This window comes from Streptomyces sp. NPDC037401 (assembly GCF_055602345.1).
In genome coordinates this window covers 986-47,988 of record NZ_JBVJWO010000030.1, presented here as the reverse complement: position 1 = coordinate 47,988, position 47,003 = coordinate 986, and the positions used below count along the sequence as shown (strand labels likewise).

The 47,003-nt window shown below is 73.2% G+C and carries 45 protein-coding genes and 2 pseudogenes; 24 read left to right on the top strand and 23 right to left on the bottom strand.

All coding sequences use genetic code 11. The annotated features are described in order from the left end of the window. Positions 1–554: 554 nt before the first annotated feature. The 4 genes from ACZ7H1_RS27510 to ACZ7H1_RS27495 all read left to right on the top strand — a co-directional run bounded on the left by ACZ7H1_RS27510 (position 555) and on the right by ACZ7H1_RS27495 (position 3,512). Complete coding sequence (locus ACZ7H1_RS27510) at positions 555–2,141, top strand: molybdopterin-dependent oxidoreductase (protein WP_470790463.1); 1,587 nt, start codon at positions 555–557, stop codon at positions 2,139–2,141. Positions 2,142–2,228: 87 nt separating this feature from the next. Further along, a complete protein-coding gene (locus ACZ7H1_RS27505) occupies positions 2,229–2,888 on the top strand; it encodes a fasciclin domain-containing protein (RefSeq protein WP_470790462.1) in 660 nt (219 codons plus the stop codon). Positions 2,889–3,010: 122 nt separating this feature from the next. Continuing rightward, complete coding sequence (locus ACZ7H1_RS27500; RefSeq protein ID WP_470790461.1) at positions 3,011–3,355, top strand: SCO0607 family lipoprotein; 345 nt, start codon at positions 3,011–3,013, stop codon at positions 3,353–3,355. Continuing rightward, on the top strand, positions 3,336–3,512 hold the full coding sequence (locus ACZ7H1_RS27495) for a hypothetical protein (protein WP_470790460.1): 177 nt from the start codon (positions 3,336–3,338) through the stop codon (positions 3,510–3,512). Before ACZ7H1_RS27500 ends, ACZ7H1_RS27495 begins: the two co-directional genes overlap by 20 nt. A gap of 548 nt (positions 3,513–4,060) precedes the next feature. On the opposite strand, the gene ACZ7H1_RS27490 is transcribed toward ACZ7H1_RS27495, so the two are convergent. After that, positions 4,061–4,669 (bottom strand): TetR/AcrR family transcriptional regulator, encoded by a 609-nt coding sequence (locus ACZ7H1_RS27490; protein ID WP_470790459.1) that lies wholly within the window; start codon positions 4,667–4,669, stop codon positions 4,061–4,063. Positions 4,670–4,805: 136 nt separating this feature from the next. Here ACZ7H1_RS27490 and ACZ7H1_RS27485 point away from each other — a divergent pair, with 136 nt between their 5' ends. Continuing rightward, positions 4,806–5,672: an NmrA family NAD(P)-binding protein gene (locus tag ACZ7H1_RS27485; protein ID WP_470790458.1), complete on the top strand. Its 867-nt coding sequence runs from the start codon at positions 4,806–4,808 to the stop codon at positions 5,670–5,672. 51 nt (positions 5,673–5,723) lie between these two features. Here ACZ7H1_RS27485 and ACZ7H1_RS27480 read toward each other — a convergent pair whose 3' ends face one another. Next, positions 5,724–6,131, bottom strand: coding sequence for a RidA family protein (locus ACZ7H1_RS27480; RefSeq protein WP_470790457.1), 408 nt, complete (start codon positions 6,129–6,131; stop codon positions 5,724–5,726). Positions 6,132–6,273: 142 nt separating this feature from the next. Here ACZ7H1_RS27480 and ACZ7H1_RS27475 point away from each other — a divergent pair, with 142 nt between their 5' ends. The 8 genes from ACZ7H1_RS27475 to ACZ7H1_RS27440 all read left to right on the top strand — a co-directional run bounded on the left by ACZ7H1_RS27475 (position 6,274) and on the right by ACZ7H1_RS27440 (position 12,841). Next, on the top strand, positions 6,274–6,654 hold the full coding sequence (locus ACZ7H1_RS27475) for a winged helix-turn-helix transcriptional regulator (protein WP_470790456.1): 381 nt from the start codon (positions 6,274–6,276) through the stop codon (positions 6,652–6,654). Between the two features lie 152 nt (positions 6,655–6,806). Beyond that, a complete protein-coding gene (locus ACZ7H1_RS27470) occupies positions 6,807–7,580 on the top strand; it encodes a M15 family metallopeptidase (protein WP_470790455.1) in 774 nt (257 codons plus the stop codon). Between the two features lie 312 nt (positions 7,581–7,892). Continuing rightward, positions 7,893–8,417, top strand: coding sequence for a GtrA family protein (locus ACZ7H1_RS27465; RefSeq protein WP_470790454.1), 525 nt, complete (start codon positions 7,893–7,895; stop codon positions 8,415–8,417). Positions 8,418–8,896: 479 nt separating this feature from the next. After that, positions 8,897–9,754 (top strand): RNA polymerase sigma factor, encoded by an 858-nt coding sequence (locus ACZ7H1_RS27460; protein ID WP_470790453.1) that lies wholly within the window; start codon positions 8,897–8,899, stop codon positions 9,752–9,754. Between the two features lie 299 nt (positions 9,755–10,053). Next, positions 10,054–10,449 (top strand): SsgA family sporulation/cell division regulator, encoded by a 396-nt coding sequence (locus ACZ7H1_RS27455; RefSeq protein WP_470790507.1) that lies wholly within the window; start codon positions 10,054–10,056, stop codon positions 10,447–10,449. Positions 10,450–10,693: 244 nt separating this feature from the next. After that, positions 10,694–10,978 carry a hypothetical protein gene (locus ACZ7H1_RS27450; protein WP_470790452.1) on the top strand — a complete coding sequence of 95 codons (285 nt, stop codon included), beginning with the start codon at positions 10,694–10,696 and terminating at the stop codon, positions 10,976–10,978. An 89-nt stretch (positions 10,979–11,067) separates the two neighbouring features. Beyond that, positions 11,068–12,015: a GlxA family transcriptional regulator gene (locus tag ACZ7H1_RS27445; RefSeq protein ID WP_470790451.1), complete on the top strand. Its 948-nt coding sequence runs from the start codon at positions 11,068–11,070 to the stop codon at positions 12,013–12,015. Positions 12,016–12,172: 157 nt separating this feature from the next. After that, complete coding sequence (locus ACZ7H1_RS27440; RefSeq protein ID WP_470790450.1) at positions 12,173–12,841, top strand: DJ-1/PfpI family protein; 669 nt, start codon at positions 12,173–12,175, stop codon at positions 12,839–12,841. Between the two features lie 40 nt (positions 12,842–12,881). Here the strand turns inward: ACZ7H1_RS27440 and ACZ7H1_RS27435 are convergent, their stop codons facing one another. The 3 genes from ACZ7H1_RS27435 to ACZ7H1_RS27425 all read right to left on the bottom strand — a co-directional run bounded on the left by ACZ7H1_RS27435 (position 12,882) and on the right by ACZ7H1_RS27425 (position 14,954). Beyond that, positions 12,882–13,544: a lysophospholipid acyltransferase family protein gene (locus ACZ7H1_RS27435; RefSeq protein WP_470790506.1), complete on the bottom strand. Its 663-nt coding sequence runs from the start codon at positions 13,542–13,544 to the stop codon at positions 12,882–12,884. A gap of 139 nt (positions 13,545–13,683) precedes the next feature. Then, positions 13,684–14,169, bottom strand: coding sequence for a hypothetical protein (locus ACZ7H1_RS27430; protein WP_470790449.1), 486 nt, complete (start codon positions 14,167–14,169; stop codon positions 13,684–13,686). A 344-nt stretch (positions 14,170–14,513) separates the two neighbouring features. Beyond that, complete coding sequence (locus ACZ7H1_RS27425; protein ID WP_470790448.1) at positions 14,514–14,954, bottom strand: MarR family winged helix-turn-helix transcriptional regulator; 441 nt, start codon at positions 14,952–14,954, stop codon at positions 14,514–14,516. A gap of 137 nt (positions 14,955–15,091) precedes the next feature. Between ACZ7H1_RS27425 and ACZ7H1_RS27420 the strand changes: the two genes are divergently transcribed. After that, the gene (locus tag ACZ7H1_RS27420; RefSeq protein ID WP_470790447.1) at positions 15,092–16,585 is read left to right on the top strand and encodes an MFS transporter; all 1,494 of its coding nucleotides are present in this window, start codon (positions 15,092–15,094) and stop codon (positions 16,583–16,585) included. Positions 16,586–16,685: 100 nt separating this feature from the next. Here ACZ7H1_RS27420 and ACZ7H1_RS27415 read toward each other — a convergent pair whose 3' ends face one another. The 5 genes from ACZ7H1_RS27415 to ACZ7H1_RS27395 all read right to left on the bottom strand — a co-directional run bounded on the left by ACZ7H1_RS27415 (position 16,686) and on the right by ACZ7H1_RS27395 (position 21,217). Further along, a complete protein-coding gene (locus tag ACZ7H1_RS27415) occupies positions 16,686–17,606 on the bottom strand; it encodes an NmrA family NAD(P)-binding protein (RefSeq protein WP_470790446.1) in 921 nt (306 codons plus the stop codon). 101 nt (positions 17,607–17,707) lie between these two features. Continuing rightward, on the bottom strand, positions 17,708–18,166 hold the full coding sequence (locus ACZ7H1_RS27410; RefSeq protein WP_470790445.1) for a hypothetical protein: 459 nt from the start codon (positions 18,164–18,166) through the stop codon (positions 17,708–17,710). Between the two features lie 130 nt (positions 18,167–18,296). After that, positions 18,297–18,818 carry a MarR family winged helix-turn-helix transcriptional regulator gene (locus ACZ7H1_RS27405; RefSeq protein WP_470790444.1) on the bottom strand — a complete coding sequence of 174 codons (522 nt, stop codon included), beginning with the start codon at positions 18,816–18,818 and terminating at the stop codon, positions 18,297–18,299. 60 nt (positions 18,819–18,878) lie between these two features. Then, positions 18,879–20,162, bottom strand: a complete 1,284-nt coding sequence (locus ACZ7H1_RS27400) for a DUF418 domain-containing protein (RefSeq protein ID WP_470790443.1) — start codon at positions 20,160–20,162, stop codon at positions 18,879–18,881. Further along, entirely contained in the window at positions 20,159–21,217 is a 1,059-nt protein-coding gene (locus ACZ7H1_RS27395; RefSeq protein WP_470790442.1) for an alpha/beta hydrolase family protein, read from the bottom strand. Before ACZ7H1_RS27395 ends, ACZ7H1_RS27400 begins: the two co-directional genes overlap by 4 nt. 222 nt (positions 21,218–21,439) lie before the next feature. On the opposite strand from ACZ7H1_RS27395, the gene ACZ7H1_RS27390 reads away from it, so the two are divergent. Then, the gene (locus tag ACZ7H1_RS27390; protein WP_470790441.1) at positions 21,440–22,117 is read left to right on the top strand and encodes an NAD(P)H-binding protein; all 678 of its coding nucleotides are present in this window, start codon (positions 21,440–21,442) and stop codon (positions 22,115–22,117) included. Positions 22,118–22,142: 25 nt separating this feature from the next. Here the strand turns inward: ACZ7H1_RS27390 and ACZ7H1_RS27385 are convergent. From ACZ7H1_RS27385 to ACZ7H1_RS27370, 4 genes and pseudogenes are all read right to left on the bottom strand, one after another. Beyond that, positions 22,143–22,358: pseudogene (locus ACZ7H1_RS27385) on the bottom strand (GNAT family N-acetyltransferase); the annotation flags it as partial. A 15-nt stretch (positions 22,359–22,373) separates the two neighbouring features. Continuing rightward, complete coding sequence (locus tag ACZ7H1_RS27380; protein WP_470790440.1) at positions 22,374–22,643, bottom strand: GNAT family N-acetyltransferase; 270 nt, start codon at positions 22,641–22,643, stop codon at positions 22,374–22,376. Positions 22,644–22,740: 97 nt separating this feature from the next. Further along, entirely contained in the window at positions 22,741–23,673 is a 933-nt protein-coding gene (locus ACZ7H1_RS27375; RefSeq protein ID WP_470790439.1) for a diacylglycerol kinase, read from the bottom strand. Beyond that, positions 23,670–25,307, bottom strand: coding sequence for an FAD-binding oxidoreductase (locus ACZ7H1_RS27370; RefSeq protein WP_470790438.1), 1,638 nt, complete (start codon positions 25,305–25,307; stop codon positions 23,670–23,672). Before ACZ7H1_RS27370 ends, ACZ7H1_RS27375 begins: the two co-directional genes overlap by 4 nt. A gap of 20 nt (positions 25,308–25,327) precedes the next feature. Here ACZ7H1_RS27370 and ACZ7H1_RS27365 point away from each other — a divergent pair, with 20 nt between their 5' ends. After that, positions 25,328–25,921, top strand: a complete 594-nt coding sequence (locus tag ACZ7H1_RS27365) for a TetR/AcrR family transcriptional regulator (protein ID WP_470790437.1) — start codon at positions 25,328–25,330, stop codon at positions 25,919–25,921. Next, positions 25,918–27,474 carry a glycerol-3-phosphate dehydrogenase/oxidase gene (locus tag ACZ7H1_RS27360; protein ID WP_470790436.1) on the top strand — a complete coding sequence of 519 codons (1,557 nt, stop codon included), beginning with the start codon at positions 25,918–25,920 and terminating at the stop codon, positions 27,472–27,474. The genes ACZ7H1_RS27365 and ACZ7H1_RS27360 overlap by 4 nt, the downstream gene beginning before the upstream one ends. A 60-nt stretch (positions 27,475–27,534) precedes the next feature. Here ACZ7H1_RS27360 and ACZ7H1_RS27355 read toward each other — a convergent pair whose 3' ends face one another. The 4 genes from ACZ7H1_RS27355 to ACZ7H1_RS27340 all read right to left on the bottom strand — a co-directional run bounded on the left by ACZ7H1_RS27355 (position 27,535) and on the right by ACZ7H1_RS27340 (position 31,923). Further along, entirely contained in the window at positions 27,535–28,086 is a 552-nt protein-coding gene (locus ACZ7H1_RS27355) for a hypothetical protein (protein WP_470790435.1), read from the bottom strand. Positions 28,087–28,098: 12 nt separating this feature from the next. Beyond that, positions 28,099–29,187 (bottom strand): SCO0930 family lipoprotein, encoded by a 1,089-nt coding sequence (locus tag ACZ7H1_RS27350; protein WP_470790434.1) that lies wholly within the window; start codon positions 29,185–29,187, stop codon positions 28,099–28,101. 145 nt (positions 29,188–29,332) lie between these two features. After that, a complete protein-coding gene (locus ACZ7H1_RS27345; protein WP_470790433.1) occupies positions 29,333–30,778 on the bottom strand; it encodes an NADH-ubiquinone oxidoreductase-F iron-sulfur binding region domain-containing protein in 1,446 nt (481 codons plus the stop codon). Further along, on the bottom strand, positions 30,775–31,923 hold the full coding sequence (locus ACZ7H1_RS27340) for a hypothetical protein (RefSeq protein ID WP_470790432.1): 1,149 nt from the start codon (positions 31,921–31,923) through the stop codon (positions 30,775–30,777). The genes ACZ7H1_RS27345 and ACZ7H1_RS27340 overlap by 4 nt, the downstream gene beginning before the upstream one ends. Before the next feature lie 356 nt (positions 31,924–32,279). Between ACZ7H1_RS27340 and ACZ7H1_RS27335 the strand changes: the two genes are divergently transcribed. Next, complete coding sequence (locus ACZ7H1_RS27335) at positions 32,280–33,773, top strand: PucR family transcriptional regulator (protein WP_470790431.1); 1,494 nt, start codon at positions 32,280–32,282, stop codon at positions 33,771–33,773. 489 nt (positions 33,774–34,262) lie between these two features. Here ACZ7H1_RS27335 and ACZ7H1_RS27330 read toward each other — a convergent pair whose 3' ends face one another. The 3 genes from ACZ7H1_RS27330 to ACZ7H1_RS27320 form a co-directional block, all read right to left on the bottom strand. Next, positions 34,263–35,744 carry a DUF1996 domain-containing protein gene (locus ACZ7H1_RS27330; RefSeq protein ID WP_470790430.1) on the bottom strand — a complete coding sequence of 494 codons (1,482 nt, stop codon included), beginning with the start codon at positions 35,742–35,744 and terminating at the stop codon, positions 34,263–34,265. Between the two features lie 9 nt (positions 35,745–35,753). Further along, positions 35,754–36,500, bottom strand: coding sequence for a DUF4142 domain-containing protein (locus ACZ7H1_RS27325; RefSeq protein WP_470790429.1), 747 nt, complete (start codon positions 36,498–36,500; stop codon positions 35,754–35,756). A 251-nt stretch (positions 36,501–36,751) separates the two neighbouring features. Further along, positions 36,752–38,131: a (2,3-dihydroxybenzoyl)adenylate synthase gene (locus ACZ7H1_RS27320; RefSeq protein WP_470790428.1), complete on the bottom strand. Its 1,380-nt coding sequence runs from the start codon at positions 38,129–38,131 to the stop codon at positions 36,752–36,754. A 267-nt stretch (positions 38,132–38,398) separates the two neighbouring features. Between ACZ7H1_RS27320 and ACZ7H1_RS27315 the strand changes: the two genes are divergently transcribed. Next, positions 38,399–39,616 (top strand): amidohydrolase family protein, encoded by a 1,218-nt coding sequence (locus tag ACZ7H1_RS27315; RefSeq protein ID WP_470790427.1) that lies wholly within the window; start codon positions 38,399–38,401, stop codon positions 39,614–39,616. Here ACZ7H1_RS27315 and ACZ7H1_RS27310 read toward each other — a convergent pair. Together ACZ7H1_RS27310 and ACZ7H1_RS27305 are read right to left on the bottom strand one after the other, a co-directional pair. Continuing rightward, positions 39,613–40,026: pseudogene (locus tag ACZ7H1_RS27310) on the bottom strand (integrase core domain-containing protein); the annotation flags it as partial. The gene ACZ7H1_RS27315 and the pseudogene ACZ7H1_RS27310 sit on opposite strands and share 4 nt — an antisense overlap. 90 nt (positions 40,027–40,116) lie before the next feature. Continuing rightward, on the bottom strand, positions 40,117–40,686 hold the full coding sequence (locus ACZ7H1_RS27305) for a helix-turn-helix domain-containing protein (RefSeq protein WP_470790426.1): 570 nt from the start codon (positions 40,684–40,686) through the stop codon (positions 40,117–40,119). A 128-nt stretch (positions 40,687–40,814) separates the two neighbouring features. Here ACZ7H1_RS27305 and ACZ7H1_RS27300 point away from each other — a divergent pair, with 128 nt between their 5' ends. The 5 genes from ACZ7H1_RS27300 (at position 40,815) to ACZ7H1_RS27280 (ending at position 46,867) form a co-directional block, all read left to right on the top strand. Next, positions 40,815–41,594, top strand: a complete 780-nt coding sequence (locus ACZ7H1_RS27300; protein WP_470790425.1) for an ABC transporter permease — start codon at positions 40,815–40,817, stop codon at positions 41,592–41,594. Further along, on the top strand, positions 41,591–42,307 hold the full coding sequence (locus ACZ7H1_RS27295) for an ABC transporter ATP-binding protein (protein ID WP_470790424.1): 717 nt from the start codon (positions 41,591–41,593) through the stop codon (positions 42,305–42,307). Before ACZ7H1_RS27300 ends, ACZ7H1_RS27295 begins: the two co-directional genes overlap by 4 nt. A gap of 100 nt (positions 42,308–42,407) precedes the next feature. Further along, the gene (locus ACZ7H1_RS27290; protein ID WP_470790423.1) at positions 42,408–43,403 is read left to right on the top strand and encodes an ABC transporter substrate-binding protein; all 996 of its coding nucleotides are present in this window, start codon (positions 42,408–42,410) and stop codon (positions 43,401–43,403) included. A gap of 24 nt (positions 43,404–43,427) precedes the next feature. After that, positions 43,428–44,558: an aryl-sulfate sulfotransferase gene (locus tag ACZ7H1_RS27285; RefSeq protein WP_470790422.1), complete on the top strand. Its 1,131-nt coding sequence runs from the start codon at positions 43,428–43,430 to the stop codon at positions 44,556–44,558. 74 nt (positions 44,559–44,632) lie between these two features. Continuing rightward, positions 44,633–46,867, top strand: a complete 2,235-nt coding sequence (locus ACZ7H1_RS27280) for a sulfatase-like hydrolase/transferase (protein WP_470790421.1) — start codon at positions 44,633–44,635, stop codon at positions 46,865–46,867. Positions 46,868–47,003 lie beyond the last annotated feature (136 nt).

The window sequence follows — 47,003 nt, the reverse complement described above, 5'->3', positions numbered from 1 at the left end:
ACACACCCCCCCCTCCCCCCCCCCCCCCCCCCCCCCCCCCCCCCCCCCCCCCCCCCCCCCCCCCCCCCCCCCCCCCCCCCCCCCCCGCACCCGGGCCGGCGCTACCACTTGTGGCAGTTCCAGTGGCCTTGGACCCAGTGGTTGGCACAATGGCCGGGGACCCAGTGCTGCTTCCAGTGGCCCTTGTCCCACCAGCCGTCGTGCCACTTGCGCGGTCACCCGTCAGCATCGAGCTCACCGAGCTCACCGAGCTCACCGAGGACGATGCCGCCGGGGCGGCATTCGCCGTACCGGACAGGCCCGCCAGCGAACCACCGGCCAGCAGACCGGCCGACGCCGCTCCGACGACCAGACGCCGCACGGACAGCGAAGCGGTCATCGCACCCACCTCCTCCCTTCATCAGCGGTCGGGACACCAGCTCCCTCACGAACAGGAGCATCACCCCAGATTCGGAATGAAAGGGACAAAGAATTGGAAACGACTCCGAGCGTCTCCGTACGGCGGATGTCACTCGTTCGGGCGGGGGACCAATCCGCCGGGCTGGCGCCTGCGAATGCGGGGTGTGAGCAGATTCCGCAGCACCACCTTCCGCGCCGCCCTGGGGGCGGCGGCCGGTCTTCTGGCCGCGTTCACGGCGCTGGCCGTGGCCGAGCCGGCCGCCGCCCTGGTGCGGCCGGCCGCCGGGCCGGTGACGGTGGTGGGCGGCGCGGTGATCGACCGGACTCCGGCCGCGGTGAAGGACTTCGCGATCCGCACGTTCGGGGAGAACGACAAGGCCGTCCTGCAAATCGGCATCCTCGCCCTGCTGGCGCTGTTCGCGATGTGTCTGGGCGTCCTGGCGCTGCGGTACCGGCGCGCGGGGGCGGCCGGTGTTCTGGTGTTCGGAATCGTCGGCGCGGCTGCGGCTCTGAGCAGGCCCGACTCCGCGGGCGCCGCCGACGCACTGCCGTCCCTCGCGGGTGCCGTGGGCGGGGCCGTCGTCCTGTACGTCCTGACAGGGAAAGCCACCCCCGCCGGCCCGCCGGCCGGTGATGAGCGCACCGGGGGCGGCTGGAGCCGGCGGGGGTTCCTCACCACGGCGGCCGTGACCGCCGCGGCCGCCACCGGCGCCGGGGCCGTGGGCCGATCGCTCTCCGGGCAGCGGGGGCAGGGCGCCGTCGCCTCCCGCAACGGCCTCGTGTTGCCCGCTCCGGCCTCGGCCGCAGCCGCGGTTCCGGCCGGCGCGCAGGTGGAGGTTGCCGGGATCAGCCCGTTCACCACGCCCAACCGCGACTTCTACCGCGTCGACACCGCTCTGGTCGTACCGAAGGTCGACGCCGGCACGTGGCGCCTGCGGATCCACGGCAAGGGCGTCACCCGGCCCACCGCCTTCTCCCTCGAACAGCTCCTCGCCCGCCCTCTCATCGAACGCGACATCACGCTGACCTGCGTCTCCAACGAGGTCGGCGGCCCCTACACCGGCAACGCCCGCTGGCTCGGTGTCCCGCTGGCCGGCCTGCTGGCCGAATGCGGCGTCAAGCCCCCCTCGGAGGGCGGCCGGGCCGATCAGCTGGTCGCCCGCTCCGTGGACAGCATGACGCTCGGCTCACCGGTCGAGGACGTCATGGACGGGCGCGACGCGATGCTCGCCCTCGGCATGAACGGCGAGCCGCTTCCCTTCGCCCACGGGTTCCCCGTCCGCATGCTCGTCCCCGGCCTGTACGGCTACGTCTCCGCCTGCAAGTGGATCACCGACATCGAGCTCACGACCTTCGACGCCTACGACCCGTACTGGGTCAGACGCAAGTGGGCCCGCCGGGCTCCGGTGAAGACCCAGTGCCGCATCGACACCCCCGAGCCCTTCGCCCGCCCCGCCTCCGGCACGGTCATCGTCGCCGGCGTCGCCTGGGCCCAGCGCCGCGGCATCTCCCGCGTCGAGGTCCGCATCGACGACGGGCCTTGGCAGGACGCCGACCTCGCCGCCCAGGACACCGTCGACACCTGGCGCCAGTGGTCCTGCCGCTGGCGGCCCGTCCCCGGCGGGCACACGATCACCGTCCGCGCCACCGACGGCACCGGCCGGGTGCAGACGGAGCGGCGTACCCGGACCATCCCCGACGGAGCGAGCGGCCGGCACAGCGTCTTCGTCACCGTCCCCTGAGACCGCCGCGCGGGCCGCACCCCGGCCGGCAAGAACCGCCCCGAGCCCTCTCATACCGAGACCGACCCATTCGAGGAGAACCTGATCATGAACAGCATGCGGGTCCGCCGTACCGCGATCGCCGTAGCCGCAGCCGCCCTGCTGCCGCTCTCCCTGGCCGCCTGCTCCGACTCCGGCAGCGACACCGGGGCCGCACCCGCCGGGGCCGGCGAGGACGCTCCCAAGACGGGCGAGAGCACCCCGGTGGACGACGACGCGATCACGGGCGGCCGGCCGTTCGGTCCGGCCTGTGCCGGTGTCCCGAGGGAGGGTGCCGGTTCCTTCGACGGCATGGCCGAGGACCCGGTCGCCACCGCCGCCTCCAACAACCCGGCCCTGTCCACCCTGGTGGCCGCCGTCAAGCAGGCCGGACTCGTCGACACCCTCAACAACGCCCGGAACATCACCGTGTTCGCGCCGACCAACGACGCCTTCGCGAAGATCCCGAAGGCCGACCTCGACGAGGTCCTCGCCGACAGGGCGACCCTGACGGACATCCTCACGTACCACGTGGTGGGACAGAAGCTGACTCCGAAGCAGCTGGAGAACGGCTCCTTCGCGACCCTGCAGAAGGGCATGGTCACCACCACGGGCTCCGGCGAGGCGTACGAGGTCAACGAGACCGCCGGCGTGGTGTGCGGCAACGTCAAGACCGCCAACGCCAACGTGTACATCATCGACACCGTCCTGATGCCGAAGCAGCCGTAGGCCCGGCGGAGGAGCGGCGAGTTGAGCATCCGTACGCCTGCCCCTGAGTACGCGTACTCAGGGGCAGGCGGTTCGTGGCGGCGAGAGTGGGTGCAGACGGAACGTCTGGACAGGAGAGAGTAATGCCTTCGACCCGCAGTATCGCCCGGCCCGCCACCGCCCTCCGGCCTCGCAGCGTCCGCCTTGCCGCTGCCGCCCTCGCCGGGGCGGCCGCCGCAATCGTGGCACTCACCGGATGTTCCTTCGAGTACAAGGAGGACATCTGCTCCAACGGCGAATACCCCGTCCTGTCAGTGGGCGGCACCGGATCGGCATGCGTCCCGGACGGTGAAGCGCCCCCGGCGGGATACGCGCGGTACCCGGAAGGGAAGGTGCCGCAGCAGGTGGACGACAAGTGGGACGTGTACTGGCGTACCCACACGCTCGACAAGGACGGCAACATCGTCGATGCTCCGGACCCGGGCTGACCCGACGGCGACCCGCACGCCCTCGTACTGCACCTACATTGCAGTTGCCGGCTCGGGAGCCGAGCGGGCCCCGCTGGAGGTGTCCGTCGACCCGTCCGCGCCGCTCGAGTACGCCGCCCCGACCCCGCTTCCCGCACCCCCGGCGAGGGCCGCCTGACGGCTCCTGGAAGGGGTGCCGACGGGGCTGGCCGAAGGTCGCCCCACTCCCTGGACACGGACCGACTGCACCCGTAAGAAACGGAGGTAATCGTTCAGAAGGTCGGCAAGTGAGTGGGGACCAGCGCGACATGATCGGTCCAATCGCCGAACGGCGGGTGAGGGCGACCCTCGACCAGGACAGAAGGGTCGCCGGGTCCGGCGATGACGGCTGAGGAACCACGCGGACCGATGCGCGACTTCAGCGCCTGGCTCCGGCAGTTCGAAGGCTCGCACACGCCCTTGGGTGAACTCGCACGCCTGGCCGCCGCCGATCCCTTCTGGCCAACAGGCCGCCACAGGTTCCAGGCTTACACCAGGCACCTCGAGGACAACGGGGCCGGTGCGGCAACGCTGGGGGCCCTGCTCGACGCGTGGATCCGCTGGGCCTCACACGCGCAGGACCAGGCCGTGCCGTCAAAACCCCTCCCCCCGCCACCGCCGGGAGGCGTCCCCGGGCCGGCGGGACCTCGTGACGGCGCGCCTCCGCGAGGGGCGTAGACGAGATCGTCAGTGCGCGGCGGACGGTCCGCGTCGGGCACGGGTGTCGAGGATCCCGGCGGTGAACTCCGCCAGTTGCCCGCGCAGTTCCTCGCGGGGCGCGCCCTTGTCGTCGGCGAGATGGGCGACGAGGTCGGCACGGGTGGCGGCGAGCAGGGCGTGGGCGGTGAAGTTCGTGTCGGCCGGGCCGGGGATCTGCTCCAGCAGGTCCCGGAGCAGGGCGTGCCAGCGCTCGTAGTGTGCGGTCCGGTAGGGGCTGTCCGCGCCGGTTCCCTCCAGGGCCAGGGCGAGGTGGCGGTTGTCGAGCTTGAAGCACAGGACGGCATCCAGCAGGGCGGGCACGCGCTGGAGCGGCGGCGTGGCGGGCCCCAGCGGCGGCGGGCCCTCTTCGACGGCGCTCCTGATCGGCTCGAGTCGCGCTTCGTACAGCGCGCCGATCAGTCCGGTGCGGTCGCCGAAGGCGCGGAAGAGCGTGCCCTTGCCGACGCCGGCCGCGGCCGCGATGTCGGCCATGGTCACGTCCTCGGGGCGCTGACAGTCGGTGAAGAGGGCGTCGGCGGCAGCGAAGACGGCCGCCCGGTTACGGGCCGCGTCCCTGCGTGGGCTGCGCTCGGGCATCGGGTTCCTCCGGTTGCGATACGGACCGCCGGTCCGTATCGTTCACCAAGAAGCGGACCGCTGGTCCGTATCGTACGGGACGGAGAGCAGCCCCATGCCCGCGACCACCTCTGCGACGGACCTTCACCCTCGCCCGATGACGCCCACGGGAACCACCCTGGTCATCGGCGCCACGGGCACGACCGGCAGCCGGACCGCCGGGCAGCTGATCGAAGCCGGCCACCGCGTCAGGGCCGCCGGCCGCCGAACGACCCCGCTCCCCGGGGCGGATCCGGTCCGCTTCGACTGGTACGACCCCGGCACCTTCGACGACGCCCTCGACGGAGCCTGCCGCGTCTACCTCGTGCCGCCCGTGGGGGATCCGGACCCGGCCGCGGTCATGCTGCCGTTCCTGCGGCAGGCTCGCGCGTCCGGCGTACGCCGCGCCGTTCTCCTCAGCTCCTCGGCCGTCCCCGAGGGCGGCCCGGCCACGGGGGTGGTGCACCGGGCGCTGCCCGGCCTGTTCGACCAGTGGGCGGTCCTGCGGCCTTCCTGGTTCATGCAGAACTTCACCGGAACGCACGCCCACGCGGACGGCATTCGCGAGGAGGGGATCATCCGGACGGCGGCCGGGGCCGGCCGGGTCGGCTTCGTCGACGCGGACGACATCGCGGCCGTTGCCGTACGCGCCCTCACGGACGACCGGGCGCCCAACTCCGACCTGGTCCTGACCGGTCCGGAGGCGCTCAGCCACGACGACGTCGCCGCGATCGTCACCCGGGTCACGGGCCGCCCCGTGGTGCACCGGCAACTGACCTACGGGGACATGCGCGACCGTCTGGCCGCGGTGATGCCGCCGGAGTTCGCCGCCATGCTGGCCGGCATGGACCGCGCCATCGCCGAGGGCGCGGAGGACCGTACCACCGACACCGTCCAGCGCCTCACCGGCCGCCCGCCGACTCCGTTCGAGGCGGTCGCCCGACGAGAACTTCGCGCGACGCCGGACGGCAGCCGCCTCCGGTAGGCGGGAGCACGCCGGAAGCCGTGCCACCGCGCGTGGGCGGACGGCGACCGTTCAGTCGATGACGGCGGTGGCTTCGACCTCGACCAGGTGCTCGGGTACGTCCAGTGCCGCGACGCCCAGGAGCGTGCCCGGCGGAACCGGCGTGACCCCCAGTTTCGCCGCCGCCCGGGCGATCCCCTCCAAGAGCAGGGGCATCTTGTCCGGGGTCCAGTCGACGACGTAGACGGTCAGTTTCGCCACGTCGTCGAAGGAGGCGCCGACCTCGGACAGGGCAGTGCCGATGTTGAGGTAGCACTGCTCGACCTGAGCGGCGAGGTCGCCTGCGCCGACCGTGACCCCGCCGGCGTCCCAGGCGACCTGTCCTGCGACGAAGACCAATTTCGACCCGGTCGCGATCGACACCTGCCGGTACACATCGACTTCCGGCAATCCGCCGGGGTTCACCAGGGTGATGGCCATGCTGCCCGCCTCCGTTGCTCCGGGCGACGCGTGCCCGCTTCCGTGGAACCGGGGATGCGTCGCTCTCTTGTGGTTACTCAGGAACCGTAGGAGAGTGGCCGCTGACATGGAAGAACGCACTTTTTAGTGACTGGGGAACCTGATGGTGACCAAGCAGTTCACGGGCTCGCCCGACGAGGCAGACCTCAGGCGCGCGGACTCGCTGGCGCGGGAGATCTTCTCGGACATCGCCAACAAGTGGGCGCTCCTGATCATCGAGGCCCTGGGTGAGCACACCCTGCGCTTCGGCGAGCTGCGGAACGAGATCGAGGGCATCAGCCACAAGATGCTCACCCAGAACCTGCGCATGCTGGAGCGCAACGGCCTGGTCGAGCGGACGGTGCACCCCGTCGTGCCGCCACGGGTCGAGTACACGCTCACCGAGCCGGGCCATGCCCTGCGGGTGACGATCGACGGACTCTGCGACTGGACCCACCGATACCTCGGCCACATCGAGGCATCCCGCCAGGGCTTCGACACCTGACGAGTCCCTGCTCCTTGTCCGTCCGCCGAGCGGGCGTAGAGCAGGGCTCAGCCGCCGCTCGAGCGGCGTTGAGTCACGCGGTGGTGTGCTGACGAAGGGCGCGGCAGCCGGTGCACGCCCTGGCACGCACACACCAGGACAAGGACACGCGCATGTCGGCACAAGATCTTCTGATTCTCCGTCAGTCACCTCAGGACGCACTCGCGCAGGAGCCCGCCGCGTCGGCACCCGGGGAGTTCGTGGACCTCGCACGCCTGAGAACCGGGATCATCCTGGACATCCGCTACGCAGGTCCGGACAACTTCGTGGGCAGTCCGATGGACGGCTACGAGGACGGCCTGTGCTTCATGACCCGGGTCGCCGCCCACGCCCTGGCAGCCGTACAGGTCGACGTCGCCGCCCAGGGCTACTGCCTCAAGGTCTACGACGCGTACCGGCCGGCCCGGGCCGTCGCGCACATCGCCCGCTGGGCGGCCGACCTCGACGACCAGCACACGAAGGCGGAGTTCTACCCGGACATCGACAAGTCACGGCTCTTCGCCGACGGCTACATCCACGCCAGGTCCGGCCACAGCAGGGGCAGTACGGTCGACGTGACCTTGGTGCGCGCCGGAGGGGCCCCGGTCGACATGGGAACCGAGTTCGACTGCTTCGACACCCGGTCCCACACCCTCGACCCGCGCATCCGCGGCGAGCAGCGCGCCCACCGGATGCTGCTGAAATCCGCCATGGAGCGGGCGGGGTTCGTGAACCTCGCCGAGGAGTGGTGGCACTACACCCACCGGGACGAACCGTTCCCGGACACCTACTTCGACTTCCCCGTCTCGCCCGCGTCCCTCACTGCATCCGCACGCCCCGCACTCACCGGTCGGCCCGCGGCGGTGCCGGTGCCGGATGCCGGGCGCTTCGCCAGCAGGGTGGCATAGCGGCGGGCGTGCACCTCCCGTGTGGCGCGCAGCACGCAGTGCCGTTGATGCGGCTCACAGGTCGAGCGGCATCAACGGCATAGCGTTCACCTCCAATCTATTGCAACGAAGTTGCTTAGATTGTTGCGTTAGCTCTGCATCAGTTGCAACGATTTGATCGCTATCACCTGCGATAACACCACTCAAGCGCAATAGCTACGTTGCTCGATCCATGAATGCAACGTAGCGTTTCCTTCATGAGAAACGACGGACCGGGGGCCTGTAGGCCGAGGGGTTCGCGTTCCGCGGAGTGAGTGGTCAAAGGGGTGGATCATGGAGACAGCGCAGAGCGAGCAGCAGGTGGCACCCGGCGCCTTCGCCTCCTTCGCCCGCTTCGTGCTCTGCGGCGGCGGGGTGGGGCTCGCGTCCAGCTTCGCCGTGGTCGCCCTCGCCTCCTGGATGCCCTGGGCCCTGGCCAACGCCCTGATCACGGCGGCCTCCACGCTCCTCGCCACCGAGCTCCACGCCCGCATCACCTTCGGCACCGGCGGGCGCGCCACCTGGCGCCAGCACGCACAGTCGGCCGGATCCGCGGCCGTCGCCTACGCCGTGACCTGCGTGGCGATGCTCGTCCTGCACCAGCTCGTGGCGGCACCCGGCCCGGTGCTCGAGCAGGCCGTCTACCTGTCCGCCTCCGCACTCGCCGGCGTCGCACGATTCGCGGTACTGCGCCTCGTCGTCTTCGCCCGCAACCGCTCGCAGGCCCCGGCCACCACCCCCACCGTGCACCCCGTGCCCGCGACCGTGGCCCGCACCACGGCACCCGCCGACCAGACGGCCCTCTGCCGCGCCGCCTGACGCCCGACGCCCGAAGTCGCGCAGCAGATGGATCGGCGAACGGCTCGCGATGGATTCGGGGTCACCGGGTCCGGAGCCAGTCGACCGCGGCTCCGATGGCGAAACTCCCGACCGCCGTTCCCATGCCGTACGCGATCCCCAGGACGACCCGGCGGCGGAGCGGGCGCAGCCTCCGCAGACGGGACGGCCGAGGGGCGACCGGGGCCGGGGACTCATCGGGTGCAGGGTGCCCGGTCGAATGCGGGGCCGGGCAGGAGGCTTTGTCTGCGGTCATGTGTCTCTCCCATTCGGAGGCGAGCGCGCGGTCGGCCGCGCGGGCCGTCGCCGGTTTATAGGCGCGGCGGCGGGGGTGTCCCCCCTGGCATTTCCTCGTTCAGCAGTTCGCCCGGTCGGCGGAGGGGGAAGACGAGGGCCGCCGTACCTAGAACTCCTCTGTCAGGTCCCGTCGGCAGTCCGTGCCGCGTGCCACGAGGAGGAACATGTCAGGACATGCCGAGGGCAGCGCATGGCCGGAGGCCGAAGCCGAGGAGGCCGAGCGGCCGCACCTCCCCGCGCCCGTATCCCCCGACTTGTTGCACCAGGTGGAGAGCCGCCTCGCCCCGCAGGCACGGCAGCCCGACGCCGACGAGTACCGCCGGCGCCTCGCCGCGGACGTCGCCGTCGTACGGGCCGTCCGGGCCGACGGGTACACCGGTGAGCGGACGGACCGGCTGATGCAGCGTCTGGCGGCCTACGGCTGGCCCGTGCTGAACCACTGGATCGCGACGGGCGAGATCTTCGCCCGCTGCTCGGCCCACGGCCGTCCCGTGCCGTCCCCGCCCGCCCATTTTCCGTGGACCGGCGAAGAGCACTCCACGCTCGCCACCGAAACCCTGCTCGCCGCGGTGCCGTTCTTCCGCCGGTACGCCCTCCAGCGCGGCCAGTGGGATCCCCGCCGGGGCGCGGGCCTGGCCACGTACTTCATGGGGGCGTGCGTCAGCTGTTTCGTCGTGACGTACCGCAAGTGGTGGAAGCAGCAGGCCGCCGACCAGCACCTGGCCCGCTGGGACGACAGCAGCGAAGCCCTGATCCAGCTGCCCGACCCACGGGCCCCCGACCCGTGCCGCGCGGCTGTCGTACGCGACGAGGTCGACAGGGCCCTGAGCCGTATCGACGACCCGAAACTCAAGGCCGCCATGGGGCTGCGGGCGCTCGGCTACACGGAGCGGGAGGCTGCCGAGCGCGTCGGTCTGACGCCCAAGGCGCTGGAGAGGCGCAGCAGCAAGCAACGCGACAAGCTCCGCAAGGCGGAGCCCGACACCACGGACGACCACGCTGAGGGGAGCAACGCATCATGAGCTCCGAGCACCCGCACGCCCCCGGGGGGGAGCCGCCGGACGAGTTCGAGGCACTGCTCGACGCCTCCACTCTCGGTACGGAGGCGACCCGCCGGATCTGCAGCGCCCTTCCCGACTCCGTCGCAGCGCGCCTCCAGGAGGCCGATGTCCCTTCCAGGGCCCACGAGGCCCGCGACGGGTACGAGGAGGACACCCTGTTCCTCGATGCCGATCTGACCCGGGCCCTCACCCGCCCTCGCAGCACCCCGCCGGCGCCCGGCCCGGCGGCGGACCGGGCTGCGGTGCACTGCGAACTGATCATGCGCGTCGTGGTCTCGTCCGAGTGCTCGCTCCCCGTGCCCACGGAGCTGTACTACAGCCCCCGGGACCCGTACGCCGTTCACGCCACGTTCCACACCGCGCCCGACGAGGCCGTGGAGTGGGTGTTCGCCCGCGAGCTGCTGGCCGGGGGGCTGCGGAGCACCGCCGGCACGGGCGACGTGCGGATCTGGCCCGAACTCAAGAACGGGCGGACGGAGATCTGCATCGTCCTGGACTCCCCCCAGGGCACGGCCCTGCTGATGGCTCCGAAGCGTGCGCTCAAGGCCTTCCTCCAGCGTACGAACAAGGCCGTGCCGCCGGGTTCGGAGCGCCATCAGATGACCACCGACAGCCTGTCCGACTTCCTCAACACGCTGGGCCAGAGCAGCGACTGAGGACCGCCGAACCCGCGTTCGCCGGACCGGAGAAGTCGGTTCCCGTCCGGCGGTGGGCGCCCAGCTGCCACCGGGACCGCCCGGGCGTTCCCGCCGACGCGGCGGCCCGCGCGCTGGTGGCCCTCGCCCTGGCCGGCGACGGCCCGGAGCCCGCCGTCGTGCACCATCTGCACGACCCGCGACAGACGGGCGCGGGCGCGTTCCTGCGGGTCTTCGACGAGCGGCGCGGGACGCGGTCGGAGCGGTGGCGCTCGGCGAGTGGCTGCGCCGCCTCAGGCAGGCGAGCGACGCCGGGCGCGACCTGCCGTTCCTGCCGTACCTGGACATGTTCCAGCAGGCCGTCGAGCACACGGAGAACCCTGCGGGCGCCGCGAGCGCTGCGGACGCCGCGGATCTCCCGGCCGACACCTACCGCAACGACCGGACCCTGCGCGCCCTGGAGCGCCTCGGCGTGGCCGTGCCCGAGGTCGACGAGCGGATGATCCGGGACTTCTGGCGGCACCTGGAAGCCGCCGGAGAGCTCGGCTGACGGCCCGCCTGGGGCCGGGCCTCTGAGGACGAGGCCCGGCCCGAGGCCGTGTCCGCCCGGTTCGGGGCGGTGACGTAGGGTCCAGCCGTATGCACGTGGTTGCGGTACTCGCGCTCGACGGAGTCTCGGCGTTCGATCTGGCCATCCCCTGCCAGGTGTTCACGCTCGCGGCCTGCCCCGACGGGAGCCCGGCGTACGAGGTGCGCGTCTGCGCCGATCACCCCGTCACGACGGCCGCCGGCCCCGCGGAACCGTTCCGCCTCTCCGCGCCCTTCCGCTGGGACGACGCCCGCGACGCGGACACCATCGTCGTTCCCGGCATTCCGCCCGAGCAGCCGCCCCACCCCGGCGCGGTCCGGTTGCTGCAGGAGGCCGCGGCCCGGGGAGCCCGGATAGCCTCCGTCTGCACCGGGGCTTTCGTACTCGCCGAGGCCGGCCTGCTCGACGGGCGCCGGGCCACGACCCACTGGCAGTTCGCCGGTGACCTGGCCGAGCGGTTCCCCGGCACGGACGTCGACCCTTCGGTGCTGTACGTCGACGACGGGCAGGTGCTGACCTCCGCGGGCATCGCCGCGGGGCTCGACCTGTGCCTGCACATGGTGCGCCGCGACCGCGGCGCGACGACGGCGGCGCAGGTCGCCCGCGTGCTGGTCATGCCGCCGCAGCGCACGGGCGGCCAGGCCCAGTTCATCGAGTACCCCTCCCCCGCGACCGATTCCGCCGACCTGGGTGCCACGTTGCAGTGGATGCGCGACAGGCTCCAAGAGCCCCTCACCATCGGCGACATCGCCGCGCAGGCGATGATGAGCAGGCGCAGCCTTGCCCGGCACTTCCGCGCCCAGACGGGCACCACGCCGTTGCGCTGGCTGCTCGCCCACCGCATCCAGCGCGCGCGGGAACTCCTGGAGAGCACCGACCTGACCGTGCAGGGCGTGGCGGAGGCCACCGGGTTCGGCTCCGTGGAGACCCTGCGCCACCACTTCGCACGCCACGTCGGCACCACACCGTCGTCGTACCGCACTGCCTTCCGCGTATGAAGCCCGCAGCAGCGGGCTGGCCGTAACTTACGCACCATGGGCACTGGTGCCGGTGTTGCCGGGCTCCGCGCACGGGAAGACTGAACGGGTCCTGGCGCCCCCGCCGCCCGGTGATGGGCGATCGGGGACGCCTTCCCCGCGTATGCACGGAGGATCCATGCCGCCCACCGGACAGCCCCTGTCCCCGCCCATATCCGGCAGCTCGCGCCGCGCACCGCTGCGCGTCCACACGGTGCTGTACGACGGCGTGGAGGAGCAGGACTTCGCAGGCCACGTCGAGGTCTTCGGAATCGCCGGGGAAGACCTCGTCGCACAGTCCTTCGTCACCGCCGACGGGCCCCGCACGGTACGGACGTCCGCCGGCATGGAGATCGTCTGCCGTACCCCGTGGTCGCCCCGCTCGGCGGATCTGATCGTGGTGCCCGGAGGCGGATACGGCGAAGGCTCGGCCGTCGAGCGGGAAGTGAAGTCCGGGGTGCTGCCGGGTGCTCTGGCTGCGGCACGCAGGCCCGGCCTGATCCTGGGCGCGGTGTGCACCGGCACCTTGCTCCTCTCCGCCGCGGGGCTCACCCGGGGACGCCCGTGCACCACGCATCACATCGCCAGGGAAGACCTGGCGGAGCAAGGCGGCCGCGTGGTCGGCGGCAGGGTCGTCGACGACGGCGACCTGGTGACGTGCGGAGGCGTCACCTCCGGCATCGACCTGGGCCTGTGGCTGCTCGAACGGTTCCACGGTCCGCAGACAGCGGTGTTCGCCGAAGAGGTCCTCGAATACGAGCGCCGGGGAACCGTATGGCGTTCGCAGGCACCCGGCAACCCCACCTGAGCCAAGGAAAGGAGACCCCGCGGAGGAACCGGTCCGCGGACTACGCGGCGAGCGCGGCGGGCTCGTCCAGGTGGGCGGCTGCCGTCCGCCACGCGCGGGTCACCGCGGTCCGGGCCCGCGTCGTGCGCACCTCCTGATCGCCCGTCAGCCGCAGCGGAGCACCCACGTGCACGTGCAGGTCCGGGCGGCGCAGCGGCGCGGTGGCCAGCCCCGCGAGCTGCTTGGCGACGCTTCCGGAGGTGATGCGGCGGGCTCCGGCCTGACCCACGGGTACGACGGGAGCGCCGGTGCGCTCGGCGAGGCGGGCGAGGCCGCTGCGGAAGGCACCGGGGGCGGCCTCGGCGACGTCGTTGCGGAGCGGCAGGCCGCCCTCGGCGTAGATGAGGACCAGCCGCCCCTGTCGAAGGGCGTCCGCAGCGGTGTCGAGCGCGGCCGAGGCCCGCCGGTCGCCGCGGAACACCGGGATGTGGCCCCCGCCTGCCAGCGCGCGGCCCAGCAGCGGGACGCGCCACAGGCCCGCGGCAGCCATGACGACCGGCTCGACGCCCAGGCGGTGCAGGGCGGCGAGCACGACGGCCGGGTCCGCGAGCGAAGTGTGGTTCGCGGCGATGATGCTGCCCGGTGCGAGTGCGGCATCGGCGTCGGCGGTCACCGACAGGCGCCCGAAGACGGGCAGCAGGGTGTCGGCGATGCGGCTGAGCATGGAGGGGCTCCCGGTCTCGGCGGTGTCGGCGGTGTCGCTCGTCATCGCCATCGTCGGTGGCGGGTGCCGCCGGGCGCGTGAGTCGTCGTACTCATTCCGGCGCCCGGCATACCCGGCACGACCGCGAACCGGCGCCCTGTTACTCGCAGAAGACCTCTCGCGCCACGTCCGCGCCCTTGTTCCAGCCGTCCGAGAACGCCTCGTTCGCCGACGGCGGAGGAGTGGCGTCGCAGTCGTCACGCACGGCGTCCCAGCCCGCAGTGAGCCCCGCCTTGTAGGAGGTGCCGGGTGTGGCGGAGGCCTCCGGGCCCCCGGTGCACACGGTGGTCCGGCCGCCCTGTGTCACGGCGTACCTGTCGTCGGTCTTGTTCGCGATCTTGAAGGCGCCGCTGTCCGGTACGTTGAAGTACGTCGGGCCCTCGCTCGGCGAGGACAGCAGGGCCTGTCCCCCGGTGAATCCCTCGCCCGAGACGCTCACCCGCTCCGCCGGGTCCGCGGCGGACACGGTACAGGTCGCGGCAGGCGCAGCGAGGGACTGGCCGAAGGCCGCCGGAGCCGCCGCGAGCGCCGAAACGCCCAGCGCGATCGCAGCGGCAGCGGCAGTGGTGCGCGCACGTCGGTGCATGGTGCTTCTCCTCGTCAGGGCTCCTGGCCGAGAGGGCCTCGTGGGAGCGGCGCGCCGAGGGGCAGACGAGTACCGGTCCGGCAACCGCCGGGGCCCCGGGCGGGCACGTGATGCTGCCTTCGCGTCGGCGGGCCGTAGTCGCTCCATCGTCCCCCGGCGGGTTCGGTGTGTCGACCGGACGGGGGATCACTGCACGCCGACGCCGGGCACACGACGCGGCATGGGGACCACGCCGGGCGGATCGCCACTGGAGTACGTGCAGCTCGTCCTCGACTCCGGCTTCGACTCCGGCCGGGCGCGCCCCGGCGCCCAGGGGTGGGCGGTGCCGGTGGTGCGGCTTTGGCTCAGCGGCCCTTCTCCATGCCCGGGCGCAGTCGCTCCAGCAAGGCGTACAGGGTCGCGCTGTCGTCCGCGCCGAGCGTGTCGAGTGCGCCGTGGGTGGCCTGCATCTCCTCGCGGACGCGACGGAGGATCTCCCGGCCCTCGTCCGTCGGGACGACGTTCTTGACGCGCCGGTCGGCGGGGTCGGGCTCGCGGCGGACCAGTCCGCGGGCTTCCAGGCGGTCCACGATCCCGGTGACGTTCGACGCGTCGCACACCAGCAGGGTGGCGAGGGCGCGCATCGGCAGCGGGCCGTCGAGCTGGGCGAGGAGCTTGGCCTGCGTGGACGTGAGTCCGTGGCGTGACGCCGCGGCGGCGAAATCGCGCCACTGCGCCGTACCGATGGCGGCGAGCAGCTCCAGCAGCTGCAGCTTCGTGGGGGCCTCGGGGGTCGTCGCGCTCATGGTCCGAGCGTAGGCCAGGTCCTTGACATTATCAACTGTTTACTTGACCACCTTAACCATCTCCCCCTACCGTCGGGGAAGTACTTGATGACTTCAAACATCTACGATCTGAAGCACTGAGAAGGTCTCCTCCCGCCATGAGCCGAACCACTTCCCCGTCCGCCGCCGCCGGGCACGGGCGCGAGACAGCCGTCGTCTTCGCCCTGAGCCTCGCCGCCATGGTCGTGTCGATGATGCAGACCCTGCCGGTCCCGATCCTCGGTCTCATCCGCGCCGACCTCGGCACCTCGACCGCCGACGTGAGCTGGGTGACCACCGCCACCCTGCTCTCCGCGGCCGTCTTCACACCGCTGCTCGGACGCTTCGGCGACCAGCACGGCAAGAAGCCCACCCTGGTGGCCGTCCTCGGCCTCATGGTCGTGGGGTCCGTCATCGCCGCCCTGGCGACCTCGCTGCCGCTGCTGATCCTGGGCCGCGTGCTGCAAGGGGCCGCGACCGCGATCTTCCCGCTCGCCCTGTCCGTCCTGCGGGAGGAGGTCCGGCCGCAGAAACTGCCCGGCGCGATGTCGCTCGTCAGCGGAACCCTCGCGTTCGGAAGCGGCCTCGCGCTCGTCGCCACCGGCCTGCTCACCTCCGGCTCCGGGGCCGACTACCGCAGCGCCTTCTGGATGGCGACCGGTTTCGCCGTGGTCGCCCTGCTCGCGGTCGTCTTCCTGGTCCCCGCGACCCGGCACAAGACGGGGGGCCGTACCGACTTCCTCGGCGCCCTGACCCTGGGAGCCGCCCTCCTGCTGCTCCTGCTGCCCGTCTCGCAGGGCAACGAGTGGGGCTGGACCTCGACCCGCACCCTGGGCAGCTTCGCCGGTGCGGCCGTCATGACCGCCGTGTGGGTCCTCGTCGAGAGGAAGGTCCGCGAGCCCCTCGTCGACATGCGGATGTTCGTCCACCGGCCGGTGCTCATGGCGAACCTGGCCGGCATCCTGGTCGGCTTCGGGATGTTCGCGAACTTCCTGGGCGTCTCCTACCTCGTGCAGATGCCGGAAGCCCTCACCGGATACGGCTTCGACGCCTCCATCCTGCGCGCCTCGGTGCAGTTCCTGCTGCCCGGCGCGATCGTCTCGCTGCTCGCCTCCCCGGTCGGCGGCGCGATCGTCCGCCACCGCGGCCCGCGCGCGGCACTGGGCCTGGCCGCCGGCCTGGGCGCCCTGGGCTTCGGCTGGCTCGCCCTCGACCACTCCCACACCGTTTCGGTGATCGGCGCCGGCATGATCGTCGGCGCGGCCGTCAGCTTCGGCTACGCAGCCATGCCGGCCGTCATCATGGCGAGCGTCCCGCCCCACCAGAGCGGCATCGCCAACGGCATCAACTCCATCTCCCGCTCCACCGGAAGCGCGATCGGCAGCGCCGTCGTCACCACGATCCTGGCCTCGCAGACCCTCGAGAACCTGCCCGCCGGCGCCCCGGCCCTTCCCGCCGAATCCGGCTTCACCCTGACCTTCTGGATCGGGGCCGCGGCCTTCGCCCTCGTCGCGGTCATCGGCCGACTGGGCCTGCGCGGCCGGCAGGCGCCCCGTACGGCACCGGTGAGCTCCCCCGCCGCCGCGGAGGTCGCCGAACCGGCCACCCGTTGACGGCTTCGACCGGCTTCGACCGGCTTCGACCGGCACCGCCGACCGGCCCCGGCCCCCGCCGCGGGGGCCGGGGCCCGCAGCGCGCGGCTACCGGAGACGGCTACGGGAGAAGCGGCCATGGGGACAGGGGCGACCGCGCCTCGGACGGGGTGCCCTCCGGGAGCGCCGTGAACCGGGTGAGATGCTCGCGCACGAAGGCTGCGAGCGTCCGCGCCGGTCGTCCCAGGATGCTTCGCTCGGTGCCGTTCGCGGCTTCGGGGCGCGTGACGGCCAGCTGCTGGATCTCCACCACGTGCGCCGCGAGCCAGTCCGGCATACCGGCGGCACTCAGGAGATGAGCACGGAACGCGTCCGGCGGCAGGTCGACGCAGCGGACGGGGCGGCCGGTCAGCCCTGCCAGCAGCGCGGCAAGCTGCCGCTGGGTGAAGGCCTCGGGTCCGGTCAGCGTGTAGACGCCTCCGGCGAGGTCGTGGCGCAGAAGGGCCGCGGCGGCGACGTCGCCGATGTCGCGGACGTCGATGTAGTTGCAGGGCGCGTCGCCCAGGGAGCCGACGAGCACGCCCTCGGCGATCGCGGGCGCGTTCAGGAGCAGCTTCTGCATGAACGCGTACGGCCGCAGCACGGTACCGGTCATGCCGCTCCCGGCGAGGCGGCTCTCGATCCGCCAGTGCCCGCGTGAGACCGCCACCGGCGAGTCGGGCCCGGCCGCCGGGGCGGAGAGTTTGACGACGTGGCGCACTCCGCTGCTCGCGGCGGCGTCGAGCACGTTGCACTCCAGTTCGACCTGGTGCGGGCCGTTGGCCATGGACAGGAAGAGCTGGGTGGAACCGGCGAACGCGCTGCGCAGGGAGCCGGGGTCCTCGGCGTTCGCACCGACCACCTCGACCGGCGCCTGCGCGCCGATGGCGGCGCGCAGCGCGTCGGGCGTGCGGCTGACGGCACGGAAGGGGACGCCGAGTTCGACGAGGCGCCGGACCAATGCGCCGCCGGTGGCGCCGGTCGCGCCCATGATGGTGATCACAAGGATGCCTTTCGTGGTGGGTGAGTTGACCACAGGGGGGTGGGGGCGGCAGCGGCCCGCAGACCGAAGGCCCCGTACGGGCAGCGGCGGCGAGTGACTGATCACCCCTGCCGGATGACGGCGCCGCGCCAGCGCCAGCCGACGATCGCAGCGGCCAGGGCGGCCGCCAGCGGGAGGTCCGTGCGCAGCCGGTCCGGCCACGCGGTGTCGCCCGGGCCGGTGTGCGCGGGTATCCACTCGGACGCGAACCACCCGACGGGACCCGCCACCGCGGCGGCGGCGAGGCCGAGTCCGAGGGCGAGCACCGGTCGCGGCACGGCCGTGGTCCACCGGCGCGGCCGGACCCGGCCGCTCAGCCGGCTGCCGACCACCGCGGCCGACAGGGCCGACGTGGCACCGATGGACGTGAGGGCGGCCGCGGTCAGGCCGGGCTGTCCGCTGACGATCCCGCCGAGTCCGGCGGTGAGCGCGGGGGCCAGGTAGGAGATCAGGACCTCTTTCCAGAGAGTGAACGGGCGGGTGGCGGAACCGCGCTCGGCGTTCCTGCGGGTACGGCTCATGGTGACCCCTGGACCAGTAATTAGGAGGCTAACTATGTAGCTAAGAGAAAGGGAAGGGCGACGCCTCCAATGGAGGCGACCGCCGTTCCCTCAGGTTGTTGGTGCGACCGGTTCGGCGCGCAGGGGCCGACTACGGCTCGGTCAGCGCGCCGATGCCCCGCGTGATGCGCTCCAGGAGGCCGAGGAACAGCCCGCGCTCGTCGGGGGTCAGACCTCCGACCATCGCCTGGAGGCGCGCGAAGTGGTCACCGGCCATGTCGCGCAGGCGCCGGGCACCGCGCGCCGTGAGGACGACCACCGAGCCCCGCCCGTCCTCCGCAGACGCGCGGCGCACCACCAGGCCCTCCCGCTCGAGACCGTCCACCAGGCCGGTCACGGTGGCCCTCGAGACGCCGAGGCTCTGCGCGAGACGCGACGGCGACTTCTCGCCGTCGGCGTCCTCGAGATCCACCAACAGGCGATAGCGTCCCGTGGACAGCCCGGAGCGCGCGAAGTGCACCTCGGACGCACGGTCCAACCTCGCACCCGCGTCCATCAGCCGCACCGCCACGAGCACCGACTGCGGATCGGCGTCGAGGCCGTACCGCTCGATCTGCCGTCGGGCCTGATCGAGCGTGGGCGCCGCTCCGCGGTCCTCCTCATCGAGACTCATGGAAATAGTGTGGCACCTAACTATGTTCTGGTCAAGCGCAGGCGTGCGACAGCGCGCCGTTCACCGCTTCCAGCGAGGGCGTCTGGCCAGGGTGACCGCGCGCAGCACCCACTCCACCGGCCCGTACGGGTGCCGGGCCAGCCACCAGCGGCTGAAGAGCAGCTGGACGGCGAACAGGGACAGGGCGGTGAGGGCGACGAGCGCGGGCGCGAGACGGCCCACGAGGGCCGCGCCGAACCCGGTGAACACGAAGGCCAGTACCAGCGACTGGGTGAGGTAGTTGGTCAGCGTCATGCGGCCCGCGGGAACCAGGAGGCTCGCCAGCCTTCGGCCCCGGCGGGCGGCCAGTGCGCGGAGCAAGGTGGCGGCGTACGCGGCCGCCAGCAGCGGCGCGGTCACCACGTCCACCGCCACTGCCACGAGCTGGTACGCGGTACCCGAATGCCCCTGGGAGGCGTGCGCCCAGACCAGGCCGCCGGCGACGCCTGCGGTGAAACCGGCCCACTGCAGGCGGCGCAGCAGCGGCGCGTGGGGAGTGAGGTCGGTCAGGAACCCGCGCTTGCCGGCCGCCAGGCCCAGCAGGAACGCGGCGAAGGCCGCCGGCGCCTGGAAGAAGGCCAGCATGAACGCCACGTCGGGCAGCTGCCGCAGGTGGGCCGCGATCACCGAACCGGCGTCGCCGCGCAGCGCCTCGGTGGCCTGGCGGCCCTGTTCGGTGACGGCGGCGGTGTCGATGCCACCGCCCCCGGCGGCGGCGAGCGCCCAGGCGAGCAGCAGGTAGCCGACGGCGGTGAGGGTGAACAGGGCGACGGCGGCACGTACGGCGGTGCGCGGGCGGATCCGGTGCACGGCGAGCAGGGCCAGCCCGAGCACGGCGTAGGTGGTGAGGATGTCGCCGGGGAAGAGCAGGACGGCGTGGCACAGGCCGAGGACGAACAGCCCTGCGCAGCGCCGCAGGAAGCGGGGCAGGAAAGCGGTGCCGTCGCGGTCCGCGGAGGCCAGTTGGAGGGTGAAGCTGTAGCCGAAGAGGAAGGAGAAGAGCAGGTAGAACTTCGCCTCGAAGAAGGCCTCGGTGACGAAGCGGACCGTGGTGTCCAGCGGGGCGTCGAAGGCGGGGTCGTCGACGCCGGTGCCCTGGTGGGCCGAGGCCATGAAGGTGATGTTGACGAGCAGGATGCCCCAGAGGGCGAAGCCGCGCAGGGCATCGACGTCGGCGAGGCGCCGCCCGGCCGGGGCGGCGGACGCACCGGCCGGGGCGGCGGACGCACCGGCCGGGGCGGCGGACGCACCGGATGGGGAGGTGTGCCCGCCGGCGGCCGGTCCTGCGCTGTGTCCGGTGGTCATCGCTTCGCTCCTGCGGTGTCGACGGCGGCCAGGAAGTTCCGCTGGTCGGCCAGGAAGCCGTCGGCGAACAGGGCCCGCGGGGCCCCCACGGCGGTCACGGTGAGGCGCAACGGCGAGGTCTCGACGGCGTGTTTGACCAGGCCGTGGGTCGCGTCGGGATAGCGGGCGATGCGGAGCGCCGGGCCGGGAAGCAGCCGGCGGTAGGCGGTCTCGGTGTCGGCGACGTCCACGTTCACGTCGCGTCCGGCGAGGACGAGCATGACGGGCAGGCCGCGCAGCGCGGGCAGGTCGGCCGTTGCGTCGGCGGTGTGGTTCTCGGAGACGAAGCGCCAGCGGGCGGGGGTCATGCCGTCCGGGTCGCCGACCGCGCGCACGTACGCGTCGAACGGGGCGCCGCGCTCCAGCAGTTCCAGTCCGGTCTCGCGGCGGCGCAGGGCGGTGGCGACCTCGGCGTCGGAGGCGCCGTCGCGGCGCAGTCCGGCGAGGAGGTTGTAGCGGCCCTGCCGGAGCCAGTTGACGGCGGGCGAGACGGCGATGACGAAGCGCACGCCGCCGTCCTTGGCAGCGATCTTGGGCAGGACCCAGCCGGCCTGGCTGGCGCCCCACAGGCCGGTCCGGCGCCCGTCGATGTCGCTGCGCTGCCGGGCCCAGGCGAGGGCGTCCACGGCCTCGTCGGCCCGGTCGTCCATGCTCTGGTCGAGCCAGTCGCCGGGCGCGCCGTCCACACCCGGCTTGTTCCAGGAGAGCGAGGCGTAGCCGGCGCGCGCGAAGGACTCCCAGAGCGGCCGGTAGAAGCCGTCGTGCGTGGCGTCGACCGGGCCGTCCCCATGGACGAAGACGACCAGCGGAAAAGGGCCCTCGCCCTGCTCGGGCAGGGCCAGCACGCCCTGCAGGGTCCGGCCGCCGTGGCGTACGGTCACCGCCTCCTCCCGCAGGTCGTAGGTGTTCTGCCAGACGACCAGCCCGCCCAGTGCGGCGGCCGCTGCGACCAGTGCGGCCAGTGTCGCGAGCAGCGCCCGTGCCACCCGGCGGCGTTTCGTGCGTATCGGTGTCATCAGACCCGACCCCCAAATCGATCGATCCATGAACGCTCGTTCTCGAATCGACCGTATCGTGTTCATGCGTCGAACGCGAGGAGGAAGCGTGATCGATCGAGAGGTCGTTCTCGGCGCGGGGCCCGCAGGGGCCCCACCGCTCGTGCGCCTCGCCGACCGCCCGGCGCCGTCCCAGTACGCTGCGGAGCCGAGGCCGAACGCCGGCCGCCGAAAGGAACGCCCGTGACCCGCAGTGCACTTCTGGTCGGAGCCACCGGACTGGTGGGCGGTCAGCTGCTCGCCCGGCTGCTCCGCGACCCGCTCTACCACCGGGTGACGGTGCTGGCCCGCCGCCCCCTCGACGTCCGGCACCCGGGAGTGGACGTGCGCGTGGTGGACTTCGGCGCCCTCGACACCGCGGACGTGCCCGCCGTGGACGACGTGTACTGCGCGTTGGGCAGCACCATTCGCCAGGCCGGTTCGCAGGAGGCCTTCCGGCAGGTCGACCAGCACTACGTCGCATCCGTCGCCCGGCTCGCGCACTCGGCGGGGGCGCAGCGGCTCGCGGTGGTCTCGTCCGTCGGCGCGAAGGCCGGTTCGCGGAACTTCTACCTGGGCGTCAAGGGCGATATGGAGGAGGAGGTGAAGACGGTCGGCTACGAGCAGGTGGAGATCTTCCGGCCCTCGTTCATCACGGGCCGCCGCGAGACGCGGCGCCTGGCCGAGCGGCTCGGCTTCACGGTGGCCTCCGCAGTGGCACCGGCCATGGTGGGACCGGCTCGGCCCTACCGTCCGGTGCCGGCCGGACGGCTGGCCGCGGCGATGATCGCCTCACTGCGCGATGGCGCGGGCGAAGGCGGCAAGGGGGGCGCGACGGTGCGTACGTACGAGGACGTCGTCCGCCTGACCGAGCCCTCCTGACGGACCGGCACCCAGCCGCCCCGGGTCAGCAGTCGCGCGCGTACTCGACCTGGGTGAGGGGGTTTCCGTCGCCGAAGTCCTGGGGGCGGATCCGGCCCGATTCGGTGAACCCGCTCTTGGCGTAGAACCGCCGGGAGCGCGGGGTGTCCCGCAGCGTCCACAGGTGGACCCCCGCGAAACCGTCCTCGCGCAGCCGGCGCAGGGTTTCGGCCATGAGGGCGGCGGCGATTCCGGTGCCCCAGCCGTCGGGGTGGCCCTAGAAGCTGTTGAGCTCCGCGAGGCCCGGGCGGGCCTGGGAGGCCACGGACCAGGAGAGCGCACGGGGCCGGCCGTCGGCCAGGGCGAGGAGGATCGTCTCCGAGCTGCCGTCCGCGACCCTCGCGTGCCAGCGGGTACGCCGCTCCCGTACGCCGGCCCGTGCGAACTCCGGCTCGAAGAAGGGGGCGTAGGCCGCCTCCCAGGCGGCGGCGTGGATCTCACCGAGGGCATCCCCGTCAGCCGGGACGGCACGACGAATCTCGATCACCGGATCACCATAGCGGTGCACCGGCCGGGCCGCCGTCCGTATGGGGCGGACGACGGCCCGGATGCGCGGTCCGGTGCCCGACGTCAGGCGTCGGGCCTCAGGCGGGGACCAGCAGCGACAGGGAGGCGGGGACGACCTCGATGTCGGCGGGCAGCGGGCCCACGAGGTCGCCGTCCGCGTACGCGTTGATGCCCGGCGCCTCGATGCGGACCCGGGCCGCGCGGTGGACGGCGACCGCGCTGTGGCGTACGTGGGTGCCCTTGAACACCGTCGGGAAGAAGCGCACCAGCTTCGCCCGCGGCATGGCGTCGACCAGGGTCAGGTCCAGCCGCCCGTCGCAGGGGTCGGCACCCGGGCAGATCAGCATCCCGCCGCCGTAGGAGCGGGTGTTGCCGACCGAGGCCAGGGCCAGTCGCTTCTCGATGGCCTCCCCGCCGTCGAGGACGAGCCGGAACGGGATGGGCCGCAGCCCGGCCAGTTCGCGGACCATCGCGAGGTTGTACTTCATCCGGCCGCGCGGCCACCGCATCCGGTTCGCCCGGTCGCTGACCAGGGAGTCGAAGCCGATGGCGAGGACGGAGGCGAAGGAGCGGGCGACCCCGTCGGCGGTGGTGATGCGTCCGGTGTCCACCCGCAGGGCCAGGCCCCGGGCGATCACGTCGGCGGCCGCCTTCGGGTCGCCGAGCGGGAGCCCGAACTCCCGGGCCAGGTCGTTGCCCGTACCGCTGGGGATGACGCCGAGCGGCAGTCCGGTGCCCGCGAGGGCCTGGACGGCGAGGGAGACCATGCCGTCCCCGCCGACGACCACGAGCGCGTCCACTCCCCCGTCCGCGCCGCCGGCCACGGCCTCCCGGGCGAGCCTGAGGGCGTCCGCAGGGTCGGTTCCGCAGACGCTCCGGGCCTCGATGCCGAGTTCGCGCAGGCGGGCGAGGGCCGTGCCGGCGGCGCGGGCGGCCCCGCCCGAGCCCGCGGCCGGGTTGGTGAGGACCAGTACGGTGCCGATGGTGCGCCGTTCCGGCTCCGGTCTCACGGGATGAGCTTTCCGGGGTTCAGGATGCCCACCGGGTCCACGGCGTCCTTGACGGCCCGCAGGACCTTCACGCCCAGCTCGCCGATCTCCCGCTCCATCCACGGGCGGTGGTCGGTGCCGACGGCGTGGTGGTGGGTGATCGTCCCGCCGCCCGTCGTGATGGCCTCGCTCGCGGCCTTCTTCGCGGTGCTCCACTGGGCGATGGCGTCGCCGCGCTGGGCGCCGACCACGGTGAAGTAGAGGGAGGCGCCGGTGCCGTACACGTGCGAGATGTGGCACATCACCAGCGAGGTGCTGCCGGTCTCCTGCAGCGCGCCCTGGAGGGCGGCCGTCACGTCGGCCTTGAGCCGCTCCAGGTTCGACCAGGAGGTCGCGGTCTCCAGGGTCTCGCACAGTGCGCCGCCGTCGAGCAGGGCGTCGCGCAGGTACGGGGCGCCGAAGCGGCCGTGTTCCCAGGCGCGGGCGGGGTCCTCGCCGAGGGAGGTGCCGCCGTGCTCGTGCATCACGGTACGGGTGAGGGCGTGCCGGGCGGCGGTCTGCTCCTCGGTGCCCTCGAACACGGTGATGGCCAGGCAGCCGCTGACCGTCTGCGGAGCGCCGATCTTCGCGGTCATCGCGAGGTTGACGGCCGTCTCGGTCTCGTCGGACAGGCGCAGCACGGTCGGGCCGGTGCCCTGCTGCTCGACCGCGCGCAGGGCGGCGGCGCCGGTGGCGAAGTCGGGGAAGCTCCAGGCCTCGTACCGCTTGACGGCGGGCAGCGGGTGCACGCGCAGCCGTACGGCGGTGATGACGCCGAGGGTGCCCTCGGAGCCCAGGAACAGCTGGCGCAGGTCGGGGCCCGCCGCCGAGGCGGGACCGCGGCCGAGGTCGAGCACGCCGGAGGGAGTGACCACGCGCAGGCCGCGGACCATGTCGTCGAAACGGCCGTAGCCGGCCGAGTCCTGGCCGGAGGAGCGGGTGGCGGCGAAGCCGCCGATGGTGGCGAAGCGGAAGCTCTGGGGGTAGTGGCCGAGTTCGAAGCCGCGCTCGGCGAGGAGCTCTTCGGCCTGCGGTCCGGTCACGCCCGCGCCGAGCACGGCCTCGCCGGAGACCTCGTCGAGGGAGTGCAGGGCGTCGAAGCGGCGCAGGTCCAGGGAGAGCACGGCGCAGAAGGTGCCGCGGACCGGGTCGAGTCCGCCGACCACGCTGGTGCCGCCACCGAAGGGGACCACCGCGATCCGCTGCTGGGCGCAGAGCGCCAGCACCGCCTCGAGCTCCTCCTCGCTGCCCGGCAGCACGACGGCGTCGGGCGCGTCCTGGGGCTCGGTGGCGCGGCGGCGCAGCAGGTCGAGGGTGGACTTGCCGCCGGCGCGCGGCAGCCGGTCGGCGTCGCGGACGCTGAGGTGCCCGTCGCCGACGATCGCGGCGAGCGCCTTGAGGTGGACGCCGCTGAGGCGGGAGGGGACCAGCCGTACGTCCTCGGCGGCGATCGGAGCGGTCTCCCCGGGGGTGATCTCCAGCAGGCTCTCCAGGAGGGAGGTGATGTCCTCAGAGAGCGGGGTGGCCCGCGCCGGGTCGCCCCAGGCGTTCCACGCCATGGGGGGGAGCGGGAGGGCCGCCGCGCGGTCCGGTGGCAGGTGCGGTTCCGTAGACATGCGTTACAGTTTTCCACATCATGTCAATCAGTAACACTGCCTCGGGCAGCGAGGATCCCCGCAGCATCGACGACCAGATCCTCGACGCGGCGGCGGACCTGGTCACCGTGCTCGGCAAGCGCGTGCAGCTGGCCGAGATCGCGCGCCGGGCGGGCGTCAGCCGCCCCACCGTGTACCGGCGCTGGCCGGACGTCCGCGCACTGGTCGGCGCCCTGCTGACCAGGGAGATCCTGACGACGGTCGAGCGCACCCCGCGCGGCGGCGGGGCGGACCGCGAGGCCCTGGTCGAGTGGATCGTCGAGGTCGCGGTCAGGATCAGGGACCACCCGGTGCTCGGCGAGCTGCTGCGCTCCGACGCCGACCTGATCCACGAGTACGTGGTCCAGCGCCTGGGTACCAGTCAGCGCGACCTCCTCGACCAGCTGTGCGCGGCGGTCCTGGCGGGCCAGCGGGGCGGCACGATCCGCGCCGGCGAGCCCACCGAGATCGCCGCGATGGTGTTGCTGATCACCCAGTCCACGGTCCAGTCGCACCGCATGGTCGCCGAGCTGCTGCCGGAAGCCGCGTGGCGCCGAGAACTGGCGATCGCCCTGAACGGATACCTGAGGCCATGAACCGATCCGCCCCGACCGCCCCGACCGCCCTGGACGCGGCGCGGCGCGCCGCCGATCTCGAGGAGCTCGCCGCCGGTGCGCACGTCGACCTGCTGGTCATCGGCGGCGGGGTGACGGGGGCCGGGGTTGCCCTCGACGCCGCCGCGCGGGGGCTGAGCACCGTGCTGGTGGAGGCCCGCGATCTGGCCTTCGGGACCAGCCGGTGGAGCTCCAAGCTCGTGCACGGCGGCCTGCGCTACCTCGCCTCCGGGCGGATCGGCGTGGCCCACGAGAGCGCCGTCGAGCGGGGCGTGCTGATGACCCGCACCGCGCCCCACCTGATCCGCGCCCTCCCCCAGGCCGTGCCGCTGCTGCCGTCCGTCTCCCGGAGCACGGCGGCGCTGGTGCGCACCGGGTTCCTGGCCGGGGACGCCCTGCGCTTCGGTGCCCGTACGCCTTCGGCGGTGCTTCCGCGGGCCCGGCGGGTCGGGCCGCGGGAGGCGGTACGGCTCGTCCCGGCCGTCCGTACGGAGGGCCTGCGCGGCGCGCTCGTCGCCCACGACGGGCAGTTGATCGACGATGCCCGGCTGGTCACCGCGCTGGCCAGGACCGCGGCGGGGCACGGGGCCCGGGTCCTCACCCGGGTCCGGGCCACCGGGGTCACCGGCGAATCGGCCCTGCTGACGGACGCCCTCACCGGAACCGGGCTGACCGTGCGGGCGCGGGCCGTGGTGAACGCCACCGGAGTCTGGGCGGGCGAGGTCGACGAATCGATCCGGCTGCGCCCGAGCCGTGGTACGCATCTGGTCTTCGACTCGGCCGTGTTCGGCCGCCCCGAGGCTGCTCTCACCGTGCCCGTGGCGGGCTCGACCAGCCGGTTCGTGTTCGCGCTGCCGCAGCAGCTGGGGCGGGTGATGGTGGGCCTGACAGACGAGGACGCGCCCGGCCCGGTGCCCGACGAGCCGGTGCCCACCGAGGCCGAGATCGACTTCCTGCTGGAGACCGTGAACACCGCGCTGGCCCGGGAGTTGACCCGCGCCGACGTGCGCGGTGCCTTCGCCGGACTGCGGCCGCTGATCGACGCGGGGGGCGGCGAGACCGCGGACCTCTCGCGGCGCCACGCGGTGCGGGAATCGCCCTCCGGGGTGGTAACGGTGGTGGGCGGAAAGCTCACCACGTACCGGCGGATGGCCGAGGACGCCGTGGACTTCGCCTGCCGGGTCCGCGGGCTGACCGCCGGGCCCTGCCGGACGCGGTCGCTGCCGCTGGTCGGGGCCCCCGGGCACCCCGACAGCCGGCCCGTGGGCCGCGATGCGGCGCCCGCCCCGCTGATCGCCCGGTACGGCGGGGAGGCGGGCGCCGTGGTGGCCGCCGCCACCCTGCCGGACCCGATGCGGCGGATCTCCGACAGCATCAACATCACGCGGGCGGAGGTCGAGTACACGGTCACCCACGAGGGGGCGCTCGACGCCGAGGACGTGCTGCACCGTCGTACGCGCATCGGCTTCGTACCGGAGGACGCCGAGCGGGCCAGGCCCGCCGTGGAGGAGATCCTGGCCGCCCTGCGGGGGTGATGCGCCGCTCGTGGGGGACCCGGTGGTGAGGGCCGGGCCCGGACCGGGAGCGGGGAGGTCTCACGGTCCGTGCCCGGGGTCGTGTGGGGCGGCGCGTCCGGCGGGCTGTCCGGTTCCGTGCCCGGGGCCGTGTGCGGGGCCGTGACCGGTCCCGTGGCCCGTTCCGTGGCCGGCTCCCGCCTCCACGGTGCCGCCGAGGCGGGTCCGCAGGGCCGCCAGGGCGGTGTCCGGCCTGGCGGTGACGGCCCACCGGTCCCCGACGAGGTAACTGCCGCCGTACGCCCGGGCCTCGGCCAGCCAGGCCCGCAGGCCCTCCGCCGTGGCGAAGGTGGCCATGCGGTACGTGCCCTGCCGGGTCCGGCACCCGCCCTGGCGGAGCTCGTCGGCGTCCACGCTGACGACGGGCGTGCAGCCGGCTGCGGCGGCGATCCGCTGGAGTCCGGCCGGGCGGGCCGGTGCCGTAGAGGCGGTGGTACGTACGTCCGGGCGCGGGGCCCCGGAGGCTCCGGGACCGGCCCCCGGCCGGTCGGACCCGCGGTCGGCGCACCCGCCCGGCGCCAGTACGGCACCGAGCAGGGCGGCGGTCGCGAGCGCGCGGCGTACCGTGGGCACCCCGACCGTCTCCTATCGGGCCGCCGCCGGGGCCTTCTTCCCGGTATCCGTGACGGCGAACCAGAGGCCGTTCGCGCCGTGCCCGTTCGTGTCTCCGGGCTTCTTGTCGCCGGTGAACCAGTAGACCGGCCAGCAGTCGATCGTCAATTGCCTGGAGCCGTCGGGGCGCCGTACGGATCCCACCAGCTTGCGGGCAATTCCCTCGACCTTTTCCGGATTCACGACGGGCGCCGGTTTCCACGTTTTCAGGCATTCGCCGAAGCAGGCCAGGCGCATGGGCCAGGCGCTGTCCTTGTCGAAGCGGTACAGGGTCATTCCGGACCCGGTCACGGCGATTTTCCCGAGGGCGGGATCGCGGGCGACGGCGAGTTCCGCCCCGACGGCCTCCCGGTCCTGTCCGCCGGTCTCCGGTTCCTGTTCGCCGGCGCCGGCACCGTCTGCCTTCGCACCGTCCGCGGCCTTCCCCCCGTCGGGGCCGAGGGCGTGCCACGTGCCGCCTACGCCCTCGCCCTTGGCCTCTCCGGCCGCGGTGTCCTTGGCGTAGCGGTAGACGGGCCAGCCGCCCAGGGTCAGCTGACGGGTGCCGTCGGCGCGCGTCACCGAGCCGAGGAGGCCCGGGTCGACGGAGCCGGTGGCCGTGGCCTCGGCCGCGGGCACCGGGGGCCAGGCCTTCGCGCAGTCGCCGTCGCAGGAGGACCGGGGCGGGGAGGCACTGTCCTTGTCGAACCGGTAGAGGGTGAAGCCCCGGCCGTCGGTGACGACGGTGCCGACGCCGGCCAGGTCGCGAGCGGCGAGCCGGCCCGCCGGGCCGGTCTTCGCCGCCCCGGAGTGGTCCATGCCGGAGCCGGAGCCGTAGCCGCTGCCGGGGTCCGCGCCGGAGCCCCCGTCCGAGCCGGAGCCCGCGGTCGAACCGGAGCCGTACCCGGAGTCGTACCCGCCGGCGCCGGCTTCGCTGCCTGCGCCGATGGGACTGCCGGCGCCCGCGTCCCGTACGGCATTGCCCGCGGGTGCCGCCCTGTCCTGGTTCGTACCGCAGCCCGCCGTGAGCAGGAGTACCGCAATCGCCGAGCCCATGATCATCTCGCGCCGCCTGTATCCCATTCCGCTCTCCTCCGCATTTTCGGTCGGGGTGTCTCTGCAGGGAATTCAAAGGGGATTTCCGACGGCGAGAGAAGGGTCGGAGCGGAATTTATCAATTCCCGCCAAACCTTGAACCCGCCGATCCGGTCGGACGTTTCACGCACCGTCATTCCTGAATGCGCAGCGCGAGCGCGGGGCAACGGCGGACCGCGCGGAGCGCCTTGGTGCGCAACCGGACCGGTACGGGCATGGCGGCCTGGGCCGGGTAGCCGTCGCCGTCGAGGACAACGATGTCGGGCAGCACGTCCGCGCACAGCCCGTGGCCCCTGCAGAGCGTCCAGTCGACCACCAGCTGCTCCGGACTGTCGTCGTCCGGCAGCGGCAGCGCGCCCAGGACCCGGCGTCCGCAGCCCGGTCCGCGGGCGTGGTCGTGGAACTCCTCGGGGAAGACCGCGAGCGCGGACGCGACGAACCGCGCCGTGCCGTCGGGGTGGCTGCATGCGCCCCGGCGACGGACCGCCCGCATCCGCGCCCCTACCTCCTCCAGGGCGCGCCGGTCCCCTCCGACCGCGGCTTCCAGGACCCCGGCCAGGGCCGGCAGCCCGCGGACGCAGGGGCCGCACTGGCCCGCCGATTCCTCCGCCATCCACCGGGCCACCCGGGCCACTTCACCCGCGGGGCAGGTGTCCTCGGGCAGCGGCAGGACCGCGCCGGCGCCCAGTACGGCGTCGAACTCGGCGAGGGACTGCTTGGAGACCAGCGCGGCCCGCGCCGCGCGCGGGCCGAGCCACATGCCGTGGTAGCCGCCCACGAGCACGCCCTGCCCGGCGTCCGTTCCGCACAGCTGGAGGACGTACGGCAGGGGCACGCCCGTGGGTGCTTCCACCACCGTGCGGCCGCCGACGGTGAGCAGCACGGTGCCGGGTTCGGCCGGCAGGCCCACCGTGCGGTAGTCCAGCGCGCCGAGCCGGGCCGCGACGGCGAGTTGCGCGAAGGTCTCTGTGTTCGACAACAGGGTGGGCAGCCCCGAGAGCCCCCGCTCGCTGGTGCGCACCCGCTGCCCCGAGGGGAGGGCGGGGGCGCCGCCCAGGCCGCGTACGAGTGCGCTGCCCTCGCCGGTGACGAAGCGCTCGGGGAGGCGGGTCACGCGCAGCCGCCCGCCGGTGGGACCGCGTTCGGCGATGGCCTCGCGCACCGACTGCTCCACGTCTGCCCTCGTGACGCCGACGACCACCTGCTCGGCGCCGAGGGCATCGGCGGCCAGCATGGCGCCGTCGAGCACGAGGTGGGGTACGCGCAGCAGCAGTGCGGTGTCCTTGAGGCAACTGGGCTCCCCTTCACTGCCGTTGACGACCACAGCCGTGCGGCCGTCGCGTGCGGCGGCGGAGCGCAGGACGGCCTGGAGCTTGCGGGCGAAGGGGAACCCGGCGCCGCCGCGGCCGCACAGGTCGGTGTTCTCGGCGAGCGCGACGAGTTCGTCGGACCGGTAGCGGGGCAGGGAGCCGTGCACGGTCAGGTGGGCCACGCGGTCCAGGCGCGGGGCGGCGTCGAGTCCGGCGAGCAGCCGGGGCGGGCCGAGGCATCCGAGGGCGGGCCGGGGCTCGTACGTCATGACCGCCTCCCCCCGTCGGACACCAGGCGGGCACCGGGCGGCGGGCCGGAGGGTGCCAACAGCCGCTCGTCCGCGCCGACTTGGAGCCGGACGTACGGCAGGTCGACGGCGGGCGGGTACGGGGGTTCCACGGGCGGCGCGTACGCAGGCTCTGCGTACGCGTGCTCCGCGGACGGCGCGTACGCGGGCTCTGCGGACGGCGGGTACCCGGGCTCGGCGGACGGCGGGTACCCGGGCTTCGGCGGTGAGGGGAACGCGGGTTCCTCGCCCGGGGCGTAGGCGGGCTTGGGCGGCGGCACGTACGGGGCGTCCGCAGCGGGTACGTACGGGGCCTCTGCGGCCGGGTCGGCGGGCCGGGGCGGCGCGTACCGCGGCTCCGGCGGCGGCGGGTCGGCGGGCAGCCGGGCGGCCCGGCGCAGCCGGGACCTGAGGCGGAACGCCAGGACGGCTGCCACTCCGGCCAGGCACAGCGCGTAACTCGCGGTCACCCATCCGTCGGCGGACCGGCCCGCCTTCAGTCCGTGCACCAGCGAGGCACCCCAGGCCGGGTAGGCGCCCATGTGCAGCGCCCGCCACCACATCGAGCGGCTGCGGGTGGCGAACGCGCTGCGCACCGCCCCCGAGACGGCCACGCTCACGAAGAGGTAGCCGGCGAGGGTGCCCAGGCCCACGGCCAGCGGGCGGTCCCGGTCCGCGAAGGGCAGGACGACGGAGGCGGCGCCGGTCTGGCCCTCGGCGACCTTGACCCACACGTGCAGGACGAGGAAGCCCAGCCCGGCGACAGCGAGGCCGCGGTGCACCCCCTGGGCGAGCAGCCGGTGTCCGGGGCCGAGGACGGCCCGGTCGGTGGCCACCAGCCCCCACAGGACGGTGGCGGTGAGCGAGACGAGGGAGAGGACACCGGACCCGAAGTCGAGGAAGTCCCAGAGCCGGGTGAGGACCCCGGCCCGGATCACCACCGTCAGCGCGAGCGCGAGTGCGGCGAGGGCGGCGTAGTAGGTTGCGCGGCGCGGGCGTCCGGAGCCGGGGGTCAGCAGCGGGATCCGCCGGACGGCCCGCCGCCCGGGGCTCCGGGCCGCGCCGGCGTGTCGCCTTCTGCGGCGGGCGCGGTGCGTGCGGGGCGGGTGCGTCTGGGACAGGGGCATCGAGTCTCCTGTGCGCCCGTGATACCGAGGCTCCACCTCACGCTCGGTACCCCGGGGGTCGTGGTCGGTACCGCGCGGCAGAGCTGGGGGACCCAGGCGCCGGGGCCGGAGTGCCTGAAGCATCGTGGAGCTTCCCAACGTCTCCACAGGATTTATCGAAATGTGACAAGTTCTCGCGGGCGCGTCGCCATGGCATCGTGTAGCCCCGGAGGATGCCGTTCCAGGAGGACACCCTCCAGAAGGGAGTACGAGGGCTCAACTCCGCTGCGGTGCAAGGAGATCGGCGGCGGGGTCAACCTCGGCGGGTCCGCCGGGTCTTCCCGGCGGACCTTAACCCGGCACGGAACGAGGTAGCGATGTGCGAACTTCTGAACCGCATCTGGTCCCGCCCGCGCGGCGAGTGGACGCGGGTGCTGCGCAGGGAACTTCCCGCGCTGGCAGGGAAGATGGCGGAGGAGCTGCTGCAAGGAACCCCAGGGCTTCCGGCAGGCGCCGAAGACATGGACGACGAACTGCTCAGGCAGGCACTGGAGGAAGCCCTGCTCGTCGCGCTGGGATACCAGCTGCCGTCGGAGCGGAGGCCGTTGGCCTTCCCGGAGGGTTCCGGGCGGGTTCGGGACGACGCGCGGTGCGGCAGACCGCGCGGCCGTGACCGGGACGGCCGGTACGACGACCGCTATGACGGCGGTCCCGGGCTCGACGACCAGGGGCTCGACGACCAGGGGCTCGACGACCACGAGTCCGACGGCCACGGGCTCGACGGCCACGCAGGTCGCGGGGGCCGGGTGGACCACGCCGGCCGGCACGATCACGGCGGCCGGGACGACGATCAGGGACGGCAGCACGGTCACGAGGGGCTGCGGGGGCACGACGGACTGCCCGATCCTTCCGGCCACGCGGTCTCCGGCCACGAGGCGGGCCCGCTCGCGGCCGCCGGGGAGCGGGTACGCATCCCCCGGCCCCGGCGGGACGACGGCAGCACTCCGGGCCGTGAAGTCCCGTACGACCCCGTCGGTCCCGGCCGGGAGGCCGGCCCGGCCGGCCCCGCGGTGGTGCCCGACCGGGCCCGCCAGGAGCTGTTCAACGCCCTGACCGGCGACTGCGGGCTCACGGACGTCTACCTCGCCGAGCTCGCGGCGGCCGCCCGGTGGCCGCTGCCCCCGGCGATACGGGCCGTTGCGCTCGCCACGCCCGGCGAGACCCAGCAGCTGGCCGGGGCCGTGGACGACGCCCTCGCCGGAATGGCGGGCGGGCAGCCGTGCCTGCTGGTCCCGAGCCCGGACGACGACGACCGGGGCGCCCTCGAACCCGCCCTGCGGGGCCGGTTCGCCGCAGTCGGCCACGCGGTTCCGCTGCGCGACACGGCGTCCTCGCTGCGCTGGGCGATGCGGCTGCTCGCCCTCTCCCCCGCGCGGGTCGGCGGCGAGCCGCGACCCGTGTTCGTCGACGACCACCTCTCCACGCTGATGCTGCTCCAGGACGAGCCGCTGGCGCACGCGCTGGCCACCCGCTGGCTGCGGCCGCTCGCCGATCTGACCCCGCGCCAGAGCGAGCGGCTCGAGGTCACCCTGCTGGCGTGGCTGGAAGGCGGGGGCGCGCCGGAGGCCGCGAAGGCCCTCAGCGTGCACCCGCAGACCGTGCGCTACCGGATGCGTCAGCTGGAGAAGCTGTTCGGGCCGGACCTGCGGGATCCCCGTACGCGCTTCGAGCTGGAGATGGCGCTGCGCAGCCGCCGTCTGATGGCCCAGGTGCGCCGCCAGCCGGTCAGGACGGGCCGCAGGGTGCGACCCGTCACCGCCGAGTTCGGACCTCTGGGAGTCGACCGGATGGCCCGCGTCAACGGACTCTGACTCGCCACCCCCCAACGCCGCGGCCCTTCCCCCTGTGATGTGGGGGAAGGGCCGCGGTGTTCTTGGCGGAGGGGCCGTACGGCTCCCCTCCCACACGGCGGTGCCGGCCCGAAGTCGGCTTCGGACCGGCACCGTACCCGGGAGGACGCGTGCGATGGGGAGGGGAGCGTCCGGCCCGGGGGCTCAGGGGCGGCCGGGCACCGCCGAGCGGGCCGTCGACCGCTGCACGGCCTACGGAGTGTCGTCAAAGTGGCGTCGTCCGCCCGGAGGGCGGGGCCGGCGGGGTCTGGTGCGTGCGATCGCAAGGCGGAGGAGGGAGCCCGTGCGGAGCATCGGCGACCGACGACAGCTCGGCCTCCGAAGGCCTGCGCAGCCGAGCCGGGACGGAGCGAGCGGAGCGAGCTCAGTGAAGCGAGCGTGCGTGCCGGACCCCGCCGACCCGGGGCCACCTCCCAGCGGTAGCCGGCGGAGGGACTTCGACGACACGACCTAGCGGCAGGCCCGGCCGTCGTTGATGCAGCGCACCGCCCGGGCCATCAGGCCGTCCGACATCACGTTGATGAAGTCCCCGTGGTCGGTGACGGGCTTGTGCAGCTGCTCGGGAAAGCTGTCCACGGCGATACGGGCACCGGGCGGCACGCTGTAGACGATGCGCTGCACGAGCTGCGGGATGGCGGTGAAGCCGTTGCCGCAGCGGCCGTCCCGGGCCGAGGCGAAGGCCACGTGGGTGCGGTGGTTGGCGCTGTCGGTGTTGCGGCCGTCCCAGCAGCTCTGGAAGGTGAAGGTGCGGACCACGTCGCTGCCGCGCGGGCAGACCGGGTACTTGTCCTTGAGCTGCCGGTTCTCGAAGCCGGTGCAGCTCCAGGAGGCGTTGGCGTTGGCCGTGCCGTTGGTGAACGCCTTGGCGTCACCGGTGATGATGCGCAGGAAGCGGGGCATGGCGGCGACCTTGCCGACGGGGCTGCCCTTGAACTGGATGGTCACTTCCTTGGGGCCCAGGATCGTGCCGACGTTGGCGTCCTGGCCGCCGCCGGGCGCGTTCGCGTCCCGCTCCTGGCGGCCGTCGCGCAGGCGCAGCACCGGCCAGTAGTAGGTGGACTTGTCGCCGTTGCCACAGGTGGTGCCGGCGGCGGCAAGGCTTTCGTTGGTGGAGAAGGCGTCGGTGGAGACGTTGCCGACGTAGTCGTGCATGTGGTGGGCGCCGTTGCTGACACCCGGGGCGACGATGACGTTGTCGGGGTTGAAGTGGCCGTTCCTGTTGCGCCCGCAGAAGACGGAGAGGGAGCCGGTGGAGGCACCGGAGCGCAGTGCGGGCCTGCGGACGTTGGGGCGGACCGTGGTGATGGCGACGAAGTCGCGGCGGGAGGGTCCGCTGCGGCTGCCCGCGCTGCCCTGTCCGGCCGGGGCGTTCCGTATGCCCGGGGCGCTCTGTGCTTCGGCCCCGGCCGCTCCGGCGTCGGGCTCCACGGCTGCCTGCTTCATGGTGCAGGCGCTCAGTCCCTCGATGTCCGCGGGGCGCTCTGTGAACTGCCCGATGGCGTCGGCGACGCGGCCGATGCTCTCGTCGCGCTGCTCGCGCAGGGTACCGAGGAGCTGGGCTTCCTGGCCGTCGCGCCCGGCGGCCAGTCGGGCGTAGGCGTCGGCGAGCTGGGCGTCCAGGTCGGCGAGGTTGGTGTCGACCTCTGCGCGGGCCTGGTCGGGTACGGACCGCAGCCGGTCGCCCACGTCGGGGCAGTCGATGGTGGCCGTGACCACCGCCGCGCCGCCCTGGCCCTGCTGCTGCTCCTGCTCCTGCTCCTGCTCCTGGCCCTGTTGCTGCTCCTGGCCCTGGTCCCGGCCGGTGATGCCGGCGGAGGCCTGCTGCGCGATGAGGGTGACGCCGCCCGCCCCGATGGCCAGGGCGGCGGTGAGGGCGAGGACCTTGCGGGGGAACCGCGGGCGCTTGTGCCCCTGTCGGCTCGGTCGACTCATGCGATCACTTCACTTCGTCGGGAGGTTGGGGGTGGTGGGGGCGAGGCCGGGCGCGGATCCGCTGCCACTGCCGTTGGTGCTGCTGTTGCCGGGCGGTGCGCCTACTTCGAGCGACTCGAAGTCGACCAGGCCGCTGTCCTCCAGGACCGTGATGTGGTCCAGGACGGTGGCGTTGGCGTCCGTGGCCAGGGCGCGGACCATGGAGTTGCGGGTCTGTGCCCGGACCAGGGCCACGAGCGCGAAGACCTTGCCGTGTGCCCGGCGCAGCAGTTGGATGAAGATGCGTTCGTACGCGTCGCCCTGGGCCCGGTCGAGTTCGGACAGCCAGCCGCGCTGCTGTTCGTTGGGCTGGTTGGGCAGGTCGATGCCGAGGGCCTGGCCGACTTCGATGACGCGCCGGTCGAGTTCGGTGTGGCCTTCGACGAGGTGCTCGCCCGCGATGCGCACCGTTTCGCGGGTGCCGCGCTGCTGGGCCTGGCGGCCGGCGGGGAGCTCCCAGAGTCCGGCGAGCCGTACCTTGCGGACGAAGTCGCGGTCCTGGGCGGTCAACGGTCCGTACGGTGTGCTCAGGGTTCCGGCGCCGTCGTCGCCGGTGACGGTCGCGGCGGCCGCCGGTGACCTGCCGCCGAAGGCGTCCACCGGGATCAGCAGCGCGACCAGGGTCAGCGCCAGGGCGCCGATGACGACGCCTCCGGCGAGCACGTGTCTCGTGGTGTCCGGCAGTCCGCTGATGGACCGTCGACGCAGTGGCAGCACGGTGCCCTCCTCGCTCCGGGGGCCGGGCGGGGGTGCGCGGTCCGCACCGCCGTCCCGGGGTGCGACGGGACGCTAGTGCCGTTCACCACGGCCGACGGCAAGTGCATCACCATCGGACAAACATCCGGGCGGCCCGCGCGAACCCTGCTACAGTCACGCGCGCACCGCCGCCCTGCGGTTGCTTCGGGCGGATGTGCGCGTCTGGCTGCGGAACCGCTGACGGAGTCCGGTCCGGACCGGCAGGACCGCCCTTACCGTGGGGCGTCCTGGACCCGGCCGGTCACGACCAGGTTGCCGTCCGGGGTGCGCAGCGCAAGCTCACCGGTGCGGAAGTAGCCGTCGGCGGTGAAGGCGCGTGCGTTGTGGTCCGGCGCCCGGTAATAGCCGCGCAGGGTGTACGGACCGCGGGCGAGGAGTTCGCCGGCCTCGCCCTCGGGCACGTCTTTGCCGTCCGAATCGACGATGCGGATCTCGTCGTCGGGCGAGAGCGGGCGACCCTGCGTGGCGAGAGCGGTCCCGTCCGGATCGGCGGGCCGGGTGAGCGTGAGCAGCCCCTCGGGCATACCGAAGACCTGCTGTACGCGACAGCCCAGTTCGGTGCCGGTCCTTTCGGCGGTCGCCGCCCGGTGCGAGGGCGCGCCGCCGTGCTGCACGGGCTGTACGAGCTGTACGAGCTGCAGACTGCTCAAGTCGGCCCGGACCGTGGGAAGTGCGTCGAGCCAGAGCCGGGCGGTGGACGGCACCACCGACGTGAGGGTGACCCGCTCCCGTCCGATGGCCTCCAGGCATGCGGCAGGTTCCGGGTCGTCTGCCAGGACGACGGTGCCGCCGACCGAGAGGGTGCCGACGATGCCGGGGCTGCCGAGGGTGAAGCCGGACTCGGCGGGCAGCACGGCGAGATATACGTCGTTCTCGGTGAGGGACACCAGCTCGGCCGCGGCCCGCGCCTGGTAGACGAAGTCGTTGTGGGTGCGTGGTACGAGCCTGGGCGCCGCGGTGGTACTGCCGGAGAGCAGGAAGAACGCCACTTGGTCGGCGCTCTGCGCGAGCGGCCGCTCGGGCGGCGAGTCGATGGAGCCCAGCGGGAAGTAGTGGCAGCCCGAAGGGTCGGTCGTATAGCCGCCGTACGGGGACGAGGCGCCCGGCGCCTCAAGGGTGAACACCCGGCGCAGGAACGGTCCCCGGGCCGCGATGCCGGCGGCCATCGCCGTGTGGTCGAAGCCCTGGTACGTCGAGGGACCGACGTAACCGACCGCCTGGGTGACCTGCACGAGGTCGGACACCTGGGACGCGCGGTATGAGAGCGGGCACAGCACGGGGACCACGCCGGCGCGCATCAGCGCGAACACGGTGATGACGAACTCGGGCACGTTCGGCAGCTGGACGAGGGCCCGTTGGCCGGGCCGGAGGCCGAGCAGCCGGAATCCGGCGGCCATGCGGTCCACGCGACGGTTCAGGTCCGCGTACGTGATGCGGGTGCCGCCGTGCACGAGCGCGGTCCGCGGCCCGTACAGCAGGGCCCAGCCGCGCAGCAGGTTGTCCAGCGTGTTGCCACGCCAGTGCCCGGCCGCCCAGTAGCGGTCGACGAACTCCTCGGGCCAGGGCGTGCAGCCGTCGATCATGGATGACATTCGCTTCCTTCTGTACCCGCCGTCTTGACCTGGTGATCCAATTCCGTCAACACCCCCGCCCGCAATGCGCTTTCCGAACCATGGATGCCGCGGTCCATCAGCAGAAACGCCAAGGAGCACCGCTGGCCAGGAGCAACGGCCGGTCTCAGTGCACCGTGCGTGCACGCCGCGGTCCCGACCCGGTCAGCAGTGGCATGCGGCGCGGCTTCGGCGGAGCGGCTCCGGCACGGATACGCTCGCCGGTACGAGCGCCCCAGGAGGTCCCCCATGCAGGTGGCACGCCAGGTGGTCCGCGCCGCGCGCGCCTTCGACGGCGAACGCGTGCTGCCCGCAGGCGCGGCCGTGTTCGTCCAGGACGGGCGGATCGCCGGGGTGGAGGCCGCGGACGCTCCGGTCCCGGAGGGCTGGCAGCCGGTGGACTTCCCCGGGGCGACGCTGCTGCCGGGCCTCATCGAGATGCACTGCCATCTCGGCGCCGACAGCCGCGACGGCGCACTGGATCGGATGGCCACGGACGACGACGCCCGGCTGGAGCACGTCATCGACGACTCGCTGCGGCGCCAGCTAGCGGCCGGCGTCACCACGGTGCGCGACCTCGGCGACCGCAACTGGTCGGTCGTCCGCCGCCGCGACCGGGGCTGCGGGCCGGGTGTAGTGGACCGCCCGTCCCCGCTGATCGTGGCCGCCGGGCCTCCGATCACCACCCCCGGCGGTCACTGCGCCTTCATGGGCGGCGCGGCCCGGGGCCCGCAGCAACTGCTCGCGGCCGTGCGCGAGCGCGTCGAGCGGGGCGTAGACGTCGTCAAGGTCATGGGCAGCGGCGGGGTGTTCACCCCCGGAACCGATGTGACGCGCTGCCAGTTCACCCTGGACGAGCTGCGACTCGTCGTCGACGCCGCGCACGCGGCGGGCCTTCCGGTGACCGTGCACGCGCATGCCCTCGCCGCCGTGGAACAGGCCCTGGACGCCGGGGCCGACGGCATCGAGCACTGCTCCTGCCTGACCGCGGACGGCGTCCAGATCACCGACGGGCTGGTGGAACGCCTCGCCCGCCGGGGCACGGCGGTCTGTCCGACGCTCGGCATGACCGCGCAGGGCGTTCCGCCACCGCCCGTGCAGGCGCTGGTGGAACGCTTCGGCACCAGCATCGAGCAGCGGCAGCACACGGCCGCCCGGATGCACCGTGCGGGCGTACGCCTGGTCTCGGGCGCGGACGGCGGCATCAACGCCGCGAAGCCGCACGGCATCCTGCCCGCGGCCGTCGCCCATCTCGTCAACGGCGGCATTCCGGCGGACGCGGCGCTCGCCAGCGCGACGTCGGTCGCGGCGGACACGTGCGGGATCGCCGACCGCAAGGGCCGGCTCCGGCGGGGGCTGGACGCCGATCTCCTGGTCGTGCGCGGTGACCCGTTCCGGGACATGGCCGCGCTCGCCGACCCGGTCGCCGTGCTGGTCTCGGGTGCCCGGGCCCATCGCACGGGCTAGGTGTATTGACTCGCAGCGTTGTTGACGCGGCTGATGGGTGGCATGCCTTCGAGTGCGGTGTGGCAGCGGTGGTGGTTGTAGGTGTGGAGGAAGTCTGCCAGGGCTGCGGTCCGCTCGTCGTTCGAGGTGTAGGGCCGCAGGTAGGCCCACTCGTCGAGGAGCGTGCGGTTGAAGCGTTCGACCTTGCCGTTCGTCTGGGGCCGGTAGGCGCGGGTGAGCTTGCCAGCCGCGCCGAGATCGGCCAGGGCCTTCTTCCAGGCCCTGGCCTTGCGGTAGGACCAGGCGTTGTCGGTCAGCACCCGCTCGATCCTGTCGATGCCGTATCCGGCGAAGAACGCGGCGGCCCGGCGCAGGAAGTCCGCGCAGGTGTCGGCCTTCTCGTCGGTGTGGATCTGTTCATGACTGTTCCTCACGATGTGGAGGGGGCCGGGGCTTCCCAGTGGCCCTTGGCCCACGTACACCACTCGTGATTCGGAACTGAAGGGACGCAGGATGGGAAGCTAGGCGTTCGCGATGACCAGCAGGGTGCGGGCGACGGCCGGGCCCGTCAGGCGACATCGGTGCGGGACGTCACCCCTGTGGTGGGCGCTCTGGCCGGCGCGCAGGGTCAGCGGTTCCTCGTCCTCGAGCTCGAGGACGATCTCGCCCTCCAGGACGTAGAGGAAGTCCTCTCCGGGGTGCTCGAACCAGCCGCGCTCGCCCTGGCCTGGCTCGAAGTGGTGCTCGTACGCCTCCATCAGAGCGCTGCGGCCGCCGGGGATGAGTACCTGGGCCACCTGCCCCGCCGCCTCGCTCACCCGGATCACCTGCGGGTCGCTCTCGTGGCTGACCGCACCCGGTCGCGCGGGCGGCCTGAGGAAGGTGCCCGGCGTGACGTCCAGGGCTTCCGCGATCCGGTAGATCGAACTGAGGCTGGGCGTCGCGAGGCCGCGTTCGAGCTGGCTGAGGAAGGGCTGGGAGAGGTCCGAGCGGGCGGCGAGGACGGCCATGGAGACGCCGCGCTGTTTGCGGCAGCTCCGGATCACCCGTCCGACCTCGATCGCCTCGGGCGTGGGTTCGGGTCGAGACACGCAGGTGAAAGTACCCCATCGGCGATCGGCGATCCGGGGGGCCGGCGAGGTTTCGCACTGCTGCAACACCCCCGTCATAAGCCTGGTCAATTATTGACCTCACTTATCGACGACCGAGGAGCCGCCCCGTGCACGCCACCCCTTCACCACCCGGCCGGGCCCTCGGCCGGCTGGGCCCGGCCCTGGGCGCGGCAGGTGCCGTGCTCGCGCTGTGGTACCTGCTCGCCTGGTCCGGCGCGGTGGCTCCGGGACTCCTGCCCACGCCCGCCGAGACCCTGGCCGCACTCGCGGAGAGCGCCCGCAGCGGCGCGCTGGCCGCCGATCTCGGCGCCAGTCTGACCCGCGCGGGGCACGGTTTCGCGCTGGGCGCCGCCGTCGGCAGCGCACTCGGCTTCGCCACCGGCTACGTGCCGAGGCTTTCCGCCGCCGTCACTCCGGTCGTCTCCTTCCTGCGCCCGATCCCGGCCATCGCCCTGGTACCGCTCGCGACCGCCTGGTTCGGCATCGGGGAGACCGCCAAGCGACTGCTGATCGCGTACGCCGTACTGCTCGCCGTATGGCTCTACGTCCACGACGGCGTGTCCCGGGTCCCGGCCTCCCACCTGCGGGCGGCCCGGTCGCTGGGGGCTCCGCTGCACCGGCGGTTCACCGAGGTGCTGCTGCCCGCCGCCGCGCCCGCCCTGCTCGCGGCGCTGCGCTACGGGGCCTCGGTGGCGCTGCTCGCGCTGGTGGCCGCGGAGCTGGGCGGCGCGGACAGCGGTCTGGCGTACCGGCTCCAGGTGGACGGACAGTTCCTGCGCGTGGACCGGATGTTCGCCGGACTGCTCACGCTGGGGTTGCTCGGCGTGGCCGTCGACTCCGTCCTGGCCGCGATCGGCCGCCGGTTCGTCCACTGGGGCACGTCATGAGCCTGGCCGTACGACTGGAGGGGCTGTCCGTCGGCTACGGCGCCACCCTCGTCCTGGAGCGGACGGAACTGTCCTTCCCTGCCGGGTCGTTCACCGCTCTGCTCGGGCCGAGCGGGTGCGGCAAGTCCACGGTGCTGGGCGCGGTGGCCGGGTTCGTGCCGCCCGTCACCGGGAGGGTGACGGCGGGATCCCGGCCGGTGCGCGGGCCGGGACCGGACCGGGGCGTGGTCTTCCAGCACTACGCGCTCTTCCCCTGGCGCACCGCACGCGGCAACGTCGAGTTCGCGCTCAAGCGGCTCGGGCTGCCGCGCGCCGAACGCCGTCGGCGCGCCCTGGAGGCGCTCGCCGAAGTCGGCCTGGCGGACGGCACCGACAAGTACCCGGCACAGCTGTCCGGCGGCATGCAGCAGCGCGTGGCGCTGGCCCGCGCGCTGGCGGCCGAGCCCGAAGTACTCCTGATGGACGAGCCGTTCGGGGCTCTGGACGCCCTGACCCGGACCCGCATGCAGAGCCTGCTGCGAGAACTGTGGCAGCGCAGGGGCACCACCGTCCTGTTCGTCACGCACGACATCGACGAGGCACTGGCCCTCGCGGAGCGGGTCGTCGTGCTCGGCGGGACCCCGGGGCGGGTGCTCGCCGACCACGCCGTGCCCGCCGGACCTCCCGACCCGGACCTGCGCGCACTGATCGCACGGCATCTCGGCGCCGAGTAGGGCCCTCGGCGCCGGCCCGAGCCCGTAGGCCTCCCCCAGCCCCACCCCCAGCCCATCGCTTCGCTCCCCTGCCCCACCACCGTCCCCGGAAGGAATTTCCATGCTCAGACCCCGCGCAGTGGCCGCCCTGCTGGCCGCGGCCCTGTTCTGCGCCCTCACCTCGGCCTGCGCCGGCGGTTCCGGCCCCGCGGGCGACGGCCGCCCGGCCGTCTCCCTCGCCGCCAGCGACCACCTCGGCGGGGCACCCGTCTACGTGGCCCAGGAGCGCGGGCTCTGGTCCGCCGAGGGCATCGATGCCACCGTCACCACCCAGCCCACCGGGCGGGACGCCCTGAACGCCGTGCTCGGCGGTCAGGCGCAGCTCGGTGTGGTGGGAGACCTGCCCGCGGTCACGGCCGCGCTGGGCGGCCGCGAGCTGCGGATCGTCGCCGACCTGTCCCGGTTCTCCGACTGGCGCCTGCTCACCCGGACCGACCGGGGAGTCACCGGCTTCGCCGCTCTGAAGGACCGCAAGGTCGGAGTCCCGCAGGGCACGAACGTCGAGTACGCGCTGTCGCGGATGCTCGGCTCGGTACGGCTGACGCCCGCGGACGTCACCGTGGTGAACCTCGCCCCGAACCAGGTCACTCCGGCGCTCGCCCGCGGTGACATCGACGCGGGCGTGACGTTCCCCAGCTTCTACGACGCCGCGCGCACGGCGCTCGGCGAGCGCTACGCCGAGTTCGCGTACACCGGATACACCGCGCGGACCCTGCTGATCGCGGGCCCCTCGGCCGGCGCGGGGACCACCGCCGCCGTGCTCCGCACCCTGCAGCGCGCCCAGCGCGAGATCGCCGAGGACCCGGCCGGCGCCCGGCAGGCCGTGGTGACCCAGTCCAAGGGCGCACTGGAGGCCGGTTACGTCGACGCGTACCAGCCCCGCTACGCCTACGGCGCGTCCCTCTCCCCCGAACTGCTGGCCCAGCTGGTGGCGGAGGCCGCCTGGGCCAAGGCCGCCCAGGGGCTGCCGGGGGCCGCCGACCGCGCCGCACTGCTGCGGTACCTCGACCCCGGGCCCCTGACGGCCGTCGACCGGGCCGCCGTCACCGTTCGCTGAACCACGCCACGCAAGGAGATCCTCATGACCGTCGACCAGAACACCCTGCGCCGCCGCGGCACGGGCCTCATCGCCCACGACCCCGGGCGCAGCTACGGCGGCTACACCCTCTACACCCCGATCACCAGCGCCGGCGAGATCCACCTCGTCGACATCGAGGGCCGGTCCGTCCACACCTGGAACTCCCCGCACCCGCCCGGCCGTCAGGCGCAGCTCCTCCCGGGCGGGAACCTCTTCTACGCCGCCAAGGACACCGGCAGCCCGACCCTCTTCCCCATCTGGGACGTCTACCACGGCGGCATATTCCAGGAACTGGCCCCCGACTCCACGGTGATCCGCGAGGTCAGGCACCCCTTCCACCACCACGATGCCTCGCTGCTGCGCAACGGCAACCTCATCGTGACCGTCGTCGAACCCCTGGACCCGGCCGACGCGGCCCGGATCCGGGGCGGCATCCCCGGCTCCGAAGCCCCGGGCGGGGTGATCTACGGGGACGTGGTGTACGAGCTGACCTGGGACGGGGAGGAGGTGTGGCGCTGGGCCGCCATCGAGCACCTCGATCCCGAGGAGTTCCCGCTCGACCCACACTTCGCCCGTGAGCACTGGCCCATGGCCAACACCGTCAACGAACGCGCCGACGGCTCGATCGTGGTGGGCTTCCGCAGCGTGTCCTCCGCAGTGGCCGTCGACCGCGCCGACGGGTCCGTGCTGTGGCACATCGGTCCCGAGGTCCTGGCTCAGCAGCACCACCCGCACGAGCTGGCGGGCGGCAACATCCTGGTCTTCGACAACGGCACCTACCGCGATACGACGTCCGTGCCGTACTCGCGGGTGCTGGAGCTCGACCCGCGCACCGGCAGGGAGGTGTGGTCCTACCAGGACAACCCGCCGCAGAACTTCTACAGCCCGTACATGTCCAGCGCCCAGCGCCTGCCGAACGGGAACACCTTCATCGCCGAGGGCTCCTTCGGGCGGCTCTTCGAGGTGACGCCCGGCGGTGACGTGGTGTGGGAGTTCGTGGTCCCGCAGTTCCGGTCCTTCGGGGAGGGCGTGGGCCTGGAATCCTCGGCCGGCGCCCAGAACTCGGTGTTCCGCGCCTACCGTTACTCCGCCGACCGGCTGCCGTGGCTGGCAAAGGCCGTCACACGCTTTTAATGCCGTGTGCATGGCCATCGGGCCGGTGCTCTTCGGATGATCGAGTCCCGTCCGCCAGAGCCAAGGAGCCTCCGATGCCCACCCGCCGCCGCTTCCTCGCCGGGTCCGCGGCATCCCTCGGCCTCGCCTCGCTCTCCGCCGCACCGGAGGCACAGGCGGCGTCCCGGTCGCCGCAGGCGGCGCCGTCCGCGGCGGCCGCCGGCACGGCGGCTCCCAACCTCATCGTGATCCTTGCCGACGACCTCGGCCACGGTGACCTCGGCGCGTACGGCCAGAAGCTGATCACCACACCACGGATCGACCAACTCGCGTCCGAGGGACTGAAGTTCACCGATGCCTACTCGACGGCCGCCGTCTGTGCGCCGTCCCGCTGCTCGCTGCTCACCGGCCTGCACACCGGCCACTCCGCCGTACGGGCCAATCCCAACGGGACCCCCGGCGCGCTGAAGGCCGGTGACACCACCTTCGCCGAAGTGCTGCGCGCCCGCGGCTACCGGACCGCGGTGATCGGGAAGTGGGGCTTCGGACCGGAGGAGGGCGACCAGCCCAGCCATCCCAACTCCCGTGGTTTCGAGGAGTTCTACGGTTATATCGACCACGGGCACGCCCACGAGTACTACCCGCAGTACCTGTGGCACAACGGCGCGAAGGTGACGATCGCAGCCAACGCGAACGGCGCGAAGGGCGCCTACGCACCCCAGCTCCTCGAGCAGCGCGCGCTCGAGTTCATCGGCGCCCACGCCGCCGAGCCCTTCCTGCTCTTCCTCACGCCCACCGTGCCGCACGCACCGAGCGACGTCCCCGACGTCGGCGCGTACGCTGCCCGCACCTGGAGCCAGCAGAACAAGGGCCACGCCGCCCAGGTCACGTACTTCGACACCCTCGTGGGGAAGGTCGCCGACCGGCTGCGGGCGCTCGGCATCGCCGAGAACACCGTCGTCCTCGTCACCAGCGACAACGGCCCGCACGAGGAAGGCGGGGTCAACCCCGACCTGTTCGACGCGAACGGCCCGCTGCGCGGCTACAAGCGCAACCTGTACGAGGGCGGGATCCGCGTCCCGCTGATCGCCTGGTCCCCGGGCCGGATCGGCGCGGGGACCAGCAGCCGTCCCACCCCGCTCACCGACGTGCTGCCCACCCTGGCGGAACTCGGCGGCGCACCGGCACCCACGGACATCGACGGGCTGTCGGCCGCCCCGCTGCTCGCCGGAAGCCCGGACGCCGCCCGCCACAACCACCTGTACTGGTACCGGGACGAACGCGGCGTCACCAGCCGCGCCAACGCCCAGGACGACGGCCGCGCCACCTGGCTCGCCGAGGCCGTGCGCAAGGACGACTGGAAAGCCGTGCGGTTCGCCCCCGTCAGGGACCACGCACTGCCCGACGCACAGTGGCAGGTGGAGCTGTACGACCTCGCCACCGACCTCGGCGAGCAGCGCAACGTCGCCGCCGCCAACCCCTCCGTGGTGACCGGCCTGGTCGCCCTCATGCGGTCCTCGTGGGTGGACACGTACGTCCGCAAGCCCTTCGGCGTCCGCGCGCAGGTCCAGGGGCCGGCCGTGCCCGGCCACGCATTCACGGTCACCGCGACCCTGGGCAACGGCTCGGGCAGGCCCTGGACCGGTGCTCTCCTCGCGCTGCGCGCCCCGGTCGGCTGGCAGGTCCAGGCGACCACCGCGACCGGTCAGGACCTGCTGGCCGCCGGCGCCGCGCTGACCACGACCTGGCGGGTCACCCCGCCCGCGACGGCCACCCCGGCCACGCAGTGGACGCTGACCGTCGACGGCACCGCGCAGTCACCGACCGGGCCGCTTCGCCACTCCGTCACAGAACGGGTTTCCACGGTGCCGCCGGCGCCGGTCGCCGACGCGTACCTGAGCGATCTCGAGTGGGTGTCGGCCGCCAACGGCTGGGGGCCGGTGGAACGCGACCGGTCCAACGGGCGCAAGGCGGCCGGGGACGGCACACCGATCTCCTTCGGCGGAGTCACGTACACGAAGGGCCTCGGCGTCCACGCAACCTCCGAGATCGTCTACCACCTCGGCGGAACGGCCGACCGCTTCACCGCGCTCGTCGGCATCGACGACTTCTCCACGAACCAGGCCGCGACCGGCGCGACCAAGGCCTCGGTGCGTGGCGACGGGAAGGTGCTGTTCACCAGCGGCAAACTGACCGGCGCGGGCGGCCCCGTGCAGGTGGATGTCGACGTACGCGGCGTGAAGCTGTTGCACCTGGTCGTCGAGGACGCCAATGCCGGTACGGCGCTCGACCACACCTCCTGGGCCCTCGCCCGGGTGACCGTGCGCTGAGGCCGGGTGACCGTACGCCGAGCCGCGGGGGGGGGGGGGGGGGGGGGGGGGGGGGGGGAAGGGGGCCACCCGCCCCCCCCCCTTCCTCTATGGGTGGGTGGGGGGTTGTGGGTGGGGGGTGCAAAACAATCGGAGG

Bases quoted from the DNA above. Each gene is read 5' to 3' on its own strand.
- ACZ7H1_RS27510 (WP_470790463.1), top strand. From the start codon at position 555: ATGCGGGGTGTGAGCAGATTCCGCAGCACCACCTTCCGCGCCGCCCTG.
- ACZ7H1_RS27420 (WP_470790447.1), top strand. From the start codon at position 15,092: ATGAGCCGAACCACTTCCCCGTCCGCCGCCGCCGGGCACGGGCGCGAG.
- ACZ7H1_RS27430 (WP_470790449.1), bottom strand. From the start codon at position 14,169: ATGCACCGACGTGCGCGCACCACTGCCGCTGCCGCTGCGATCGCGCTG.
- ACZ7H1_RS27445 (WP_470790451.1), top strand. From the start codon at position 11,068: ATGCACGTGGTTGCGGTACTCGCGCTCGACGGAGTCTCGGCGTTCGAT.
- ACZ7H1_RS27475 (WP_470790456.1), top strand. From the start codon at position 6,274: ATGGTGACCAAGCAGTTCACGGGCTCGCCCGACGAGGCAGACCTCAGG.
- ACZ7H1_RS27340 (WP_470790432.1), bottom strand. From the start codon at position 31,923: ATGCCCCTGTCCCAGACGCACCCGCCCCGCACGCACCGCGCCCGCCGC.
- ACZ7H1_RS27335 (WP_470790431.1), top strand. From the start codon at position 32,280: ATGTGCGAACTTCTGAACCGCATCTGGTCCCGCCCGCGCGGCGAGTGG.
- ACZ7H1_RS27280 (WP_470790421.1), top strand. From the start codon at position 44,633: ATGCCCACCCGCCGCCGCTTCCTCGCCGGGTCCGCGGCATCCCTCGGC.
- ACZ7H1_RS27440 (WP_470790450.1), top strand. From the start codon at position 12,173: ATGCCGCCCACCGGACAGCCCCTGTCCCCGCCCATATCCGGCAGCTCG.
- ACZ7H1_RS27480 (WP_470790457.1), bottom strand. From the start codon at position 6,131: ATGGCCATCACCCTGGTGAACCCCGGCGGATTGCCGGAAGTCGATGTG.
- ACZ7H1_RS27320 (WP_470790428.1), bottom strand. From the start codon at position 38,131: ATGTCATCCATGATCGACGGCTGCACGCCCTGGCCCGAGGAGTTCGTC.
- ACZ7H1_RS27285 (WP_470790422.1), top strand. From the start codon at position 43,428: ATGACCGTCGACCAGAACACCCTGCGCCGCCGCGGCACGGGCCTCATC.
- ACZ7H1_RS27410 (WP_470790445.1), bottom strand. From the start codon at position 18,166: ATGAGCCGTACCCGCAGGAACGCCGAGCGCGGTTCCGCCACCCGCCCG.
- ACZ7H1_RS27290 (WP_470790423.1), top strand. From the start codon at position 42,408: ATGCTCAGACCCCGCGCAGTGGCCGCCCTGCTGGCCGCGGCCCTGTTC.
- ACZ7H1_RS27345 (WP_470790433.1), bottom strand. From the start codon at position 30,778: ATGACGTACGAGCCCCGGCCCGCCCTCGGATGCCTCGGCCCGCCCCGG.
- ACZ7H1_RS27425 (WP_470790448.1), bottom strand. From the start codon at position 14,954: ATGAGCGCGACGACCCCCGAGGCCCCCACGAAGCTGCAGCTGCTGGAG.
- ACZ7H1_RS27350 (WP_470790434.1), bottom strand. From the start codon at position 29,187: ATGGGATACAGGCGGCGCGAGATGATCATGGGCTCGGCGATTGCGGTA.
- ACZ7H1_RS27455 (WP_470790507.1), top strand. From the start codon at position 10,054: ATGCGCGTCGTGGTCTCGTCCGAGTGCTCGCTCCCCGTGCCCACGGAG.
- ACZ7H1_RS27330 (WP_470790430.1), bottom strand. From the start codon at position 35,744: ATGAGTCGACCGAGCCGACAGGGGCACAAGCGCCCGCGGTTCCCCCGC.
- ACZ7H1_RS27400 (WP_470790443.1), bottom strand. From the start codon at position 20,162: ATGACCACCGGACACAGCGCAGGACCGGCCGCCGGCGGGCACACCTCC.
- ACZ7H1_RS27485 (WP_470790458.1), top strand. From the start codon at position 4,806: ATGACGCCCACGGGAACCACCCTGGTCATCGGCGCCACGGGCACGACC.
- ACZ7H1_RS27435 (WP_470790506.1), bottom strand. From the start codon at position 13,544: ATGCTCAGCCGCATCGCCGACACCCTGCTGCCCGTCTTCGGGCGCCTG.
- ACZ7H1_RS27470 (WP_470790455.1), top strand. From the start codon at position 6,807: ATGTCGGCACAAGATCTTCTGATTCTCCGTCAGTCACCTCAGGACGCA.
- ACZ7H1_RS27490 (WP_470790459.1), bottom strand. From the start codon at position 4,669: ATGCCCGAGCGCAGCCCACGCAGGGACGCGGCCCGTAACCGGGCGGCC.
- ACZ7H1_RS27505 (WP_470790462.1), top strand. From the start codon at position 2,229: ATGAACAGCATGCGGGTCCGCCGTACCGCGATCGCCGTAGCCGCAGCC.
- ACZ7H1_RS27365 (WP_470790437.1), top strand. From the start codon at position 25,328: ATGTCAATCAGTAACACTGCCTCGGGCAGCGAGGATCCCCGCAGCATC.
- ACZ7H1_RS27500 (WP_470790461.1), top strand. From the start codon at position 3,011: ATGCCTTCGACCCGCAGTATCGCCCGGCCCGCCACCGCCCTCCGGCCT.
- ACZ7H1_RS27495 (WP_470790460.1), top strand. From the start codon at position 3,336: ATGCTCCGGACCCGGGCTGACCCGACGGCGACCCGCACGCCCTCGTAC.
- ACZ7H1_RS27360 (WP_470790436.1), top strand. From the start codon at position 25,918: ATGAACCGATCCGCCCCGACCGCCCCGACCGCCCTGGACGCGGCGCGG.
- ACZ7H1_RS27460 (WP_470790453.1), top strand. From the start codon at position 8,897: ATGTCAGGACATGCCGAGGGCAGCGCATGGCCGGAGGCCGAAGCCGAG.
- ACZ7H1_RS27465 (WP_470790454.1), top strand. From the start codon at position 7,893: ATGGAGACAGCGCAGAGCGAGCAGCAGGTGGCACCCGGCGCCTTCGCC.
- ACZ7H1_RS27405 (WP_470790444.1), bottom strand. From the start codon at position 18,818: ATGAGTCTCGATGAGGAGGACCGCGGAGCGGCGCCCACGCTCGATCAG.
- ACZ7H1_RS27315 (WP_470790427.1), top strand. From the start codon at position 38,399: ATGCAGGTGGCACGCCAGGTGGTCCGCGCCGCGCGCGCCTTCGACGGC.
- ACZ7H1_RS27295 (WP_470790424.1), top strand. From the start codon at position 41,591: ATGAGCCTGGCCGTACGACTGGAGGGGCTGTCCGTCGGCTACGGCGCC.
- ACZ7H1_RS27395 (WP_470790442.1), bottom strand. From the start codon at position 21,217: ATGACACCGATACGCACGAAACGCCGCCGGGTGGCACGGGCGCTGCTC.
- ACZ7H1_RS27370 (WP_470790438.1), bottom strand. From the start codon at position 25,307: ATGTCTACGGAACCGCACCTGCCACCGGACCGCGCGGCGGCCCTCCCG.